The 57671-nt window shown below is 72.2% G+C and carries 46 protein-coding genes and 1 tRNA gene (2 of these 47 cut by a window edge); 24 read left to right on the forward strand and 23 right to left on the reverse strand.

Annotated features, from left to right (window positions below; all coding sequences use genetic code 11):
• The 3 genes from ACFQLX_RS00245 to uvrB form a co-directional block, all read right to left on the reverse strand.
• Positions 1-41 carry the beginning of a TerD family protein gene (locus ACFQLX_RS00245; protein WP_386410201.1) on the reverse strand. 1861 nt of this gene lie to the left of the window's left edge, so 41 of the gene's 1902 nt are visible here — the first part of the coding sequence; it begins with the start codon at positions 39-41; the stop codon falls past the left edge of the window.
• 142 nt (positions 42-183) lie between these two features.
• Positions 184-762: a TerD family protein gene (locus tag ACFQLX_RS00250; protein WP_386410204.1), complete on the reverse strand. Its 579-nt coding sequence runs from the start codon at positions 760-762 to the stop codon at positions 184-186.
• Between the two features lie 218 nt (positions 763-980).
• Complete coding sequence (gene uvrB, locus ACFQLX_RS00255) at positions 981-3107, reverse strand: excinuclease ABC subunit UvrB (protein WP_386410207.1); 2127 nt, start codon at positions 3105-3107, stop codon at positions 981-983.
• Between the two features lie 200 nt (positions 3108-3307).
• Between uvrB and ACFQLX_RS00260 the strand changes: the two genes are divergently transcribed.
• Positions 3308-4219: a glycerophosphodiester phosphodiesterase gene (locus ACFQLX_RS00260; protein ID WP_386410210.1), complete on the forward strand. Its 912-nt coding sequence runs from the start codon at positions 3308-3310 to the stop codon at positions 4217-4219.
• Positions 4220-4279: 60 nt separating this feature from the next.
• Here the strand turns inward: ACFQLX_RS00260 and ACFQLX_RS00265 are convergent, their stop codons facing one another.
• Complete coding sequence (locus tag ACFQLX_RS00265; RefSeq protein ID WP_386410213.1) at positions 4280-5107, reverse strand: MHYT domain-containing protein; 828 nt, start codon at positions 5105-5107, stop codon at positions 4280-4282.
• A gap of 244 nt (positions 5108-5351) precedes the next feature.
• Between ACFQLX_RS00265 and ACFQLX_RS00270 the strand changes: the two genes are divergently transcribed.
• The 7 genes from ACFQLX_RS00270 (at position 5352) to ACFQLX_RS00300 (ending at position 13582) form a co-directional block, all read left to right on the forward strand.
• Positions 5352-5909 carry a methylated-DNA--[protein]-cysteine S-methyltransferase gene (locus tag ACFQLX_RS00270; RefSeq protein ID WP_386410216.1) on the forward strand — a complete coding sequence of 186 codons (558 nt, stop codon included), beginning with the start codon at positions 5352-5354 and terminating at the stop codon, positions 5907-5909.
• Between the two features lie 115 nt (positions 5910-6024).
• Entirely contained in the window at positions 6025-7353 is a 1329-nt protein-coding gene (locus ACFQLX_RS00275) for an MFS transporter (RefSeq protein ID WP_386410219.1), read from the forward strand.
• Positions 7354-7384: 31 nt separating this feature from the next.
• A complete protein-coding gene (locus ACFQLX_RS00280; protein ID WP_386410222.1) occupies positions 7385-7924 on the forward strand; it encodes a DUF1697 domain-containing protein in 540 nt (179 codons plus the stop codon).
• A gap of 67 nt (positions 7925-7991) precedes the next feature.
• Positions 7992-11129, forward strand: coding sequence for an alpha-N-acetylglucosaminidase (locus ACFQLX_RS00285; RefSeq protein WP_386410225.1), 3138 nt, complete (start codon positions 7992-7994; stop codon positions 11127-11129).
• Between the two features lie 80 nt (positions 11130-11209).
• On the forward strand, positions 11210-11761 hold the full coding sequence (locus tag ACFQLX_RS00290; RefSeq protein WP_386410228.1) for an RNA 2'-phosphotransferase: 552 nt from the start codon (positions 11210-11212) through the stop codon (positions 11759-11761).
• A 16-nt stretch (positions 11762-11777) separates the two neighbouring features.
• Complete coding sequence (locus ACFQLX_RS00295; RefSeq protein WP_386410231.1) at positions 11778-12668, forward strand: pseudouridine-5'-phosphate glycosidase; 891 nt, start codon at positions 11778-11780, stop codon at positions 12666-12668.
• Positions 12659-13582, forward strand: coding sequence for a carbohydrate kinase family protein (locus ACFQLX_RS00300; RefSeq protein ID WP_386410234.1), 924 nt, complete (start codon positions 12659-12661; stop codon positions 13580-13582). The genes ACFQLX_RS00295 and ACFQLX_RS00300 overlap by 10 nt, the downstream gene beginning before the upstream one ends.
• Here ACFQLX_RS00300 and ACFQLX_RS00305 read toward each other — a convergent pair.
• A complete protein-coding gene (locus ACFQLX_RS00305; RefSeq protein ID WP_386410657.1) occupies positions 13567-13953 on the reverse strand; it encodes a type II toxin-antitoxin system PemK/MazF family toxin in 387 nt (128 codons plus the stop codon). The genes ACFQLX_RS00300 and ACFQLX_RS00305 overlap by 16 nt on opposite strands.
• A gap of 143 nt (positions 13954-14096) precedes the next feature.
• On the opposite strand from ACFQLX_RS00305, the gene ACFQLX_RS00310 reads away from it, so the two are divergent.
• Complete coding sequence (locus ACFQLX_RS00310) at positions 14097-14423, forward strand: DUF6343 family protein (RefSeq protein WP_386410237.1); 327 nt, start codon at positions 14097-14099, stop codon at positions 14421-14423.
• A 34-nt stretch (positions 14424-14457) separates the two neighbouring features.
• Here the strand turns inward: ACFQLX_RS00310 and ACFQLX_RS00315 are convergent, their stop codons facing one another.
• Positions 14458-14697: a DUF5302 domain-containing protein gene (locus ACFQLX_RS00315; protein ID WP_386410240.1), complete on the reverse strand. Its 240-nt coding sequence runs from the start codon at positions 14695-14697 to the stop codon at positions 14458-14460.
• Between the two features lie 160 nt (positions 14698-14857).
• Between ACFQLX_RS00315 and ACFQLX_RS00320 the strand changes: the two genes are divergently transcribed.
• A complete protein-coding gene (locus tag ACFQLX_RS00320; protein ID WP_386410242.1) occupies positions 14858-15013 on the forward strand; it encodes a hypothetical protein in 156 nt (51 codons plus the stop codon).
• A 35-nt stretch (positions 15014-15048) separates the two neighbouring features.
• Here ACFQLX_RS00320 and ACFQLX_RS00325 read toward each other — a convergent pair whose 3' ends face one another.
• The 4 genes from ACFQLX_RS00325 to rpsA all read right to left on the reverse strand — a co-directional run bounded on the left by ACFQLX_RS00325 (position 15049) and on the right by rpsA (position 18870).
• Positions 15049-15516 (reverse strand): cupin domain-containing protein, encoded by a 468-nt coding sequence (locus ACFQLX_RS00325; protein ID WP_386410245.1) that lies wholly within the window; start codon positions 15514-15516, stop codon positions 15049-15051.
• 61 nt (positions 15517-15577) lie between these two features.
• The gene (coaE, locus tag ACFQLX_RS00330; protein WP_386410248.1) at positions 15578-16204 is read right to left on the reverse strand and encodes a dephospho-CoA kinase; all 627 of its coding nucleotides are present in this window, start codon (positions 16202-16204) and stop codon (positions 15578-15580) included.
• Positions 16205-16269: 65 nt separating this feature from the next.
• Positions 16270-17205 (reverse strand): PAC2 family protein, encoded by a 936-nt coding sequence (locus tag ACFQLX_RS00335; protein WP_386410251.1) that lies wholly within the window; start codon positions 17203-17205, stop codon positions 16270-16272.
• 165 nt (positions 17206-17370) lie between these two features.
• Positions 17371-18870: a 30S ribosomal protein S1 gene (rpsA, locus tag ACFQLX_RS00340; RefSeq protein WP_386410254.1), complete on the reverse strand. Its 1500-nt coding sequence runs from the start codon at positions 18868-18870 to the stop codon at positions 17371-17373.
• A 380-nt stretch (positions 18871-19250) separates the two neighbouring features.
• Here rpsA and ACFQLX_RS00345 point away from each other — a divergent pair, with 380 nt between their 5' ends.
• Entirely contained in the window at positions 19251-20099 is an 849-nt protein-coding gene (locus ACFQLX_RS00345; RefSeq protein ID WP_386410257.1) for a class I SAM-dependent methyltransferase, read from the forward strand.
• A gap of 58 nt (positions 20100-20157) precedes the next feature.
• The gene (gene hrpB, locus ACFQLX_RS00350) at positions 20158-22764 is read left to right on the forward strand and encodes an ATP-dependent helicase HrpB (RefSeq protein WP_386410260.1); all 2607 of its coding nucleotides are present in this window, start codon (positions 20158-20160) and stop codon (positions 22762-22764) included.
• Positions 22765-22822: 58 nt separating this feature from the next.
• Here the strand turns inward: hrpB and ACFQLX_RS00355 are convergent, their stop codons facing one another.
• Together ACFQLX_RS00355 and polA are read right to left on the reverse strand one after the other, a co-directional pair.
• Positions 22823-24634 carry a lytic murein transglycosylase gene (locus ACFQLX_RS00355; RefSeq protein WP_386410263.1) on the reverse strand — a complete coding sequence of 604 codons (1812 nt, stop codon included), beginning with the start codon at positions 24632-24634 and terminating at the stop codon, positions 22823-22825.
• A 232-nt stretch (positions 24635-24866) separates the two neighbouring features.
• Positions 24867-27602 (reverse strand): DNA polymerase I, encoded by a 2736-nt coding sequence (gene polA / locus ACFQLX_RS00360; RefSeq protein ID WP_386410266.1) that lies wholly within the window; start codon positions 27600-27602, stop codon positions 24867-24869.
• 178 nt (positions 27603-27780) lie between these two features.
• Here polA and ACFQLX_RS00365 point away from each other — a divergent pair, with 178 nt between their 5' ends.
• From ACFQLX_RS00365 to ACFQLX_RS00395, 7 genes are all read left to right on the forward strand, one after another.
• Entirely contained in the window at positions 27781-28260 is a 480-nt protein-coding gene (locus tag ACFQLX_RS00365; RefSeq protein WP_386410269.1) for a PaaI family thioesterase, read from the forward strand.
• 231 nt (positions 28261-28491) lie between these two features.
• The gene (locus ACFQLX_RS00370; protein ID WP_386410272.1) at positions 28492-29046 is read left to right on the forward strand and encodes a hypothetical protein; all 555 of its coding nucleotides are present in this window, start codon (positions 28492-28494) and stop codon (positions 29044-29046) included.
• 292 nt (positions 29047-29338) lie between these two features.
• Positions 29339-30565 carry a branched-chain amino acid ABC transporter substrate-binding protein gene (locus tag ACFQLX_RS00375; protein WP_386410275.1) on the forward strand — a complete coding sequence of 409 codons (1227 nt, stop codon included), beginning with the start codon at positions 29339-29341 and terminating at the stop codon, positions 30563-30565.
• 120 nt (positions 30566-30685) lie between these two features.
• Complete coding sequence (locus ACFQLX_RS00380) at positions 30686-31615, forward strand: branched-chain amino acid ABC transporter permease (protein ID WP_386410278.1); 930 nt, start codon at positions 30686-30688, stop codon at positions 31613-31615.
• 6 nt (positions 31616-31621) lie between these two features.
• Complete coding sequence (locus tag ACFQLX_RS00385; protein WP_386410281.1) at positions 31622-33526, forward strand: branched-chain amino acid ABC transporter permease; 1905 nt, start codon at positions 31622-31624, stop codon at positions 33524-33526.
• 3 nt (positions 33527-33529) lie between these two features.
• Positions 33530-34429 carry an ABC transporter ATP-binding protein gene (locus tag ACFQLX_RS00390; RefSeq protein WP_386410284.1) on the forward strand — a complete coding sequence of 300 codons (900 nt, stop codon included), beginning with the start codon at positions 33530-33532 and terminating at the stop codon, positions 34427-34429.
• Positions 34426-35142 carry an ABC transporter ATP-binding protein gene (locus ACFQLX_RS00395; RefSeq protein WP_386410287.1) on the forward strand — a complete coding sequence of 239 codons (717 nt, stop codon included), beginning with the start codon at positions 34426-34428 and terminating at the stop codon, positions 35140-35142. Before ACFQLX_RS00390 ends, ACFQLX_RS00395 begins: the two co-directional genes overlap by 4 nt.
• An 84-nt stretch (positions 35143-35226) precedes the next feature.
• On the opposite strand, the gene ACFQLX_RS00400 is transcribed toward ACFQLX_RS00395, so the two are convergent.
• Positions 35227-35880, reverse strand: a complete 654-nt coding sequence (locus ACFQLX_RS00400) for an ANTAR domain-containing response regulator (protein WP_386410660.1) — start codon at positions 35878-35880, stop codon at positions 35227-35229.
• 126 nt (positions 35881-36006) lie between these two features.
• Between ACFQLX_RS00400 and ACFQLX_RS00405 the strand changes: the two genes are divergently transcribed.
• Together ACFQLX_RS00405 and ACFQLX_RS00410 are read left to right on the forward strand one after the other, a co-directional pair.
• Positions 36007-36089: transfer RNA gene (locus ACFQLX_RS00405), tRNA-Leu, on the forward strand.
• A gap of 112 nt (positions 36090-36201) precedes the next feature.
• The gene (locus ACFQLX_RS00410) at positions 36202-36948 is read left to right on the forward strand and encodes a helix-turn-helix domain-containing protein (RefSeq protein WP_386410290.1); all 747 of its coding nucleotides are present in this window, start codon (positions 36202-36204) and stop codon (positions 36946-36948) included.
• Between the two features lie 7 nt (positions 36949-36955).
• Here the strand turns inward: ACFQLX_RS00410 and ACFQLX_RS00415 are convergent, their stop codons facing one another.
• The 6 genes from ACFQLX_RS00415 to ACFQLX_RS00440 all read right to left on the reverse strand — a co-directional run bounded on the left by ACFQLX_RS00415 (position 36956) and on the right by ACFQLX_RS00440 (position 45889).
• Positions 36956-38170, reverse strand: a complete 1215-nt coding sequence (locus ACFQLX_RS00415) for a methyltransferase (protein WP_386410293.1) — start codon at positions 38168-38170, stop codon at positions 36956-36958.
• 106 nt (positions 38171-38276) lie between these two features.
• Positions 38277-39710 carry a pyruvate kinase gene (gene pyk / locus ACFQLX_RS00420; RefSeq protein WP_386410296.1) on the reverse strand — a complete coding sequence of 478 codons (1434 nt, stop codon included), beginning with the start codon at positions 39708-39710 and terminating at the stop codon, positions 38277-38279.
• 152 nt (positions 39711-39862) lie between these two features.
• Positions 39863-41299 carry a lysine N(6)-hydroxylase/L-ornithine N(5)-oxygenase family protein gene (locus tag ACFQLX_RS00425; protein ID WP_386410299.1) on the reverse strand — a complete coding sequence of 479 codons (1437 nt, stop codon included), beginning with the start codon at positions 41297-41299 and terminating at the stop codon, positions 39863-39865.
• Positions 41296-42792, reverse strand: coding sequence for a pyridoxal phosphate-dependent decarboxylase family protein (locus tag ACFQLX_RS00430; RefSeq protein WP_386410302.1), 1497 nt, complete (start codon positions 42790-42792; stop codon positions 41296-41298). The genes ACFQLX_RS00425 and ACFQLX_RS00430 overlap by 4 nt, the downstream gene beginning before the upstream one ends.
• A gap of 162 nt (positions 42793-42954) precedes the next feature.
• Positions 42955-45438, reverse strand: coding sequence for an aminopeptidase N (gene pepN / locus ACFQLX_RS00435; RefSeq protein WP_386410304.1), 2484 nt, complete (start codon positions 45436-45438; stop codon positions 42955-42957).
• A 79-nt stretch (positions 45439-45517) separates the two neighbouring features.
• The gene (locus ACFQLX_RS00440; RefSeq protein WP_386410307.1) at positions 45518-45889 is read right to left on the reverse strand and encodes a chorismate mutase; all 372 of its coding nucleotides are present in this window, start codon (positions 45887-45889) and stop codon (positions 45518-45520) included.
• Positions 45890-45946: 57 nt separating this feature from the next.
• Between ACFQLX_RS00440 and ACFQLX_RS00445 the strand changes: the two genes are divergently transcribed.
• The gene (locus ACFQLX_RS00445) at positions 45947-46912 is read left to right on the forward strand and encodes a DMT family transporter (RefSeq protein WP_386410310.1); all 966 of its coding nucleotides are present in this window, start codon (positions 45947-45949) and stop codon (positions 46910-46912) included.
• A 33-nt stretch (positions 46913-46945) separates the two neighbouring features.
• Here the strand turns inward: ACFQLX_RS00445 and ACFQLX_RS00450 are convergent, their stop codons facing one another.
• Complete coding sequence (locus ACFQLX_RS00450) at positions 46946-47815, reverse strand: helix-turn-helix domain-containing protein (protein ID WP_386410663.1); 870 nt, start codon at positions 47813-47815, stop codon at positions 46946-46948.
• A 220-nt stretch (positions 47816-48035) separates the two neighbouring features.
• Here ACFQLX_RS00450 and ACFQLX_RS00455 point away from each other — a divergent pair, with 220 nt between their 5' ends.
• The gene (locus ACFQLX_RS00455; protein ID WP_386410313.1) at positions 48036-49790 is read left to right on the forward strand and encodes a glycoside hydrolase family 35 protein; all 1755 of its coding nucleotides are present in this window, start codon (positions 48036-48038) and stop codon (positions 49788-49790) included.
• An 88-nt stretch (positions 49791-49878) separates the two neighbouring features.
• The gene (locus ACFQLX_RS00460; protein ID WP_386410316.1) at positions 49879-50787 is read left to right on the forward strand and encodes a rhomboid family intramembrane serine protease; all 909 of its coding nucleotides are present in this window, start codon (positions 49879-49881) and stop codon (positions 50785-50787) included.
• A gap of 65 nt (positions 50788-50852) precedes the next feature.
• Here ACFQLX_RS00460 and ACFQLX_RS00465 read toward each other — a convergent pair whose 3' ends face one another.
• From ACFQLX_RS00465 to ACFQLX_RS00475, 3 genes are all read right to left on the reverse strand, one after another.
• Positions 50853-52313: a glutamate synthase subunit beta gene (locus ACFQLX_RS00465; protein WP_386410319.1), complete on the reverse strand. Its 1461-nt coding sequence runs from the start codon at positions 52311-52313 to the stop codon at positions 50853-50855.
• Entirely contained in the window at positions 52306-56889 is a 4584-nt protein-coding gene (gltB, locus tag ACFQLX_RS00470; protein ID WP_386410322.1) for a glutamate synthase large subunit, read from the reverse strand. The genes ACFQLX_RS00465 and gltB overlap by 8 nt, the downstream gene beginning before the upstream one ends.
• 335 nt (positions 56890-57224) lie before the next feature.
• Positions 57225-57671 carry the 3' portion of a VIT1/CCC1 transporter family protein gene (locus ACFQLX_RS00475; RefSeq protein ID WP_386410325.1) on the reverse strand. The gene runs 270 nt beyond the window's last position, so 447 of the gene's 717 nt are visible here — the last part of the coding sequence; its start codon lies beyond the right edge, outside the window; it ends in the stop codon at positions 57225-57227.

Consider the following 57671-nt stretch of genomic DNA (forward strand, 5'->3'; position numbering starts at 1 on the left):
GGCAGCGGATGGTTCTGCCCGGGAACCAACTCGGCCGCCATACGGCCCCTCCCCTGTCCGTGAAGACCTGCGTGTACGGCGCGGGCGCACCGGTCGTACGGGGCCCATGCCCCGGCCGGTGCCCGCGCCCGTGCTCAACTCCCCGCGCCCCGGGCGGACCGGGGCACGGGGAGGTGCGGCCGCCTACAGGTGCGGCAGGATCGACGGCATCAGGTCCTGGAACGTCCGCCCGCTGGCCGGGGCGCCGATCGCGGTCATGGTCCAGCCGGCGCCGGAGCGCGTGACCTTGGCCATGACCTGCGCGGTGGCGTTGCCGCCGCCGGTCAGCGTGTAGCGGGCCAGCTCCTGGCCGTTGGTCTCGTCGACCAGCCGGCAGAAGGCGTTCTGCACCTCGGCGAAGGTCTGGCCCGTGAAGGAGTTCACGGTGAAGACGATCTGGTCGATGTGCACGGGGACCCGCTGCAGGTCCACCAGGATCGACTCGTCGTCGCCGCCCTGGCCCGCGCCGCCCACCAGGTTGTCACCGGTGTGGCGCACGGAGCCGTCGTCGCTGACGAGGTGGCGGAAGAAGACCACGTCGACGGGCTGCTTGTCGGCGAAGAGCACCGCCGAGGCGTCGAGGTCGATCTCCCGGGTGCGCGAGCCGAACAGGCCGCGACGCGGGGCCGCCTGCCAGCCGAGCCCCATACGCACGGCGGACAGGCTGCCGCCGCCGGACTTCTCCAGGCTGATCGCCTGTCCCTTGGACAAGTTGACGCTCACGCCAGTCCCCTCCTCGATTCGCTCGGGCCCGCGGCCCGGCTGTGTGAAGCCACCCTAGGCCGCGGCGCCGCGGGCGGTCGCGGGGGTGCCCGGCTTTGTGGCGTTCCTGCAACACGGGCGGTCGCGGTGGCCGTTGGCGGGCGCCGGGCCGCCCTCAGCCCGGGCCGCCCTCAGCCCGGGCCGCCCTCAGCCCGGGCCGCCCTCAGCCCAAGCCGCCCTCAGCCCAAGCCGCCCTCCCGCATCTGCCGCAGCTCCTTCTTCATCTCGTGCACCTCGTCGCGCAACCGCGCCGCCGTCTCGAACTGCAGCTCCGCCGCCGCGGCGCGCATCCGGTCCGTCATGTCCTCGATCTGGCGCGTGAGATCGGCGACCGGGGTGTCCGTCGGCCCGCCGCGCTTCGCCGCCTTCGCCGCTTTGCGCCCGCTCCCCGGTGTGCTGCCGCCGTCCTTCTTGGCCGGGGCGGGACGGGAGGAGCGGTAGCCCGTGCCGAGCAGTTGCTCGGTGTCGACCTCCTCGCGGGCGATCTGCGCGACGATGTCGTTGATCTTCTTGCGCAGCGGCTGCGGGTCGATCCCGCGCTCCGTGTTGTACGCGATCTGCTTCTCCCGGCGCCGGTTGGTCTCGTCGATGGCCTTGGCCATACCGGGCGTGATGCGGTCGGCGTACATGTGGACCTGGCCGGAGACATTGCGCGCGGCGCGGCCGATGGTCTGGATCAGCGAGGTGCCCGAGCGCAGGAAGCCCTCCTTGTCCGCGTCGAGGATCGCGACCAGCGAGACCTCCGGCAGGTCCAGGCCCTCCCGCAGGAGGTTGATGCCGATCAGCACGTCGTACTCCCCGGCGCGCAGCTCGCGCAGCAGCTCGATGCGGCGCAGGGTGTCGACGTCGCTGTGCAGATAGCGCACCCGGATGCCCAACTCGACGAAGTAGTCCGTGAGGTCCTCGGCCATCTTCTTGGTCAGCGTGGTGACCAGCACCCGCTCGTCGCGCTCGGCGCGCTCGCGGATCTCGTGCACCAGGTCGTCGATCTGGCCCTCGGTGGGCTTGACCACGACCTCCGGGTCGATCAGCCCGGTCGGCCGGATGATCTGCTCGACCACGCCGTCGCCGCGCGACAGCTCGTAGGCCCCCGGGGTGGCGGAGAGGTAGACCGTCTGGCCGATGCGCTTTTGGAACTCCTCCCAGCGCAGCGGCCTGTTGTCCAGGGCGGAGGGGAGGCGGAAGCCGTGCTCCACGAGGGTGCGCTTGCGGGAGGCGTCCCCCTCGTACATGGCACCGATCTGCGGGACCGTGACGTGCGACTCGTCCAGCACGAGCAGGAAGTCGTCGGGGAAGTAGTCGAGCAGCGTGTACGGCGGGGTGCCCGGCTCGCGGTCGTCCATGTGCAGCGAGTAGTTCTCCACACCCGAGCAGGTGCCGATCTGCTGGAGCATCTCCAGGTCGTAGGTGGTGCGCATGCGCAGCCGCTGCGCCTCCAGCAGCTTGCCCTCCTTCTCCAGCGAGCCGAGCCGCTCCACCAGCTCCTTCTCGATGCCGGTGACCGCCTTGCGCAGCCGCTCCGGGCCGGCGATGTAGTGCGAGGCGGGGAAGACGTACGTCTGCTGCTCGGTGCTGATCACCTCGCCGGTGAGCGGGTGCAGGGTGGAGAGGGCCTCGATCTCGTCGCCGAACATCTCGATCCGGACGGCCAGCTCCTCGTAGACCGGGAAGATCTCGATGGTGTCGCCGCGCACCCGGAAGGTGCCGCGGGTGAACGCCTGGTCGTTGCGCGCGTACTGGATGTCGACGAAACGGCGCAGCAGCGCGTCGCGGTCGATCTCCTCGCCGACCTTGAGCGGGACCATCCGGTCCACGTACTCCTGCGGGGTGCCCAGGCCGTAGATGCAGGAGACGGAGGCGACGACGATCACGTCGCGGCGGGTGAGCAGCGAGTTGGTGGCGGAGTGGCGCAGCCGCTCGACCTCCTCGTTGATAGAGGAGTCCTTCTCGATGAAGGTGTCCGTCTGCGGGACGTACGCCTCGGGCTGGTAGTAGTCGTAGTACGAGACGAAGTACTCGACGGCGTTGTGGGGGAGCAGCTCGCGGAACTCGTTGGCCAGCTGGGCGGCCAGGGTCTTGTTCGGCGCCATCACCAGGGTCGGCCGCTGCATCCGCTCGATGAGCCAGGCCGTCGTCGCCGACTTTCCGGTGCCGGTCGCGCCGAGCAGGACGACGTCCTTCTCGCCGTCCTTCAGGCGCTGCTCCAGCTCGTTGATGGCGGCGGGCTGGTCACCGCTGGGCTGGAAGGGGCTGACGACCTCGAAGGGGGTCGCCATGCTGCGTTCGATCTGGGGTACGGGCCGCATGGATCCACCGTACGGCGAGGCACTGACAGCGGCACCGGGATCCGTACGCCGGCGGTCTTCACCCGCGCCGACTCGCTGTTGGTATTGCGGCCATCCCGCATCTGTACTCCCGTGGGCCCCGGCTGCCACTCTCGACAGATGCCCGTCCGCGGCCGCCCGTCCACGAGCGGCCCGGGTGATCCGAGCAGCAAGGAGACCGGATGCACTCCCGCGCCACCACACGCCTTGCCACCACCGCACTGGGGCTGGCCGCAGCCCTGCTGGCCACCGTCTCGGCGACGGCTGCCGCGAGCGCCGCCGAGCAGCCGCGCGGCGTCGTGACCGTCGCCCACCGCGGCGCCTCCGCCTACGTGCCCGAGAACACGCTCGCCGCCATCGACGCGGCACGTGACCTGGGCATCACCTGGGTGGAGAACGACGTGCAGCGCGCCAAGGACGGCACGCTCGTCATCCTGCACGACCCGACGCTGGCGCGGACCACGGACGTGGAGCAGAAGTTCCCCGACCGCGCCCCCTGGAACGTCTGGGACTTCACCTGGGAGGAGATCTCCACCCTGGACGCGGGCAGCTGGAAGGGCCCGCAGTGGGCGGGGCAGAAGGTGCCGAGCATGGAGCAGTACATGAACCGGGTGGAGGAGAACGACCAGCGCCTGGTGCTGGAGATCAAGCGCCCCGAGTACCACCCGAACCTGGCGGAGGACACCGTCGAGGAGCTGGACCGGCTGGGCTGGCTGGACCGCACCCACGTGGAGAAGAAGCTGGTCGTGCAGTCCTTCGGGGCCGACTCCGTCAAGACGGTGCACGCGCTGCGGCCCGGGGTGAAGACGGCCTTCCTGGGCACTCCGGCGATCGCCGACCTGCCGGAGTACGCGGCCTTCGCCGACCAGATCAACTCCACGCACACCACGGTGTCCCCGGAGTACTACGCCGCCGTGCACGCGCTGACCGGGCCGCACGGCCGGCGGCTGGAGGCGTACACCTGGACCGTGGACGACCCGGCGCGGGCGGTGCGGCTCGCGGGCTGGGGCGCGGACGGCATCATCACCAACAAGCCGGACGTGGTGGAGAGGGCGCTCGTCGCCGCGGGCTACGCGAGCCGCACGGAGGACTGAGTTCTTTCGTCCGCGGACGGGGAGGGCGCTGCCCCTCCTCGTCCGCGGCAGGTACGGGTGTCAGTCGCGCCGGTCGAACATGGACGGCTCGAAGTTCCCGGCCTCCGGCGTCTCGGCGGCGAGCAGGGCGTCCTCCTCATCGCGGTGGCGCCACTCGCGCTCCAGCGGGTCCATGCCGACGAAGAGCCCCACGAAGACCAGCAGCAGCACCGGGCCGATGAGGATGGGCGTCAGGATCTCGGCCGGGGTGCGGCCGGTCAGCTCGCCCGCGGCGTGCGTCAGGTGCACGCTGAGGGCCTCCATCGCGGTGTAGTGCATGCCGCAGACGGCGACGCCCATGATCAGGGCCGCGCCGATCGCGACGCCGAAGGTCTTCACCGTCATGGCCAGCCACAGCGCGGCCGTCGCGGCGACCACGGCGATGATCACCGAGAGGGTGACGACGGGGGCGGAGTACATCTGCCGGGCGCCGTCCATCCGCATGCCGGCCATGCCCGTGTAGTGCATGCAGGCCACACCGAGGCCCGTGATCATGCCGGCGCCCGTGAGGGCGAGGGGGGTGCGGCCCCGGTAGCCGACGATGAACACGCCGATGCCGACGACCACGACGGCGATGACGAGGCTGGCGAGGGTGATCAGCAGGTCGTAGTTGATCTGCACGTCCCGCGCGGTGAAGCCCATCATCGCGATGAAGTGCATGGTGAAGATGCCCGTCCCGATGGCCACCGCGCCGAGCGCCAGCCAGCCGAGCCTGCGCGAGGGCTCCACCGCCAGCGCGCGCATGGTGCAGCGCAGGCCGAGCGCACTGCCGAGGACTGCCATGCAGTAGGCGACCACAGGGGTGAGCAGATCGTACGTAAAGCCGTCGACCGGCACCGCATCTTGCATGAGGGGGACTCCTCGGGGCTCGGACCTGGGCGGGGAACCCGCGGTGGCCGACCCGCTACTCGGGGTACTTGACTTATTTGATCATTCGTGGCATTGCGAGAAGCAATGCTAGTGGTGCGCGCCGAGCGGAGCGACCAGTTCCGACCTTTGTCCGACTACGTCGATATGGAATCGGTACCCCCTTTGACCAGCGGTGACCGTTGGAGTGCGAGGAGTGTCAGTGGGGGTGTCTAGGCTGCGAGACATGAATCACTCGACGTTCGCCTGGTGCGTGACGGACAGCCCGATCGGCCCGCTGCTGCTCGCCGCGACGCCCGCGGGGCTGGCGCAGGTGGCCTTCCACACGGACCGGGAGGCGGCCCCACCGCTGCTGGAGCGGCTCGCCGCCCGGCTCGGGGCGCGGCCCGAGGAGCAGGCCGCCGACCCCTCTCCGGGGGCCGGAGCGGTCCTGGCCGAGGCGGTGCGGCAGCTGGAGGAGTACTTCGCCGGGAGGCGGCGGATATTCGAGCTGCCCCTGGACTGGTCGTTGTGCACGGGGTTCAACCGCCGGGTGCTGCGGGAGCTGGACGCCACCGTGCCCTTCGGCGCGGTGGCGGGATACGGGGAGTTGGCGGAGCGGGTGGGCGAGCCGGGCGCCTCGCAGGCCGTGGGGCGGGCGATGGGGGCCAATCCGCTGCCGGTGGTGGTCGCCTGCCACCGGGTGGTGGAGAGCGACGGCGGGCTCGGCGGTTTCGGGGGCGGGCTGGAGACGAAGCGCCGGCTGCTGGCGCTGGAGGGGGTGCTGCCGGAGCCGCTGTTCTAGGGCCCCTTTCCGGAGCGCGGGCAGGGGGTGTCGGAGCAGGCGGGGGGCGGAGGAGTGAGCAAGGGGGGCTCTTGGGAGGGCTTCTGCCGAACGCACGTTCTGGGAGACTGCGCACGTGACGACGACCGAATCGACCCGCGCCCAGGCAGCCGCGCCCTCCGCGGCCGAGCTGCCCCGTATCCGCCGCCGGACGACCGCGGTGCTGGTGCTGACCCAGGTGCTCGGCGGGCTGGGGGTGGCCATCGGGATCGCGCTGAGCGCGCTGCTCGCCCAGGAGACCTCGGGCTCCGAGGCCCTCTCGGGGCTGGCCGCGACCTCCAGCGTCGCCGGCACCGCGGTGCTCGCGCTGCCGCTCGCCTCGCTGATGTCCCGGCGCGGGCGGCGGGCGGGGCTGGTGCTGGCGTATCTGATCGGTGCGGCGGGGGCCGCGCTGGTGGTGCTGGCCGCGGTCGTGGGGAGCTTCCCGCTGCTGCTGCTCGGCATGGCCGCCTTCGGCGCGGGGTCCTCCGCCAATCTGCAGGCCCGGTTCGCCGCCGCCGACCTCGCCGAGCCGCGGCACCGGGGGCGCGCCATCGCCACGGTGGTCTGGGCGACGACGGTGGGCGCGGTGCTCGGCCCGAACATCGCCGGGCCGGCCGGGCGCAGCGTCACCGGGCTCGCCGACGGCCGCATACCGGCGGCGGCCGGGCCGTTCGTCTGGGCCGCCGGGGTGTTCCTGGTGGTGGCGGTCGTGGTCGCGGTGGCCCTGCGGCCCGACCCGCTGCTCACCGCGCGGGCGCTGCTCGGCCCCCAGGACTCCGGGCGGCCGGAGAGCCGCTCCCTGCGCGCCTCGGTGGCGGCCGTGCGGGTCTCGCCGATGGCGCGCCTCGCCCTGCTGACCATCGCGGTCTCGCACACCGCCATGGTCGCGATCATGGTGATGACGCCGCTCGACCTCGTCCACCACGGCGCCGACATCGAGTTGATCGGGCTGGTCTTCAGCAGCCACATCCTCGGGATGTACGCCTTCTCGCCGGTGATGGGCTGGCTGGCCGACCGCTCCCCCGGCGGGCCGCCGGCCCCGGGCGCGGCCCCGGTGGGGCGAATATCCGTGATCGGGCTGTCCGTCGTGCTGCTGTCACTGGCCGCGCTGCTCGCCGGCACCGCGCGCGGCGACCACGTGCAGAGCGCCGCCGCCCTGTTCCTGCTGGGCCTGGGCTGGTCGGCCGGGCTGGTGGCGGGCTCCGCGCTGCTCACCGACTCGGTGCCGCAGGAGGCCCGGGCGGGCGTGCAGGGGCTGGCGGACCTGTCGATGAGCTCCCTCGCCGGGGCGGGCGGCGCGCTGGCCGGCGTGGTGGTCGCGCAGGCCGGATACGGCTGGCTCAACGCGCTGGGCGCCTGCCTGCTCGTACCCGTGGCTGTCCTTGCCCTGCTGACTCGTGGCAGGATGCCGCGCACCAGCTGACGGAATGACCGCCTCCAGGGAGGACGTGGGAGTGAGCAAGCAGATCGCCCTGCTGCGCGGGATCAATATCAGTGGCCATAACAAGATCCCCATGGCCCGCCTGCGCGAGGTCCTCACCGAGCGGGGCTACGGGAACGTCACCACCTACGTGGCCAGCGGGAACATCGTCTTCGACGATCCCGGCACGGTTCCGGAGAAGACCGCGGTGGCGGTCGCGGCGGCGATCGAGGAGGAGTTCGGGCTGCGGATCCCGGTGGTCGTGCGCACCCGTGACGAGATAGCGCGGCTGGTCAGGGACAACCCGCTCCCGGAAGGCCCGGCCGAACCCGCGCGCTTCCTGGCGGTGTTCCTCTCCGCCGAGCCGCACGGCACCTGGTTCCAGCAGGACGATCCCGCGCTCTACGAGCCGGACCGCTATGCCATGGGCGACCGGGTCGTCTACGTCTGGTGCCCGAACGGCCTGGGCACCTCGAAGCTCGCGGCGAAGTTCGCCAACCGCAAGCTCGCGATCACCGCCACCGCCCGGAACTGGAACACGGTGCTCAAGTTGCTGGAGTTGGCGGACGAGTAGAGAGGGGTGGACCTGTCCGGAGTCGTCCGGACGGTCGGAGCCGCTCGGATCACTCAGGAGTCGCCGTATGAGCCCGCTGGACCGCCGACGTTTCCTCACCTCCGTCGGAGCGCTCGGCGCATTCACCACCTCCGGCCTCGAACCCGCCGCAGCGCACGACGGACCCGGCGGCGGCGCGGCGGACAGGGCGGACGGCAGCGACGGCATCGACGACATGGACGGTATGGACACCGCACCCGCGGCCGAGGCCCTGGCCCGGCTGCTGCCCGGCCACCACACCCAGATCCGGCTGCACGCGCTGCCCGCGGACTCCGGCGGCGACCGCTGGACCGTGCGGGCGGTTCCCGGGGGGCTGGCGGTCGGGGGTACGACGCCGGCGGTCATGGTCGCGGCCGTCGGCACGTACCTGCGGCAGACGGCCCGCGCCGACATCTCCTGGAACGGCGAGCAACTCGCCCTCCCCCCGCGGCTTCCCGCCCCCGCCGCCCCCCTCGCCGGCCGGGCCCTGGTCCCCCACCGCTTCGCCGGCAACGACACCGTCGAGGGCTACACCGGCGCCTACCGCACCTGGGCCCAGTGGGAACGCGCCCTGGACGTCCTGGCCCTGCACGGCGTCAACGAGGTGCTGGTCCACGTCGGCACCGACGCCCTCTACCACGCCGTCCTGGGCGAGTTCGGCTACTCCGACGCCGAGGCCCGCGCCTGGATCCCGGCGCCGGCCCACCAGCCCTGGTGGGTGCTGCAGAACATGTCCGCCTTCGGCGGCCCCGTCTCCGCCCGCCTGCTCGCCGCCCGCGCCGAACTGGGCCGCAGGATCACCCACCGGCTGCGCGAGCTCGGCATGACGCCCGTCCTGCCCGGCTACTTCGGCACCGTCCCCGAGGACTTCGCCGTCCGCAACCCGGGCGCGCGGGTCGTACCGCAGGGCGGCTGGGTCGGCTTCCAGCGCCCCGGCTGGCTCGATCCGCGCGATCCCCACTTCGCCCGCGTCGCCGCCTCCTTCTACCGCCGCCAGCACGAACTGCTGGGCTCCGACCGCTCGGCCGGGCTGTACAAGATGGACCTGCTGCACGAGGGCGGACGGCCCGGCGACGTCCCCGTCGGCGAGGCCGCGCGGGCCGTCGAGGCTGCGCTGCGCACCGCGCGCCCCGAGGCGCTGTGGGCGGTCCTGGGCTGGCAGCACAATCCGCGCCGGGAGATCCTGCAGGCCGTGGACCGCACCCGGATGCTGATCCTCGACGGCCTCTCCGACCGCTTCCCCACCGTCGTGGACCGCGAGGCCGACTGGCTGGGCACCCCGTACGCCTTCGGTTCCATCTGGAACTTCGGCGGCCACAGCGCGATGGGCGCCAACACCCCCGACTGGCTGGAGCTGTTCCCCCGCTGGCGCGACAAGGCAGGCAGCGCGCTGGCCGGGGTGGCGGTGCTGCCGGAGGCCGCCGACAACAACCCGGTGGCGCTCGCCCTGCTCACCCAGCTCGCCTGGACACAGGGGGAGATCGATCCGGCGGCCTGGTTCCGCTCGTACGCCCTCTCCCGCTACGGCGCCCCCGACGAGCACGCCGCCGCGGCCTGGGAGGTGCTGCGCACCACCGCGTACGGCACCCGGCGCACCGACTCCTTCAGCGAGTCGGCCGACAGCCTCTTCTGCGCCCGCCCCGCGCTCACCGCCGCGGCCGCCGCCGCCTGGAGTCCGCGCCGGGAGCGCTACGACACCACGGCCTTCGACCGCGCCCTGACCGAACTGCTGGCGGTGGCGCCGCGGTTGCGCGCCAGCTCGGCCTACCGCTACGACCTGATGGACGTGGCGCGCCAGGTCCTCGCCAACCGCAGCCGGCTGCTGCTGCCGCAGCTGCGGGCGGCGTACGAGGACGGAGACCGGGCCCGCCTGGGTGAACTGTCGGCGCTGTGGCTGGAGTTGATCCGCCGCTCGGACCGGATCGTCGCCACCGACCCCCAGCACCTGCTCGGCCGCCATCTGGCCCAGGCCCGCTCCTGGGCGGCGGACTCCCGCGAGGCCGCCCGGCTGGAGTACGACTGCCGTTCCCTGCTGACGACCTGGGGGCCGCGCTCCGGCAGCGAGGCGGGCCTGCACGACTACGCCAACCGCGACTGGCAGGGGCTGCTCGGCGACTTCTACCACGGCCGCTGGGCGCGCTACCTCGCGGAGCTGGACGCCGCGCTGGCCGAGGGCCGCGCGCCGCGGGAGATCGACTGGTTCGCGCACGAGGACGGCTGGGCGCGGCAGACGGGCGGCGGCTATCCGACCGAGCCGCAGGGCGACATCACGCTGCTGGCCGGGGAGTTGGCCCACGCCCTGGCCCGCGACCCGCACCAGGTCCTGCTGAGCGCCGCCGTCTCCCGGGGCGCGGACTCATCCGTCACGCTCACGGCCACGCTGACCAACCGCAACGGCTTCGCCGCCGCCCGCACGGTGGGGCTGCGGCTGCCGCTTCCGCCGGGAGTGCGGGCCGAGGCGCTGACACCGCTGTACGCCGACGGGTTGGCGCCCGGCCGCTCGCTCACCGCGCGCTGGCGGCTCCCCCTCCACGACGCCTCCGAGCCGGTGCTGCGGCTGCCGGTGCGCGCGGAGTTCACCGCGGCGGGGCGGGCGGGGAGCGCCGTCGCCGCCGTGCGGCTGGTCGCGGCGCCGGGGGTGGCGGCCCCGTACCGTACGGCCGACTTCAACCAGGCGGTCTTCGGCGCCTCGGGCGCCCGGCTGGCGATCGAGGGCGGGGGCGCCGATCTCTGGGGGCGGACCAGTCAGTTCGGTGCGGTCTATCGCGCGGACGCCCTGGCCGACGGCGCCACCGCGACCGTGCGCGTCACGGGCCAGGAGGCCACGGGGCCGTGGGCGCGCGCCGGACTGATCGTACGCTCGGACCTGGCGGTGCAGGGCGCTCCCGGCTTCCTCAACCTGGCGGTGACGCCCGAGCACGGCTGCGTGCTCTCGTGGGACACCGACGGCGACGGGACGCTGGACGCGAACAGGCCGGCGGGCGCCTTGCGGCCGCCGGTACTGCTGCGCCTCACCCGCAACGGCGACACGTACACCGGCAGTTGCTCGGCGGACGGCGCGCGCTGGCAGCAGGTCGGCTCGGCCACCGTGCCGGGCGGCGGGGCGGCAGCGGACGTGGGCGTCTTCATGACGGCCGCCGGAACGCGGCGCGGGGTCGCGGAGTTCGAGGACTTCACCGTGGCCTGATCCCGCAGCCTGGGACCACGGCGGAATCCGGCGGAAAACCACTGCCCCGCGCGCACCCGCGCCCGTACGCTCGCAGCACGATGGACGAGAAGAAACTGATCCGCACCTCCAAGCGCCTCTCCCACTGCCTGCGCCACGACCCGGGCCGCTACGGGCTGCGGCTGGACGAGGCGGGCTGGGTGGCGGTGGACGAGCTGCTGGCGGCGCTGGCGCGGCACGACGCGGGCGTCACGCGGGCGGAGTTGGAGGCGGTCGTCGCGGGCAACGACAAGCGGCGCTTCGCCTTCTCCGACGACGGCCGCCTGATCCGCGCCAGCCAGGGCCACAGCATCCCCGTGGACCTGGGGTACGAGGCGGCGGTGCCGCCGCCGGTGCTGTACCACGGCACGGTGAGCGCCGCCCTGGGTGCGATCCGGTCCGAGGGCCTGCGCCCGATGCGCCGCCACGCCGTGCACCTGTCGGCCGAGGTGGAGACGGCCCGGCGGGTCGGCGCGCGGCGCGGGCGGCCGGTGGTGCTGCGGGTGGCGGCGGGCGAACTGCACGCGGCGGGCCGGGAGTTCCGGCGCAGCGCCAACGGGGTATGGCTGGTGGACGCGGTACCACCGGAGTACCTGGCCTCGTACGAGGACTGAGCAGCGGGAGCTTGCCATGCGGGTTTCGCCCGACGTGCACGACGCCCTGGACGCGGGGCGCCCGGTCGTCGCCCTGGAGTCGACGATCATCGCGCACGGCCTGCCCCGGCCGCGCAACGCGGCCGTCGCCGTCGAACTGGAGTCCCTGGTACGGGAGTCGGGCGCGGTCCCGGCCACCGTCGCGGTCATCGACGGCGTCGCGCACGTGGGGCTCGGCAAGGCGGAGCTGGACCGGGTCGCCCAGGACGGGGCGATGCGCAAGCTGGGCGCCCGCGACCTCGCCGCGGCGTGCGCGCTGGGCGCCTCGGGCGCCACGACCGTCTCCGCCACCGCGCACCTCGCCGCCCGCGCCGGCATCCGGGTCTTCGCCACCGGCGGCCTCGGCGGGGTCCACCGCGACTGGACGAGCACGCAGGACGAGTCGGCGGACCTGGCGCTGCTGGCGCGCACCCCGATCGCGGTGGTGTGCGCGGGGGTGAAGTCGATCCTGGACGTGGGCGCGACGCTGCAGCGGCTGGAGACGCTCGGCGTGACGGTCCTGGGCTACGGGACGCGGGAGTTCCCCGGCTTCTACCTGCGCTCCTCGGGCCATCCGGTGGACTGGACGGTGGACGGCCCCGCGCAGGCCGCGGCGGTGCTGCGGGCACAGGAGGAGCTGGGCGTGGCGTCGGCGGTGGTGGTCGCCAACCCGGTCGCGGAGGCAGCGCAGTTGGACCCGGCCCTGCACGACCGGGTGCTGGCGGCCGGGCTCGCGGCGGCCGGGCGCGAGGGGGTGTCGGGGCAGGCGGTGACGCCGTTCCTGCTGGCCTACCTCACCGAGCACACGGCGGGCGCGTCGCTGGAGGCGAACCTGGCGGCGGTGCGCGGGAACGTCCGGGCGGCGGCGGAGATCGCCGGGTGCCTGTAGCCGACGGGGGCCTGCTGGTCGTCGGCGACGTCGTCACGGACCTCGTCGCCCGCCACACCGGCCCCCTGGCCGCCGGTACGGACACCGCGGCCCGCATCCGTACGCTGCCGGGCGGCGCCGGCGCCAACGTGGCCGCCTGGGCGGCGCGTTGCGGCCCCGTACCGGTGCGGCTGCTCGCCCGCGCGGGCCGGGACTCGGCCGCCTGGCACGAGGCGGCGCTGCGCCGGGCGGGCGTGGAGCCGTGGCTGCGGATCGACCCGGAGCTGCCCACCGGGGTGGTGATCGCGCTGGTGGACGGCGCCGAGGCGGGCGAGCGGACCTTCCTCACCGACAGCGGCGCCTCCTTCGCACTGGGCCCGGCGGACTGGGACGCGGCGCTGCTGGCGGGGGTGCGGCACGTGCACCTCTCCGGCTACCTCCACTTCACCGCACCGGGGCGGGAACTCGCCGCGCTGGTCAGGGAGTCGGCCCACGCGCAGGGCGCGACGGTGAGCGTGGACCCCGCCTCGGCGGGCTTCATCCGCGTGCTGGGGGTGGGCCCGTTCCTGGCCGCCGTGCGCGGCGCCGACCTGCTGCTGCCGAACGCCTCCGAGGCGCTTCTGCTCACGGGCCGCGTCCACGTACGGGAGGCGGCCGAGGAGTTGAGCCGTATCCACGGCACGGCGGTGGTGACGCTCGGCGCGCACGGCGCGCTGGTCGCCCAGGACGGGAGGCCGACCGCGCGGGTCCCGGCGGTGGCGGCGCGGGTCGTGGACACCACGGGGGCGGGCGACGCCTTCACCGGCGCCTTCCTCGCGGCCCGGCTGACCGGCGCAAAGCCCCGGGAGGCGGCGCGGGCGGGCTGCCGGGCGGCGTCGACGGCGGTGACGATCGTGGGCGGGCGCCCGCCCGCCACGACTCAGGACCAGCCGTAGCGCAACCGCAGCCGGTGGACGACGAGGTGGAAGCGCTGGCGGTCCAGCGCGCACGCCTCGCGGCGCATCCCCGCGGGATGCACGCGCAGCACGCGGTCGAGGTCCACCCAGGAGTCGCGCCCCGAGCGGTCCCAGGGACCCGAGCCCAGCGCCACCCACTCGCGGTCCTCGTCGTGCCGCTTGGAGGACAGCTGGACGGCCAGCAGCGTGCCGGCGCCCTCGCGGGCCACCACCAGCACCGGGCGGTCCTTGCCGCGGCCGTCGTTCTCCTCGTACGGCACCCACGTCCAGACGATCTCGCCGGGGTCGGGGTCGCCGTCGGGGTCGGGGGCGTAGGCGGTGCGGACGCTCCCCGCGCCGCGGGGCTCCATCTCGACCGTGGCGCCGGGGCCGTACTGACCGGGGTATGCGGGGCTGGGGTTCGTTTCGCTCACGGGCAGGCACGTTAGCGTGCGGCGGCCGGTTTGGGCTACGCGCCGGTAGGGCGCACCCTGGAGGGAGGGAGTTGAGCGGCATGCCCCGTACCGGCGACGAACCGATCCACGCGCGCAGTCCGCTGCGGATGCGCTTCTGGCTGGCGCTGTGGGGGACGGCGCTGATGATCGCGCTCACAGTGGGCTTCGCGCTCACCGAGCGCCCCGGCTGGGCGGCGGGGACGGCCGCGCTGGCGGCGCTCACCGCCGTGGACCTGCTGCTGATCCGCCGCCACATCCGCCAGGGGCCGCACTACCAGCCCGGCCCCGACATCCCGCCCTACGCACCGGCGGACCCGCCTGCGGACGGGGACGGAAGAACGAAGCGTCCCGGGGAGGACCCCCGGGACGCCGGTGGGGAGCGCTGAACGGCCACGGCACGTGGCACGCCGGCGCCCCGCCTCAGCCGCTCTTGCGGCGGAACTCCCGCTTGCTGCCGGCCGGCCCGCGCCCGCCGTGGACCTTCGAGCCGTCCTGCCCGGGGCCGCGGCCGCCCTTGCCGCCCTTGCCCTGCTGCTTGCGCGCCAGGGCCTCGCGGAAGCGTCGCTTGACCGCGTCCTCCTGGTCCTCAACGGTCTCGGCAGCCTCGGCGGGCGGCGTCTGCGCCGTGTCCTCGCTGCTCGCTGCGTCTTCTGCGGTCATATACGGGCCCCAACTCTCTCGGCGATACGGGCCCAGCCTCGCACGGACAGCCCGCGGATGGCGAACGGATTGGCCCCACCTCGCCCGCCGGGGCGCCCGATGGCGGGAAAACCCCCTGCTCGGGGAAGGCTGTCAGAGGCACCCTGTAGCGTTCGCGGCTATGGACTACCACCAGGTGCTCGCCGAACTGGAGTCGGCCGAACGGGAGCTGGGGCTCGACGCCCTGGATCCGGACGAAGCCGACCCCGAGCCCACCGTGCCCCAGCCCCGCCGCCCCCTGTCCCCCCGTCTGATACCGGGCCACCGCACCCCCTGACCCCGCGCACCGGGCCCGACCGGCGCCGCCGGGCGTCAGGGGCAGCCCGGGTTGTCGGCGTCCACCGCGAGGGGGGCGTTCTTCGGGATCAGGTAGGTGAGGTAGAGGACGACCGGTTCCGGGCCGAGGTTGCGGCCGATGTGGATGTCCCTGGGGCCGCCCGTCTCCAGGACCGTGTCGCCGGGGCCGGAGACCTCCACCGTGCAGCCCTTGGCCTTGGTGCGGGTCAGGGTGCCCTCCTTCACCACCGCCAGGACCTTGCCGGGGTGGTAGTGCCAGCCCGTGGAGCCGCCGGGGGCGATGGTGACCGTGCGGAAGACCACGTCCGTGGGGCCCTTGGTCCGTATGTCGAGGCTGTCCGCCGAGGTGCCCCTGGCCAGCTCCGCGGCCGTCACCCCCGAGCCGGGCGTGGCGGTCGCCGCCGTGGGCAGGAACGCCAGCGCCGCGATGCCGGCAAGTACTATCGCGCCCTTGAGCAGTCGGGCCCAACTTCCGTATCTCATCTACGATTTCCCCCTCAGTGGCCGCACGCGTAATCGAACGCGGCCACCCTAGCGGGGACGCTCACCCCCCGGACAGGCGATCTCCGGCCAGGCGCGCGGCCTCGGCTCGCAGCTGCGCCCACAGCTCGCGCACCCGGGGCTCCAGCTCCGCCAGCGGCCCGTCGTTGGGGATCACGTGGCCGGCCACCGCCAGCCGCTCCTCGCGCGTCGCCTGCGCCGCCATCCGCGCCCGCGCCTCGTCCTGCGTCATCCCGCGCAGCTCCACCAGCCGCCGCAGCCGCGTTCCGGTGCCGGCGTCCACCACGACCACCGTGTCGTAGAGCGGGGCGAGGCCGTTCTCCGCGAGCAGCGGCACATCGTGCACGGTGATCGCCTCGGGGCCGGCCGCGGCCTCCAGCTCCGCCGCGCGCGCGCCGACCAGCGGGTGCACGATCGCGTTCAGCGCGCGCCGGCGCGCCTCGTCCGCGAAGACGAGCGCGCCGAGCCGGGGCCGGTCCAGACCGCCGTCCGGGGCCAGCACCTCCGGCCCGAACTCGGCGACGACGGCGGCGAGTCCGGGTGTGCCGACGGCGACCACCTCGCGGGCGATCCGGTCGGCGTCGATGACGATCGCGCCGTAGGAGGCGAGGAGCCGCGACACCTCGCTCTTGCCGGCGCCGATACCGCCGGTGAGTCCGACCTTGAGCATGCCAGCACCCTACGCGACGGGATGCCAGCGCCGATCAGCCCATCCGCGCAGCCCCCGCAGCGCCCTCAGCCCGCCTCGCCCTCCCCCTCGCGCTCGGCGAGGAAGCGCTCCAACTGGCGCCCCAGCTCCTCGGCCGACGGCAGCTCCGCCGACTCGGCGATCAGATTGCCCCGGCTCTCGCCGCCGGACGCCGCGTCGTACTGGTGCTCCAGCCCGCGGACCAGGCCCACCAGCTCGTCGTCGCCCTCGGCCACCTGCCGGTCGATCTCGTGGCGCACCCGCAGCGCCTCGGTACGCAGTGCGTGCGCCACCGAGGGCAGCACCAGCCCGGTGGCCGCGGTGATCGCCTCCAGCACGGTCAGCGCCGAGTCGGGGTAGGTGGACCGGGCGAGGTAGTGCGGGACGTGCGCGGCGACACCGAGCACGTCGTGGCCGGCCTCCGCGAGGCGGTACTCGACGAGCGCCTCCGCGCTGCCCGGGACGGTCGCCTCGTCGAAGTAGGCGGTGTGGCCCGGGATCAGCTCGACGCGGTTGCCGTGCGGGGTGATGCCGACGGGACGGCTGTGCGGCACGCCCATCGGGATGCCGTGGAAGTTCACGGAGAGGCGGACGCCCAGCCGCTCGACGATCTCGCGCACGGCGGTGGCGAACGCCTCCCACTCCACGTCCGGCTCCGGCCCGGACAGCAGCAGGAACGGCGCTCCGGTGGCGTCGCGCACCAGGTGCAGTTCGATGACCGGGGCGTCGTACGCGGCCCAGTGGTCGCCCTTGAACGTCATCAGCGGCCGGCGCGCCCGGTAGTCGACCAGCCGGTCGTGGTCGAAGCGCGCCACGACCTCGTGCGGCATCGCGTCCAGCAGCCGCTCGACGAGTTGTTCGCCGGTCTCCCCGGCGTCGATGAATCCGTCGAAGTGATACAGCATGACCAGGCCGGCCGAGTCGTGGTCCGTGATGGCCTCGACCGCGGCGAGCCCGCTGGGGTCCCATTCGTACATACCCATGTAGCTAGTCAACTTCCGCACCCGCGCGGTGATTCCCGCCGCCCTTACGCGCAGGGCGAACCCACCCGCGCACCCCCGGAAAAGCGGGCGGGAAAAGCGGGCGGGCCCGCCCCCCGAAGGGGACGGGCCCAACCACGTGCCGCAGTGCGACGGTGACCTCGAAGGTCAGCTCTGGCCGCCGGCCAGCTTCTCACGGAGCGCGGCGAGCGCCTCGTCGGAAGCCAGGGCGCCGGAGTCCTCGGCGGTCTCGGAGGAGTACGAGCCACCGCCGCCGCCACCGGACGCGACCGGAGCGGCGTCGCCGCCCTCGGCCGCGGCCTGGGCGTCGGCCTCACGGGACTTGACGACCTGAGCCTGGTGCTGCTCGAAGCGGGTCTGGGCCACGGCGTACTGGCCCTCCCACTCCTCGCGCTGCTTGTCGAAGCCGTCCATCCACTCGTTGGTCTCCGGGTCGAAGCCCTCGGGGTAGATGTAGTTGCCCTGGTCGTCGTACGTGGCGGCCATGCCGTACAGGGTCGGGTCGAACTCGACCTCCATCGGCTCGGCACCGAAGGCCTCGTTGGCCTGCTTCAGCGAGAGGCTGATGCGGCGGCGCTCAAGGTCGATGTCGATGACCTTGACGAAGATCTCGTCGTTGACCTGGACGACCTGCTCCGGGATCTCCACGTGGCGCTCGGCCAGCTCGGAGATGTGGACCAGGCCCTCGATGCCCTCGTCCACGCGGACGAACGCACCGAACGGAACCAGCTTGGTGACCTTACCCGGGACGACCTGACCGATCTGGTGCGTGCGGGCGAACTGCTGCCACGGGTCCTCCTGCGTCGCCTTCAGCGACAGGGAGACACGCTCGCGGTCCATGTCGACGTCCAGGACCTCGACCGTGACCTCCTGGCCGACCTCGACGACCTCGGAGGGGTGGTCGATGTGCTTCCAGGACAGCTCGGAGACGTGGACCAGACCGTCGACGCCGCCCAGGTCCACGAAGGCACCGAAGTTGACGATCGAGGAGACGACGCCGGAGCGCACCTGACCCTTCTGGAGGGTGGTGAGGAACGTCTGGCGGACCTCGGACTGGGTCTGCTCAAGCCAGGCACGGCGGGACAGGACCACGTTGTTGCGGTTCTTGTCCAGCTCGATGATCTTGGCCTCGAGCTCCTTGCCCACGTAGGGCTGGAGGTCGCGGACGCGGCGCATCTCGACGAGGGAGGCCGGCAGGAAGCCACGGAGGCCGATGTCGAGGATGAGACCACCCTTGACGACCTCGATGACGGTACCGGTGACGATGCCGTCCTCTTCCTTGATCTTCTCGATCGTGCCCCAGGCCCGCTCGTACTGAGCGCGCTTCTTGGACAGGATGAGACGGCCTTCCTTGTCCTCCTTCTGGAGAACCAGGGCCTCGATCTCGTCGCCGACCTTGACGACCTCGTTCGGGTCGACGTCGTGCTTGATCGAGAGCTCGCGGCTCGGGATCACACCTTCGGTCTTGTAACCGATGTCGAGCAGGACCTCGTCCCGGTCGACCTTCACGATGACGCCGTCGACGATGTCGCCGTCGTTGAAGTACTTGATCGTCTCGTCGATCGCGGCGAGGAAGGCTTCCTCGTTACCGATGTCGTTGACCGCTACCTGCGGGGTGGTGGCGGTGGTCTCGGTGCTGCTCGTCATGTGGGTAAGGGCTCCGGTACGGACAGTGAGTCGTAGGTACTGCTACGCCGAGAGCCCGTTAACCGCACCACTGAAGCCGGACAGCCTTGACGGCGCCCTACACGGGAGCCTGCGAAGACTCCTGCGGAGCGCCTCGAGAACCGAGGGGACATACAACTGATGCGAGCGCGACCTGCTCTGTCTGAGGAGCGCAGGCCCGCAGCGCAACTTGTAGCATACGGGGGCAGCCGGGCAGGGTCAATGCGCGAAGAGGTGCACCTGGGGCAGCAGGGTGCATTTCCGGCGCGAATGGCCGTGAATGACCATGAGTTGCCAGAACCGACCGGTCCGAAATCAGAGCCGGCCGACCGCTGATCCGGAAGGTTGCGACGGTATCCGTGATGAACCAGGCCCCCGAACTCGACGACCCGGGCGACCCCTACGACGTCGACGAGGCCGCCCAGGCCGTGCGGCGCCGCGCCACCGACACGGAGAGCCGCGGCGCCAACCGCGGCTGGTGGGACCGCCACGCCGACGAGTACCAGAGCGAGCACGGCGCCTTCCTCGGCGACGACCGCTTCGTCTGGGGGCCGGAGGGCCTGGACGAGGAGCAGGCGGGGCTGCTCGGCCCGGTCGCGGGGCGCGACGTACTGGAGATCGGCGCGGGCGCGGCGCAGTGCGCGCGCTGGCTGGCCGGCCAGGGCGCGCGGCCGGTCGCGCTGGACCTCTCCCACCGCCAGTTGCAGCACGCGCTGCGCATCGCCGCCTCCGTGCCCGACTCCCCCGCCCTCCCCCTGGTGGAGGCGGACGCCTCGGCGCTGCCCTTCGCCGACGGCTCCTTCGACCTGGCCTGCTCGGCGTACGGGGCGCTGCCCTTCGTCGCCGATCCGGTGGCGGTGCTGCGGGAGGTGCGCCGGGTGCTGCGGCCGGGCGGTCGTTTCGTCTTCTCCGTCACGCATCCGATCCGCTGGGCCTTTCCGGACGAGCCGGGTCCGGAGGGCCTGTCGGTGTCGGCCTCCTACTTCGACCGCACGCCGTACGTGGAGCAGGACGAGGCGGGCGAGGCGGTCTACGTGGAGCACCACCGCACGGTCGGCGACCGGGTGCGGGACGTGGTGGCGGGCGGTTTCCGGCTGGTGGACCTGGTGGAGCCGGAGTGGCCGGCGTGGAACAACCAGGAGTGGGGAGGGTGGTCCCCGCTGCGGGGGCACCTGATCCCCGGCACGGCGATCTTCGTCTGCGAGCGCTGAGCCCTCGGCCGTACGGGCGGGTGGGCGCCCGGCGTCCGCCACCGGGGAGACTGGCCCCGTGACGCTGCGCCGTGAAGCCCTGGAGAGCCTGCCCGTACGCACCGCGCTGCCGGAGCTGCGCGCGGCGCTGGAGTCGGGCGGGGCGGCGGTGCTGTGCGCGCCGCCGGGGACGGGCAAGACGACGCTGGTGCCGCTGGAGCTGGCGGGGCTGACCGGGGAGGGCCCCGCGCGGCGGGTGCTCGTCGCCGAGCCGCGGCGCATCGCGGTACGGGCCGCCGCGCGGCGGATGGCGTGGCTGCTGGGCGAGCCGGTGGGGCAGCGGGTCGGCTTCACGGTGCGCGGCGAGCGGCAGGTGGGCGCCGGTACGCGGGTGGAGGTCGTGACGACGGGTGTGCTGCTGCGGCGCCTGCAGCGCGATCCGGAGCTGGCCGGGGTGGACGCGGTGGTCCTGGACGAGTGCCACGAGCGGCATCTGGACGCGGACACGGCGGTGGCGTTCCTGCTGGACGTACGGGCGGCGCTGCGGCCGGAGCTGCAACTGGTCGCCGCCTCCGCCACCACCGACGCGCAGGGCTGGGCGCGGCTGCTGGAGGCGCCGGTGGTGGCGGCGGCGGGGGTGTCGTATCCGGTGGAGGTGGTGCACGCGCCGCCGCTTCGGCCCGTACGGCCGCCGCACGGGATGTCGGTGGATCCGGCGCTGCTGGAGCACGTCGCGGGGGTGGTGCGCCGCGCGCTGTCGGAGCGGGCAGGGGACGTGCTGTGCTTCCTGCCGGGGGCCGGGGAGATCGCGCGGGTGGCGCGGCTGCTCGCCGGGGCGCCGGCGGAGGTGCTGCAGGTGCACGGGCGGGCGTCGGCGCAGGTGCAGGACGCGGTGCTCGCCGGGGACGGGGCGGGCCGGCGGGTCGTACTGGCCACCTCGGTGGCGGAGTCGAGCCTGACGGTGCCCGGGGTGCGGGTCGTGGTGGACGCGGGGCTGGCCCGCGAGCCGCGGGTGGACCATGCGCGGGGGCTGTCGGCGCTGACGACCGTACGGGCCTCGCGGGCCGCCGCCCGCCAGCGCGCGGGGCGGGCGGGGCGCGAGGCGCCGGGGTGGGCGTACCGCTGCTGGACGGAGGCGGAGGACGGCAGGCTGGCGCGTTTCCCCTCGCCGGAGATCGCGGTGGCCGATCTGACGGCGTTCGCCCTGCAGGCGGCCTGCTGGGGTGATCCCCAGGCGGCGGGGCTGGCGCTGCTGGACGCGCCGCCTGCAGGGGCGATGGCGGCGGCCGGGGCGGCGCTGCGGGCGATCGGCGCGGTGGACGGGGAGGGCCGGGTGACACAGCGCGGTCGGCGGATGGCCGGTCTGGGCGTGCATCCCCGGCTGGCGCGGGCCCTGCTGGACGGTGCGGCGGAGGTCGGCGCGCGCACGGCGGCGGAGGTGGTGGCGCTGCTGAGCGAGGAGCCGCCGCGCTCCTACGGCGACGATCTGGCGGCGGCCTGGCGCCGGGCCCGCACGGACTCGGACGCGTACGCGGCGAGGTGGCGCACGGAGGCGCGGCGGCTGGAGGGGGCGCTGGGGGCAGGAGGTGCAGGGGATGCAAGAGGCGCGAGCCCGTCCGGCCCCCACACCCGCCCAAGGGTAGGCGGCACCACCGACAACTCCCCCGCCCCGCCTGCCCGCTCCCTCCCGCGTGACGCCGCCGCCGGTCTGATCGCCGCGCTGGCCTTCCCCGAGCGGATCGCGCGCAGCCGCGGCGGGCACGGCTATCTGATGGTGTCGGGGACCGGCGCCGAGAAGGCCGCCGGGAGCGGCGCCGGCCGCAGCGCCGCCGGGAGCGCCGACCGCAGCACACCGGCGGCCCCCGAGTGGCTGGCCGTCGCCGTCGCCGACCGGCCCGTCGGGAAGGCCGCCGCCCGGATCCATCTCGCCGCGCCCATCGACGAGGGCACCGCCCGCGCCGCGGCGGCCGCGCTGCTGCGGACCGACGACGACATCCGCTGGGACAGCGCCCGCGCGGCCGTCACCGCGCGCCGCGTCACCCGGCTGGGCGCGGTCGAGCTGGCGGAGCGCCCGCTGCCCGCCCCGGACCCGGCGGCCGTACGGGAGGTGGAGCTGGCGGCGCTGCGCCGCGAGGGGCTGGGGCTGCTGCGCTGGTCGCCGGAGGCCCTCGCGCTGCGCCGGCGGCTGGACTTCCTGCACCGCACGCTGGGCGCGCCGTGGCCGGACGTCTCGGACGCGGCGCTGCTGGCGGGCGCCGGAGAGTGGCTGGGGCGGGGCGTGGCCCGTACGGACGTACGACAGGTGCTGACCGCGCTGCTGCCCTGGGCGGGCGGGGAGGCGGCGCGGCTGGAGGAGTTGGCGCCGGAGCGGCTGGAGGTGCCCAGCGGCTCGCGGGTGCGCATCGACTACGGGCCCGAGCAGCCGGTGCTGGCGGTGAAGCTGCAGGAGTTGTTCGGGCTGGCGCGGACGCCGACGGTGGCCGGGGTGCCGCTGCTGATCCACCTGCTCTCCCCCGCCGGGCGCCCGGCGGCGGTGACCTCGGATCTGGCGTCCTTCTGGGCGCGGGGCTATCCGGCGGTACGGGCCGAGCTGCGCGGCCGCTATCCGCGCCATCCCTGGCCGGAGGACCCCCGCGCGGCGCCGGCGACCCGGCGGGTGAACGCCCGGCGCGAGAGCGGGCGTTGAGGGGACGGACGGGGCCCCGGCGGATGTCCGCCGGGGCCCCGTCCGTTGCGTGCGTCCGCTACGGCGTCGGCGACGCGGTCGCCGTGTCGGTCGCCGCAGGGGTCGGCTCCGCGATCGGCGCGAGCGTCGGCGCCGTGGTCGGGTCGCTTGTCGGCGCCGGGCTCGGGTCCGTGGTCGGATCGGTCGTCGGGTCCGGCGTGGGCGTCGGCTCCGTGGTCGGCGCCGCGGTGACCGTCAGCGTCAGATAGACCGTCTTGCCGCCGGCCGCCTTGAGCTGGAGCGCGAAGGTGCCCGTGGTGCCGTCCGCGTAGAGCTGCGGGACCGACACCTGGCCGGCGGCGTCCGTGCGCAGCTCGCGGGAGCGCACCGCGCTGCCGTCGGCGGCCTTGAAGTACGGGCCCGCCGTGACGGCGTCCGGAGGGTCCGCGGAGGCGACGATCGTCGCGGTGACCGCCGTATCGGCGACGGCGGTGTCCCCGTCGGTGGCCTTGAAGCGTAGGCCGTCGGCGAAGGCGGTGGACTCCGCGGCGCTCAGCGCGCCGCCGCCGTCGACCCGGGTGAGCGCGTCAGCGGTACGGGCCGTGACGGAGGCGGCGAAGTCGACGCCGACTGTGGCGCGGGTGGCGAGCGCGGCGTGCACCGTGAAGGCGCCGGTCGTCTCACCGGCGAGGATGTCGGGCGCGGTGGCCGTACCGTCGCCGCCGGTGGTGACGACCGCCTCGCTCGCGCCGCCGGAGAAGCGGGCGCCGGTCGAACCGGTGATCGTGAAGCGGACCTTGACCGCGGCGACGCCGGAGCCGGCGTTGGTGGCGGCCTTGACGCTCACCCGCTCGCCGAAGGTCCGCCCCTGGACGGCGGTCAGGGCGCCGGTGCCGTTGTCGAGCAGCCGGGCCACGCTCAGCGCCGGGTCGGCGGGCGGGGGCGTCGGCGAGGGCGGGACGGTCCCGGGGGGCGTGCTCGACGGCGGGGTGGGGGCGGGCGCCGGCGGGTCGCCACCGCCGCCGCCACCGCCGCCGCGGCGCTCGCCCGCGTCGGCCGGCGGGTCGTCGCTGCGGGGGCCGGGCAGCGGGCCCGTCCCGTTGGGGACGGAGTGGGCGCCGGTGCGGTAGTAGTCGTACCAGTACAGGACGGTGCTCAGATACTCCCGCGAGGGGTTGTAGCTGAGAATGGCCTGTTCCCGGCCCTGCACGGTGGCCAGGTCGCGGTCGTGCGCGCAGAGGTAGCGGGCGGCGGCCAGCGCGGCGTCGAAGATGTTGTTGGGGTCGCGCTTGCCGTCGCCGTTGGCGTCGGCGCCCCAGGAGCTCCAGGTGCCGGGGATGAACTGCATCGGGCCGACCGCGCGGTCGTAGCGGGCGTCGCCGTCGTAGCGGCCGCCGTCGGTGTCCTTTATGTTCGCGTAGTCGCCGCCGTCCAGGACCGGGCCGAGGATGGGGCTGCGGGTCGTGCCGTAGACGTCGACCGCGCCGCCGCGGGCGTGGCCCGACTCGACCTTGCCGATCGCGGCGAGGAGCTGCCACTTCAGGTTGCAGCGCGGCTTGGCGCGGCGCAGCTGCGCCTCGGCCTTCTTGTACGCCTGCAGCACGGTGGCCGGGATGCCCGCCTCGTAGGCGCCCTGGGCGCCGGGGGAGGTGGTGGGGCTGTCCGGCACGGCGAGCGGCGGGAGGTCCGTGTAGTAGGGGGACCCGCCGGTGGCGGTGTCCTCCAGGTCCTCCAGCGCGATGTCCTCCGGCTTGCTGTCGCCGGGCCGGCCGTCGGCGACCGCCAGGAAGGTCTCCGGTGCCTGGGAGGCGGTGAGCGCGGCCATCGCCGCGGCGGCGACCGCCGTCGTCGCCGCTCCCCTACGCAGTCGCCGTCCGAATTGCGCCGCCATGATGCGTCGACCCTCCCGTTGTACCCCTTCGCGGCACTGGGCGAGCGCCGCGATCCCGGTGACCCTAACCCAACTGCCGGGGAGGATCTAGCAGTCACCTGCCGTGTACGACGCGCTTCGGCCGCCGGGCGGTTGCCGTTCATCCGGCGTGCACCGCCCGGGTGTGCCGACTGGTGCTCCGGCCGGCGTGCGCCACCCCTCCGCCGTGATCGGCGCGCCGCCCGTACGGGACTCAGTGCGCCGCCGACTCCCAGTCCCTACCCACCCCCACTGAGACGTCCAGCGGCGCGCGCAGCTCCACCGCCGAGGCCATCTCGCGGCGCACCAGCTCCTCCACCTCCGCACGCTCGCCGGGCGCGACCTCCAGCACGATCTCGTCGTGCACCTGCAGCAGCATCCGGGTGCGCAGCTCCCGCGCCCGCAGCGCCTCGTCCACCCGCAGCATCGCCAGCTTCACGATGTCGGCCGCGGTGCCCTGGATGGGGGCGTTGAGCGCCATCCGCTCGGCCATCTCGCGCCGCTGGCGGTTGTCGCTGTTGAGGTCGGGCAGATAGCGCCGGCGGCCGAGCATCGTCTCGGTGTAGCCGGTGGCGCGCGCCTCCTCCACGACCCGGTGCAGATAGTCGCGCACGCCGCCGAAGCGCTCGAAGTAGGTGTCCATCAGCTTGCGCGCCTCGGACGCCTCGATGTTCAACTGCGCGGCCAGGCCGAAGGCGGAGAGGCCGTAGGCCAGCCCGTACGACATGGCCTTGATCTTGCGGCGCATCTCGGCGTCGACCTCGGCGCTCGGCACGCCGAAGACCTGCGAGGCGACCGTGTCGTGCAGGTCCTCACCGGAGGTGAACGCCTCCAGCAGCCCGGCGTCCTGCGACAGGTGCGCCATCACGCGCAGCTCGATCTGGCTGTAGTCGGCGGTCAGCAGCGACTCGAAGCCCTCGCCGACGACGAAGCCGCGGCGGATCGCGCGGCCCTCGTCCGTGCGCACCGGGACGTTCTGCAGATTGGGGTCGGTGGAGGACAGGCGGCCGGTGGCGGCGACGATCTGGCTGAACGTGGTGTGGATGCGCCCGTCGGGCGCCACCGTCTTGATCAGCCCCTCGACCGTGGAGCGCAGCTTGGACTGCTCCCGGTGCCGCAGCATGATCACCGGCAGCTCGTTGTCGGTCTGCGTGGCGAGCCAGGCCAGCGCGTCGGCGTCGGTGGTGTAACCCGTCTTGGTCTTCTTGGTCTTCGGCAGCGCCAGCTCCCCGAAGAGGACCTCCTGCAGCTGCTTGGGCGAGCCGAGGTTGAACTCGTGCCCCGCCGCCTCGTGCGCCTCGGCCACCGCCTGCTGCACCGCGCCGGCGAACTGCTCCTCCAGCGAGCGCAGATGGGCGCCGTCGGCCGCGATGCCCGTGCGCTCCATGCGGGCCAGCAGCGCGGAGAGCGGCAGCTCCATCCCGCGCAGCAGCTCCAGCGCGCCGACCTCCGCCAGCCGCGGCGTGAACGCCTCGCCCAGGTCGAGCACCGCACGCGCCTGGCGCATCAGCGCCTCCGCCTCGGCGGTGCCGTCGGGGTCGTCGGAGTCCTCGGCCCCGAAGGCCAGTTGGCCGTCCTCGGCGGCGGGCTCCAACTCACGGCCGAGATACTCCACGGCCAGTTGTTCGAGGGCGAAGCCGCGGCGGCCCGGCTTGACGAGGTACGCGGCCAGCGCGGTGTCCATGGTGATGCCCAGGGCGCGCCAGCCGTGCTCGGCGAAGACCCGCTGCAGCGTCCGCGCGTCGTGGACGGTCTTGGGCGCCCCCGCGTCGGCCAGCCAGGCGGCGAAGGCCCGCTCGTCGGCCTCGTCCAGCTGCGCCGGATCGAACCAGGCGGCCGCTCCCCCGCCCTCCCCGGCGGCGGCCAGCGCGATCTCGCCGACCGAGCCCGCGCCCAGCTTCCAGCTGTCGACGGTGGCGATACCCAGGGCGCCCGCGCCGTGCTCCGCCAGCCAGGGCGCCAGCTCGCCCGCACCGATCAGCGTGCCCGCCACCTCCACACCAGGGGCGGCCGGCGCCTCCTCGGCCTCCTCGCCGCCCGGGTCGACGGCCAGCAGGCGGTCGCGGAAGTTCTGGTGGCGGAACTCCAGCGCGTCCATGACCGCACCGAGCGCCTCACGGTCGTACGCCCGCCGGGTCAGCTCGGCCGGGCCCGCGTCCAACTCCACGTCGCGCACCAGCTCCGTGAGGCGGCGGTTGAGCTTCACCGCCTCCAGGTGGTCGCGCAGACTCTGGCCCACCTTCCCCTTGACCTCGCCGGCCCGCTCGGCCAGCTCCGCGAAGGAGCCGAACTGGGTGATCCACTTGGTGGCGGTCTTCTCCCCCACGCCCGGGATCCCGGGGAGGTTGTCCGAGGGGTCGCCGCGCAGCGCCGCGAAGTCCGGGTACTGCGCGGGCGTCAGGCCGTACTTCTCCTGGACCTTCTCCGGCGTGAAGCGCGTCAGCTCCGAGACGCCCTTGGTCGGATAGAGCACCGTGGTGTGCGGTGAGACCAGCTGGAAGGAGTCGCGGTCGCCCGTGACGATCAGGACGTCGAAGCCCTGCGCCTCGGCCTGGGTGGCCAGCGTGGCGATGACGTCGTCGGCCTCGAAGCCGTCAACGGCGAAGCGCGGCACCCCCATCGCGTCCAGCACCTCCCCGATCAGACCGACCTGGCCCTTGAACTCCTCGGGCGAGGCGGAGCGGTTCGCCTTGTACGCCTCGAACTCCCGGGAGCGCCAGGTCGTGCGCGAGACGTCGAAGGCCACCGCCAGGTGCGTGGGCCGCTCGTCGCGCAGGGTGTTGGCCAGCATCGACAGGAAGCCGTAGACCGCGTTGGTGGTCTGCCCGGTGGAGGTGGAGAAGTTCTCCGCGGGCAGCGCGAAGAACGCCCGGTAGGCGAGCGAGTGCCCGTCCAGGAGGAGCAGCCGGGGCCGGCCTGTCTGCGAGGTTTTCGATGCGTTGTCAGCCACGGAACCGATCCTGCCATGCCCCACTGACAACGCGGACCGGTCGGCGCACGCGCGCACCCCCGGTGTGCGCACCCCCGGTGTGCGCACCCCCGGGGAGACCGCCGTCACTGCGGCCGTCCGCCGATAACGTGCACACTGCACACGTCATCCACCGCACCACCGATCGGAGCCGCCGCAGATGGCCGCACCCAAGTTCCCGCAGGAAGTCCTCGACGAGTTCGCCGGGGCGGGCCTGGACCTGGAGAAGCTCTTCTCCGCCGGCCGGCTCGGCGAGCGGATGGGCATCGAGATCCTGGAAGCCTCCCCCGGGCGGGTCGTGGCCACCATGCCGGTGGAGGGCAACACCCAGCCCTACGGACTGCTGCACGGCGGCGCCTCCGCCGTCCTCGCCGAGACCCTCGGCTCGGTCGGCGCGATGCTGCACGGCGGCGCGGCCAAACTGCCCGTCGGCGTCGACCTCAACTGCACCCACCACCGCGCCGCCGTCTCCGGCCTGGTCACGGGCGTGGCCACTCCGCTGCACCGGGGCCGCAGCACCGCCACGTACGAGATCGTCATCACCGACGAGCGAGGCCGCCGCGTCTGCACGGCGCGCCTGACGTGCCTGCTGCGCGAGGCGCAGGACAGCAACGTCCCCAACCCCCCGTCCGCGGCTTGACAACACGTTGACAGGGCGTCGACCACCGGTTGATCCCAGCATGCGGACCGCGTCGGGCCCCTTGCCGGGGGCCCGGCGTCCGACCTAGCGTTTCCGTATGGGCCTTGGTCATCGCGTACGTACGCGCCCCGCGCCGCCGCACACCACCGCGCGCCCGGCCGAGCGGCCGTGGTGAGCGCGCCCCCCGGCCCCGGGCCGACCCCCGGATCCGGCATCCAGCCGTTACCGGAAGTGATCGGATCGGACACCCCGCGTTTCGGCGACCGGCTCGGCGCACGCTGGTCCGCGCTCCCCCCGCGCCGCCGCCGCACGCTCCTCGCGGCGCTCGTGCTGGCGCTGCTCGCCGCCTTCGCCGGGCAGTACGCCGCCAGCCGCCCCGAGCCCCTGCCGCCTCCCGCGCCACCCTGGCCGTTCCAGTCGACGCAGTTCCGCTACCTGGGCCTGACCAGTCAACCCGCCGATCCCGCACGGGATTTCGCTATGCGGATCGCCGTCACCGTTATCAAGGGACCGCAGGTACGCATCGAGCGCCTCGCCGCCGACTTCCCGCAGCTGAAGATCACCGCCGAGCCCTCCCTGCCCACCGGATTCACCGCCGGACGAACCCGGACGCTCACCCTGCGGATGAGCGTCGCGGACTGCTCCGGGCTCCCCCTCGACGGCGGCCTCCCCTTCATCAACGTCACCCTGAGTAACGAACGCGGGAGGGAGGAGCAGTCCTGGATCCCCGGCGGCCACTACGCCCGCGATCTCTCCGCCGGGCTGCACGCCCTGTGCGATCAGTAAGAGGTGTCCTGGGCGCATACCCCTGAGCGGAACTGGACATTCTCACTATGCGGACAAGGCGGAGTGTCTCGATTCGACCGATTTATCCCGTCGAGGGCGTACACAATCGCCAACCGCCATAACAAGACAGTCACATCATGGGCCACCCCTCTGCCTCATCAGCTCTCACACGCCTAGAGTCACGGCCAGTCACCGCAGCCGGGCGAACTGCCGTTCACAACACCGAGCAATCACCCGGTCGGCGAAACGGCGCCGCAGACAGCCGGCGCCGTTCCAGGGGAAAGGATTGATCGTGCGTCACCGTTCCGTACTGATTCTCACCGCCGTGGTCACCACGGGAGCACTCACCCTCACCGCTTGCGGATCGCGCGACGACGACGGCAAGGGCAAGGGCACCGACGGCAAGAAGGTCACCGTCGTCATCGGCGTCGACGCCCCGCTCACCGGCGACCTCTCCGCCCTGGGCCTCGGCATCCGCAACTCCGCCGAACTCGCCGCGAAGACCGCGAACAAGAACAACGAGGTCCCCGGCGTCGAGTTCAAGATCGAGGCGTTCGACGACAAGGCCGCCCCCAACGAGGGCCAGCAGAACGCCACCAAGCTCGTCGCCAACAAGGACGTCCTGGGCGTCGTCGGCCCGCTGAACTCCAGCGTCGCCCAGTCCATGCAGGGCGTCTTCAACTCCGCCAAGCTGGTCCAGGTCTCCCCGGCCAACACCAACCCCGCGCTCTCGCAGGGCGAGGGCTGGGCGACCGGCGACAAGAAGCGCCCCTTCGAGTCGTACTTCCGCACCGCCACCACCGACGCCATCCAGGGCCCCTTCGCCGCGCGCTACCTCTTCCAGGACGCCGGTGTGAAGAACGTCTACGTCGTGGACGACCAGAAGACCTACGGCAAGGGCCTCGCGGAGACCTTCTCCAAGGAGTACACGACGCTCGGCGGCAAGATCGTGGGCACCGACCACGTCAACCCCGACGACCGCGACTTCAACTCCATCGTCACCAAGGTGAAGGCCGCCAAGGCCGACGCGGTCTACTACGGCGGTGAGTACCCGGCAGCCGGCCCCTTCAGCCAGCAGCTCAAGGACGCCGGCGTCAACATCCCGCTCATGGGCGGCGACGGCATCTTCTCCGGCGACTTCATCAAGCTCAACAAGAAGGCCGCCGGCGACCTGGCGACCTCCGTCGGCGAGCCCGTCGCCAAGATCGACACCGCCAAGCAGTTCGTCAAGGACTACGAGGCCGCGGGCTACAAGGACGCCTACGAGGCCTACGGCGGCTACTCCTACGACTCCGCCTGGGCCATCATCCAGGCCGTCAAGGCCGTCGTGAAGGACGGCGAGGTCCCCACCGACGCCCGCGAGCAGGTCATCAAGGCCATGTCGAGCGTCTCCTTCGCCGGCGTCACCGGCCAGGTCTCCTTCGACGAGTTCGGCGACACCACCAACAAGGCTCTGACCGTCTACAAGGTCGAGGGCACCGAATGGAAGGACGTCAAGTCCGGCAAGTTCGACGAGTAACCACGTCGGACACACCGCACTGACAGCACCGCAGTGAACGGCCGCGCGAGGGCGCCACGAGCGCCCTCGCGCGGACTTGTAACAACACCTTTTCCGTCCCACCCCCACGGAGGCCGCGCGGTGAACGAACTGCCGCAGCAGCTGGCCAATGGACTCATCCTCGGCGCGTTGTACGGTTTGATCGCGATCGGGTACACGATGGTCTACGGCATTGTCCAGCTCATCAACTTCGCCCACGGCGAGATATTCATGATCGGTGGCTTCGGAGCCTTCACGATCTACGCATACGTCCTGCCCGACGGCACGTCACTCGCAGTGGCACTCCCCCTGATGATCCTCTTCGGCGTCATCTGCGCGACCGGGGTCGGCGTCGCCGTGGAGCGGTTCGCCTACCGCCCCCTGCGCAACGCGCCCAAACTCGCACCACTGATCACAGCCATCGGTCTCTCCCTGGCCCTGCAGTACCTCATCTGGATGCGCTATCCCGAGGCCAAGAAGGACATCACCTTCCCCCAGTTCGAGGGCAAAGCCTTCGACCTCCTCGGCGCCACCATCCAGCGCGGCGACATCTTCGTCCTCATCGCCGCCCCCCTGTGCATGATCGCCCTCGGCTGGTTCGTCACCAAGACCCGCACCGGCCGCGGTATGCAGGCCACCTCGCAGGACCCCGACACCGCGAAGCTCATGGGCATCAACACCGACCGCATCATCGTCATGGCCTTCGCCATCGGTGCCGCGTTCGCCGCCATCGCCGCAGCCGCCTACGCCCTCAAGAACGGCCAGATCGGCTACCGCATGGGCTTCCTCATGGGCCTCAAGGCGTTCACCGCGGCCGTCCTCGGCGGCATCGGCAACATCTACGGCGCCATGCTCGGCGGCATCGTCCTCGGCCTCTGCGAAGCCCTCGCCACCGGCTACATCGACCAGATCCCCGGCATGCAGCAGTTCGGCAGCGGCTGGAAGGACGTATGGGCCTTCTCCCTTCTCATCCTCGTGCTGCTGTTCCGACCCCAGGGTCTGCTCGGCGAACGAGTCGCGGATCGGGCGTGATGCACCATGGCAACTGACCACAACCACGAGACCGCCCCGGTCATCCCGATGCCCGCCAAGGGCGCCGCCGCACTCACCGCAGTCGGCGCCCTCGCCACCGCGGTCGGCACCTTCCTGCCGTGGACCTGGACCTCCGAGTTCCCCGGCGACCTCACCTACTACGGCAGCCCCGCCGGCCTGCAGCTCGTCGCCCTCGCCGGCGCCCTGCTCACCCTGCTCTACGCCGCCGCCTGCCTCGGCATCCCCGGCACCCGCTGGCTGGCACCCGCCAGCGCCGAGAACGCCACCCTCTACGTGGCACTCGGCACCTTCGGCGCCGTCTGGTTCACCCTCATCGCCATCGCCGTCGAATTCGGCGGCCTCGCGAACCTCGACCCGGGCGGCTTCGCCTCCGGCGTCGGCGCCCTCCTCGCCCTGGCAGGCGCGCTCGGGCTGCCCGTCGACCGCACCAGCGCCACCGCCTGGGACTGGGCCGCCATCGGCAAGGGCACCGCGCTCGTCACCCTCATCGCGGTCATCCTCGTCCCCGAGGACTGGCAGTCCTACACCGCGACGGACCTCCTCACCGCCGCCGCCATCGGCGCCGGCGCCCTCCTCTTCCTCGTCCTCAAGAACGCACTGCGCCTCGGACACATCGCCCGCACCGTCAAGGCGAACGAAGAGACCTCCACCTGGATCGAGATCACCGGCATCATCGCCGCCTTCGCCGTCGGCCTGTACGTCTTCACCTACGGCATCGACACCGAAGGCGCCGAGGACTTCGTCGGCTACCTCATCCTCACCTCCCTCGCCTTCATCGGCCTGGGCCGCGCCGGCCTCATCGGACGCCTGAAGACCCTGACGCTCAAGCACCGCAACGTCACCTTCACCGCCGCCTTCGTCGCCGCCGCAGCGTTCCCCTTCACCCAGGAGAACGACGCCTACACCTCCGTCGCCACCAACATCCTCATCTTCGCGACGGTCGCACTCGGCCTCAACGTCGTCGTCGGCCTCGCCGGCCTCCTCGACCTCGGCTACGTCGCCTTCCTCGGCGTCGGCGCCTACACCGCCGCCCTGGTCTCCGGCTCCGCCGCCTCCAGCCTCGGCTTCCGCTTCCCCTTCTGGGCCGCGATGCTCACCGGCGCCGCGGTCTCGCTCCTCTTCGGCGTCCTCATCGGCGCCCCCACCCTGCGGCTACGCGGCGACTACCTCGCCATCGTCACCCTCGGCTTCGGCGAGATCTTCCGCCTCGCCATGCAGAACCTCAACGGCACCTCCGGCCCCAACGTCACCAACGGCTCCGCCGGCATCTCCAACATCCCCGAACTCGACCTGTTCGGCTGGAACTTCGGCGAAGCACACGACCTAGGCTTCGCCACCATCAACCGCTTCGGCAGCTACTTCCTGCTGATGCTCCTCGTCACCCTCATCGTCGTCCTCGTCTTCCGACGCGCCAGCGAATCCCGCATCGGACGCGCCTGGGTCGCCATCCGCGAGGACGAGACCGCAGCCACCGCCATGGGCATCAACACCTTCCGGCTCAAGCTCCTCGCCTTCGCCCTCGGCGCCGGACTCGCCGGACTCGCCGGCACCGTCCAGGCACACGTCACCACCACCGTCACACCCGAGCAGTACCTCTTCGCCAACACGGTGCCGCCCAACTCCGCCTTCCTCCTCGCCGCCGTCATCCTCGGCGGCATGGGAACGGTCAGCGGCCCCATCATCGGCGCCTCACTGCTCTTCCTCATCCCAGCCAAGCTGACCTTCCTCAACGACTGGCAGCTGCTCATCTTCGGCCTGGCACTCGTCCTCCTCATGCGCATCCGCCCCGAAGGACTCGTCGCCGACCGACGCAAGCAACTCGAGTTCCACGACACCGGTCAGACCGACGTCCCCAAGGACGCCACCGCGCTGACGAAGGTGGAGGCGTAACACATGACCACCAACACGCTCATCCCCGCCCAGCGCACCGGGAACCCGCTCCTCCAAGCCAGCGGCGTCACCATGCGCTTCGGCGGCCTCACCGCCGTCAAGGGCGTCGACTTCACCGTCAACCAAGGCGAGATCGTCGGCCTCATCGGCCCCAACGGCGCCGGCAAGACCACCTTCTTCAACTGCCTCACCGGGCTCTACGTGCCCACCGAGGGCACCGTGAAGTTCCGCGACAAGGTGCTGCCCCCCACGCCGCACAAGGTCACCGACGCCGGCATGGCCCGTACCTTCCAGAACATCCGGCTCTTCGCCAACATGACCGTCCTGGAAAACGTCCTCGTCGGCCGCCACACCCGCACCAAGGAAGGCCTCTTCTCCGCCCTCCTGCGCACCCCCGGCTTCAAAAGGGCCGAAATCGCCTCCGAGAAGCGCGCCATGGAACTCCTCGAGTTCACCGGCCTCGCCCACAAGCGCGACCACCTGGCCCGCAACCTCCCCTACGGCGAACAGCGCAAGCTGGAGATCGCCCGCGCGCTCGCCAGCGAACCCGGACTCCTCCTCCTGGACGAGCCCACCGCCGGCATGAACCCCCAGGAGACCCAGGCCACCCAGGAACTGGTCTTCGCCATCCGCGACCAGGGCATCGCCGTCCTCGTCATCGAGCACGACATGCGGTTCATCTTCAACCTCTGCGACCGCGTCGCCGTCCTCGTCCAGGGCGAGAAGCTCGTCGAAGGCACCGCCGAGACCGTACAGAGCGACGAACGCGTCGTCGCCGCCTACCTCGGCACCCCCTTCGAAGGCGACCCCGGAGCCGAGGAGGCAGCCGAGGTCCAGGCCGCCGAGGACGCCGCCCACGGCACCGTCTCCGACAGCACCACCAGCACCAAGGAGGACCGGTGACCGCACTGCTCCAGGTCGAGGACCTGCGCGTCTCCTACGGCAAGATCGAAGCCGTCAAGGGCATCTCGTTCAGCGTCGAAGCCGGCCAGGTCGTCACCCTCATCGGCACCAACGGCGCCGGCAAGACCACCACCCTGCGCACCCTCTCCGGCCTCCTCAAGCCCTCCGGCGGCAAGATCTTCTTCGAGGGCAAGCCCCTCGCCGAAGTCCCCGCGCACAAGATCGTCGCCATGGGCATAGCCCACTCCCCCGAAGGCCGGCGCCTCTTCCCGCGCCTCACCATCGAGGAGAACCTCCAACTCGGCGCGTACCTCCGCGACGACAAGGACGGCATCCAACAGGACATCCAGCGCGCCTACGACCTCTTCCCCATCCTCGGAGAACGCAGGAAGCAGGCCTCCGGCACCCTCTCCGGCGGCGAACAGCAGATGCTCGCCATGGGCCGCGCCCTCATGTCCCGCCCCAAACTGCTCATGCTCGACGAACCCTCCATGGGCCTCTCCCCGATCATGACGCAGAAGATCATGGCGACCATCGCCGAACTCAAGTCCCAGGGCACCACCATCCTGCTCGTCGAGCAGAACGCCCAGGCCGCGCTCTCCCTGGCCGACCAGGGACACGTCATGGAGGTCGGCAAGATCGTCCTCTCCGGCACCGGCCAGGACCTCCTGCACGACGACGAGGTCCGCAAGGCCTACCTCGGCGAGGACTGACACCCCTCCAAGATCGACACCGCGGCCCCCGTACCCCCTGGTGAGGGGGTACGGGGGCCGCGGCACGTTGCAGGAATCCGGACCTCAGGACGTCCCCGCCGCCTTCTTCGCCTGCTTCTCCTCGTCATCCTCGATGACCGCCTCGGCCACCTCACGCATCGACAACCGCCGATCCATCGACGTCTTCTGAATCCACCGGAACGCCGCCGGCTCCGTCAACCCGTACCGCGTCTGCAGCACACTCTTCGCCCGGTCCACCAGCTTGCGCGTCTCCAACCGCTGCGTGAGATCCTCGACCTCCTGCTCCAGCAGCTTCAACTGCGCGTACCGCGACACCGCCATCTCGATCGCCGGCACCACGTCACTCTTGCTGAACGGCTTCACCAGATACGCCATCGCACCCGCGTCCCGCGCCCGCTCGACCAGCTCACGCTGGGAGAAGGCCGTCAGCATCAGAACGGGCGCGATCGACTCCCCGCAGATCCGCTCCGCGGCCGAGATCCCGTCCAGCACCGGCATCTTCACATCCAGGATCACCAGATCCGGACGATGCTCCTCCGCCAGCTTCACCGCCGTCTCGCCGTCACCGGCCTCACCGACGACGACGTACCCCTCCTCCTCCAGCATCTCCTTCAGATCCAGCCGGATCAGCGCCTCGTCCTCGGCGATGACCACCCGGGTCACCTCCGGCGCGACAAGCGCCTCGCTCTCGGAGGCGACGACGGCCTCGGGGGTGATCTCATCAGATGCGTCGACGGGGCGGCTCACGGCGTGCGCTCCTTGGGGCCAGGGCAGGTAGGTCTCCATGAGCCTACCCACCGGCGGCGCAATGCCGTGAGCCGGTACACTGACGGTGGCAACCTGGCCGGGTTGGCGGAATGGCATACGCGAATGTCTCAAACACATTTGTCCGAAAGGGCGTGCGGGTTCGAATCCCGCACCCGGCACACATAGCTCGATCGCGTGAATATCGCGTAATGTGACCAACAAGCACCCTCCGTGACAGACGGTTGTCGAGTGCGACTCCACGGCGACTCGGTTCGCGATCAAGCTCTTGCCATGATCCGCAGTGGTTCCAAGAACGTAGAAGCAGCCAGACACCTGAACGTTCCCGTCGGGACGGTCAGCTACTGGCTGCATGAGGATCGGCGCAGACGAGGAACCCTGCCGGGCCGGAAGGAATCCGTCTGCCCCTTCTGCCACGGGGCAGACCTTGACCACCCCAGCTACGCGTACCTTCTGGGTCTCTATCTGGGTGACGGCCACATCATCCAGCCCCCCAGTCACCGCACCCCCAGCCTCATGATCACGTGCAGCAACACGTGGCCCGGTCTGATGGACGAGTGCGAAAGCGCCATGCGCGCTGTACTCCCCGACAACTCCGTCTGCCGCGTACGGCGCATCGGGTGCTACAACGTCAAAATCTACTCGAAGCACCTGTGGTGCCTGTTCCCCCAGCACGGCGAGGGAAAGAAGCACGAGCGTCCGATCCGGCTGGAGCCCTGGCAGCAGCGGATCATCGATGAGTACCCGTGGGAGTTCATCCGGGGGTTGATCCACTCCGACGGCAGTCGGATCACCAACTGGACCGTGCGCACCATCGCGGGCGAGCGGAAGCGCTACGAGTACCCGAGGTACTTCTTCACCAATACCTCGCGCGACATCCTGCGCCTCTTCACGGACGCCCTGGACCGGGTCGGCGTGGAGTGGAAGTCCGCGAACCAACGACGTGCGGCGCAGAACATCTCCGTCGCCAAGCGTGCCTCCGTTGCTCTCATGGATGCGCACGTGGGGCCCAAGTACTGAGCCGTCGCTACCGCTTGGCCGCCTTCAGGACCACGAACTTCGCGTTTGACGCGATCACCGTGCAGTTGCCGAAGATGCGCTTGAGGTGTTCGTGGTAGCCGAGGTGGCGGTTTCCCACCACGCGGAGTTCGCCGCCCTGGCGTAGGACCCGGTGGGCGTCCTGGAACATGCGCAGTGCTGTGCGGTCCGTTGTGGCCTGGTGGCTGTGGAACGGGGGGTTGTTGAGGACCACGTCCGCTGATGCGGTGGGGATGTCGGTGAGGGCGTCGGTGACGTGGAAGTCGGCTTGCGCCTCGGGGGTGTTGGCCTGCCAGGTGGCTTTCGCGGAGGCGATGGCCTGGTGCGACTCGTCGGTGAAGGTCACGTGGGCCCGGGGGTTGGCGGCTGCCGCCGCGGTACCGAGGATGCCGTTGCCGCAGCCGAGGTCGATGACGTCCACGGGGCCCGTACGGGTGGGGAGGTGGGCCAGGAGGAGTCGGGTGCCGAGGTCGAGGCGGTCGGCGCAGAAGATGCCGGCGTGGTTGGTGACGGGGTGGTCGGCGAGGGGGCCGGGGGTGGCGGGGGGCAGGGTGTAGGTGTGGGGCCAGGGGTTGGGGGGGCGGTGGAGGGTCTGGTCCGGTGTGGTGAGGATGAGGCGGGCCTTCTTGGCCGCGAGGGTGGTGCGGGTGGGGCCGACGAGGTCGCCGAGCAGGGTGAGGGTGGAGGTGTGGATCTCCTTCACCATGCCCGCGCCGATGACCGTGGCTCCGGGTGCCAAGGTGGGGGCGAGGCGGTGGAGTTGCTCTTCGAGGAGCGCGAGGCTCTTGGGGACGCGGAACAGCAGGAGGTCCGTGCGCGGGGGTGGGGTGTCCTGGGTGGTGAGGAGGGTGACGTCCTGCACCGGGAGGCCGTTGCGGGCGAGGTTGGCGCGGGTGGCCTGCTGGGTGAGGTGGGAGTCGGTGATCTGGACGGGGTGGTGGGGGGCGAGTGCGGTGGTGAGGGCGCCCCAGTGGTCGCCGAGGATGGTGATGCGGCCGGGGTCGCGGCCCTCGCGCAGTGCGGTGAGGGCGGGGCCGGGTGGGATGTGTTCCTCGGCCTTCGCGGTGAGGTCGGCGGGGGTGTCGCCGGCGAGGTAGTTCAGGAGGTATTCGTCGGCGGCGTCCCAGGCGCGGTGGGGGTCGCGGGGGTCGGCGGGGTGGCGGGCGAGGTGGTGGTCGCCGTGGGGGGTGCGGAGGCGGTTCATTACCGCTCAGGCTAGCCGAGGGTGGCGGTGGGGGTGGGGCCGCGGTGTTCGTACGACTGTCCTGTACGAACACCGCGGCCCGTTTGCGTGCCGTCGGGCCGGGGTGTCAGCCGCGGGTTTCGGTTTCGCCGATGTGGTGGACGCGGACGAGGTTGGTGGCGCCGGGGACGCCGGGTGGGGAGCCGGCGATGATGATGACGGTTTCGCCCTTGCGGCAGCGGCCGATGCGCAGGAGTTCCTCGTCGACCTGGGCGACCATTTCGTCGGTGCTCTGGACCATGGGTCCGAGGAAGGTCTCGACGCCCCAGGTGAGGTTGAGTTGGGAGCGGGTGGCGGGGACGGGGGTGAAGGCGAGGACGGGGATGGGTGAGCGGTAGCGGCTGAGGCGGCGGACGGTGTCGCCGGAGTGGGTGAAGGCGACGAGGTGGGTGGCGTTGAGGAAGTCGCCGATTTCGGCGGCGGCTCGGGCCATGGCGCCGCCCTGGGTGCGGGGTTTGTTGCGTTCGGTGAGGGGTGGGAGTCCCTTGGCGAGCATGTCCTCTTCGGCGGCGGAGACGATGCGGCTCATGGTTTTGACGGTTTGTACGGGGTATTTGCCGACGCTGGTTTCGCCGGAGAGCATGACGGCGTCGGTGCCGTCCATGACGGCGTTGGCGACGTCGGAGGCTTCGGCGCGGGTGGGGCGGGATGCGTCGATCATGGATTCGAGCATCTGGGTGGCGACGATGACGGGTTTGGCGTTGCGTTTGGCGAGTTTGATGGCGCGTTTTTGGACGACGGGGACTGTTTCGAGGGGCATTTCGACGCCGAGGTCGCCGCGGGCGACCATGATTCCGTCGAAGGCGTCGACGATGGCTTCGAGGTTGTCGACGGCCTGGGGTTTTTCGATTTTGGCGATGACGGGGAGGCGGCGCTTCTCCTCGTCCATGATGCGGTGGACGTCGCGGATGTCGTCGGCGTTGCGTACGAAGGAGAGGGCGATGGTGTCGACTCCGGTGCGCAGGGCCCAGCGGAGGTCTTCGCGGTCTTTTTCGGAGAGGGCGGGGACGGAGACGGCGACGCCGGGGAGGTTGAGTCCTTTGTGGTCGGAGACCATGCCGCCTTCGATGACCATGGTGTGGACGCGGGGGCCGTCGATGTGGGTGACTTCGAGGGTGACGCGGCCGTCGTCGACGAGGATGCGTTCGCCGGTGGTGACGTCGGTGGCGAGGCCGGTGTAGGTGGTGGAGCAGCCGGTGCGGTCGCCGTGGGTTTCGTCGACGGTGATGGTGAACTCGTCGCCTCGTTCGAGGAGTACGGGGCCTTCGTGGAAGGTGCCGAGGCGGATTTTGGGGCCTTGGAGGTCGGCGAGGATGCCGACGCTGCGGCCTGTTTCGTCGGAGGCTTTGCGTACGCGCGCGTAGCGTTCTTCGTGTTCGGCGTGGGTGCCGTGGCTGAGGTTGAGTCGGGCTACGTCCATGCCGGCTTCGACCAGTGCCTTGATCTGGTCGTATGAGTCGGTGGCGGGGCCCAGGGTGCATACGATCTTCGCTCGGCGCATGGTGTCGACTCTATGACTTACCGGCGGGTAGTGAACTGTTGGCGGGCTACTGTCCAACGTCCTTTGTGTGAAGGGATGTTGACAAACAGTAAAACGTGCACGGGGGTGCTCTTTTGAGCATTCGGTGGGGGTGATCCAGGGTTGCCGGTGATTCAGGGCTGTCGCAGATCAGCGGGTGTTGTTGCTGCGGGGGGTTGGGCGGCGGCTTGGGTGTCGGTGCGTGGTGCGGGGAGGAGGGGGCGGGTTTTCGGGGGGTGTTGGAGGCCGAAGGTGGTGAAGGCGGTGCGGCGGGGCAGGCGGTAGTGCTCGTGGCCGGTGAGGTGGTTGAGGATGCGGGCGCTGCGGTGGGCGGCGAGTCCGAGGTCGGGGGTGCCGACGCCGTGGGTGTGGCGTTCGGCGTTTTGGACGTAGAGGGCGCCGGGGATGTCGGTGTCGAGGACGAGCCGGTGGTGTTCGTCGATGCGGGGGCGGCCGGCGGTGTCGTGGGTGAGGTGGTCGGCGAGGGGGCCGAGGGTGCGGGCGAGGGGGCGTTCGCGGTAGCCGGTGGCGAGGATGACGGCGCTGGTGACGAGTCGTTCGCGGTGTGACTGCTGCTGGTGTTCGAGGTGGAGTTCGATCTGGGCGTTGCCGAGGCGGCCGGCGGTGCGGACGGTGACGCCGGGGGTGAGGACGGTGTCGGGCCAGGTGCCGCCGAGGGTGCGGTGGTGGAGTTCGGCGTGGATGGCGGCGATGGTGTCGTGGTCGATGCCCTTGTAGAGCTGCCACTGGCCGGGGAGGAGGGTGTCGCGGACGTGTTGGGGCAGGGCGTGGAAGTAGCGGGTGTAGTCGGGGGTGAAGTGTTCGAGGCCGAGTTTGCTGTATTCCATGGGGGCGAACGCGGGGGTGCGGGTGAGCCAGTGGAGGCGTTCGGCGCCGGTGGGGCGGGCGCGGAGGAGGTCGAGGAAGATCTCGGCGCCGGACTGGCCGGAGCCGATGACGGTGAGGTGGTCGAGGGTGAGGAGGTGGTCGCGGTGGGTGAGGTAGTCGGCTGAGTGGATGACGGGGACGGCGGGGGTTTCGGTGAGGGGGCGCAGGGGTTCGGGGATCCAGGGTTCGGTGCCGATGCCCAGGACGAGGTTGCGGGCGGTGAGGCGGGCGAGGGCCTGGGCGTGGCCGTTTTCGTCGACTTGGGTGAAGTCGATTTCGAAGGCGGCGAGTTGGGGGTTCCAGCGGATGGCGTCGGCTTGGTGGCCGAAGTGGAGGTGGGGGAGGTTTTCGCTGACCCAGCGGCAGTAGGCGTCGTATTCGGCGCGGTGGGTGTGGAGTTGTTCGGCGAAGTAGAAGGGGTAGAGGCGGTCGTGTTCGCGTAGGTAGTTGAGGTAGGTCCAGGGGCTGGTGGGGTCGGTGAGGGTGACGAGGTCGGCGAGGAAGGGGACTTGGAGGGTGCTGCCTTCGATCATGAGGCCGGGGTGCCAGCTGAAGTGGGGGCGGCGGTCGTAGAAGGCGGTGGTGAGGTTCTGGACGGGGTGGGCGAGGGCGGCGAGGGAGAGGTTGAAGGGGCCGATTCCGATGCCGATGAGGTCGAGGGGCTGCTGGTGGGGCGGGGTCATCGGGCTGGCCTGCCTTCCTTGACGGTGCTGTCTTCCCGGGTGGTGTGGTCCTCGGTGCGGGGGGCGGGGGTCTTGGTGGCGCGGGCGTGGTGGGCGTCTCGTACGAGGGCGGGGATGTCGGCGAGGTCGCCGGGGGTGACGTGGGGGTTGAGGAGGGTGGCTTTGAGCCAGAGGCGGCCGTCGGCGCGGGCGCGGCCGAGGACGGCGCGGCCCTGGGTGAGGAGGTCGCGGCGCAGGGCGGCGACGTCGTCGTCGGTGGCGTCGGTGGGGCGGAAGAGGACGGTGGTGAGGGTGGGGGTGGCGTGGAGTTCGAGTGCGGGTTCGTCGTCGATGAGGGTGGCGAGGTGGTGGGCGGCGCCGAGGACGGCTTCGATGAGTTCGGCGAGGCCGGTGCGGCCGAGTGCTTTGAGGGTGACGGCGATTTTGAAGGCGTCGGGGCGGCGGGTGGTGCGCAGGGAGCGGCCGAGGAGGTCGGGGAGGCCGGCGTCGGTGTCGTCGGGGGCGTTGAGGTAGTCGGCCTGCCAGGTGAGGGGGGCGGCGTCGGTGTGGTCGCGCAGGGCCAGGAGGCCGGCGGCGGCGGGCTGCCAGCCGAGTTTGTGCAGGTCGAGGGTGACGGTGTGGGCGTGCTGGAGGCCGTCGACGAGGTGGCGCAGGCGGGGGGCGAGGCGCAGGAGGCCGGCGTGGGCGGCGTCGATGTGGAGGCGGGCGCCGTGGGTGGTGGTGAGGGCGGCGAGGGCGGGGAGGGGGTCGATGGCGCCGGTGTCGGTGGTGCCGGCGGTGGCGACGACGAGGGTGGGGGCGAGGGCGCGGTGGAGGGCGGCGGCGAGGCGGGCGGGGTCGAGGATGCCTTGGGGGGTGGGCAGGGTGGTGGGTTGGGGCAGGCCGAGGAGCCAGGCGGCGCGGGCGATGCTGTGGTGGGCGTTGGCGCCGCAGAGGATGCGCAGGCGGGGGCCGTGGTGTTCGCGGGCGAGGAGGAGGGCGAGTTGGTTGGACTCGGTGCCGCCGGTGGTGAACAGGGCGTCGGGGGTGGTGGTGTCGCCGGGGGCGGGGGGGTAGATCTCGCGGGCGAGGGTGTGGGCGAGGAGGGTTTCGAGGGCGGTGGCGGCGGGGGCCTGGTCCCAGGAGTCGAGTGAGGGGTTGAGGGCGGCGACGGCGAGTTCGGCGGCGGCGGCGACGGCGAGGGGCGGGGTGTGCAGGTGGGCGGCGCAGTGGGGTTCGGCGGGGTCGGCGGCGCCGGCGGCGAGGGCGGTGGTGAGGGTGCGCAGGGCGGTGTGGGCGCCTTCGCCGCGGTAGGGGAGCAGGTCGCCGGCTTCTTCGCGTAGCTGCTTGGCCACGGCGTCGGGTCCGCCGGCGGGGAGGGGTCCGCCGCGGGCGGTGGCGCCGACGGTGAGGGCGTCGAGGGCGGTGTCGGTGAGGGGCCGTAGTGCGCGCGGTCCTGCGGGGCCGCCGGCGAGGGCGTTGCTGGTGGGCGCCCCGGGATCGGTTGCGGGCATGCGGCTCTCCTTGGGGGGGTCGGGATCGTTACGCTACTTCGGCTTTACGTGAACTATGCGGGTGTCGGGTGGAGTTCGCCCGTACGTGGGATGGGTGGGCGAAGGGTGAGGCCCCGCGCTGAGCTGCGCGGGGCCTCGTTCGGATGGGGTGGCGGGGGGTTGTCAGTCCTTCGTGTCCCGTACGCGCAGTGCGCGGCGCAGGTCGTCGAGCTGGTCGGCGAGTTTGCGGTGCAGGGCGGGGGTGGGGGTGGTGTCGCGCAGGGTGGTGTCGCCCAGGTCGAGGGTGGCGTGGTCGACGTGCGGGAGGGGGAAGGCGTGGCGGCCGGCGGCTTCGGCCATGGCGGGGCCGCGGCGTTCGGCGAGGGTGGCGGCGTCGGTGTAGTAGCGCGGTACGTAGGCGGCGGTGAGGTGCTGGTGCTCGGGCTGCCAGAAGCCCTGGGCGGTGGCGGTGAAGAGGTAGTTGGACAGGGCGTCGTCCGCGTCGAACATGGCGTTCCAGGCGGCTTCCTTGGCCTGGGGGGTGGGGAGGGCGGCGCGGCAGCGGGCGGCGCCCTCCTGGCCGGTGGCGCTGGGGTCGGCGGCGAGTTCGGCGGTGATCTGCTCGTCGGTGGCGGCGCCGAGGACGGCGAGGCGCAGCAGGGTGCGCCAGCGCAGTTCGGGGTCGAGTTCGGGTCCGCCGGGGACGGTGCCGGCGGTCAGCCAGGCGGTCAGCTCGTCGGGCTGGGTGGCGGAGTCGATGAGGGCGCGTACGGCGGTGAGGCGCAGTCCGGGGTTGTCGCCGCCGTCCGTGGAGTGGAGGAGGGCGCGGGCGGTGGTGGTGAGGAGGGCGAGGGCGGCGGGTCGTTCGTCGGCCGGGAGGTAGCGGTCGGCGATCTGGGTGCGGGCGAAGGTGAGGACGCCCTGGATGACGGCGAGGTCGCTCTCCTCGGGGAGGTGTGCGCCCACTGCTTCGAGGTAGGCGGGGGGCGCCAGTTCGCCGTCGCGGACCATGTCGCGCAGGGTGTTCCAGACGACGGCCCGGTTGAGGGCGTCGGGGATGTCGGAGAGGCGGCGCAGTGCGGTCTGCAGTGAGGTCTCGTCGAGGCGGACCTTGGCGTAGGTGAGGTCGCCGTCGTTGAGGAGGAGCAGGTCGGGGCGGGGGCCGGGGTGGGTGGTGGGGGTGTCCGGTCCGGGGACGTCCTGGGTGAAGCGCTCCCGCAGGACCAGTCCGTCGGGGCCGTGGTCGTAGGCGGCGACGGAGATGTGGTGGGGGCGGCTGCCGTCGTGGCGGATGTGGAGGCTCCAGGAGTCGTCGGTGCTCTGGATCTCGGGGGTGAGGGTGTCGACTCCGGTCGTACGGAGCCACGCCTGGGCCCAGGCGGTGACGTCGCGGTCGGAGGCGCGGGCCATGGAGTCGATGAAGTCGGCGAGGGTGGCGTTGGCGAACCTGTGGCGGGCGAAGTGGTCGTTGACGCCGGCGAGGAAGTCCTTCTCGCCGAGCCAGGCGACGAGTTGGCGTAGGGCGCTGGCGCCCTTGGCGTAGGAGATGCCGTCGAAGTTGAGGAGGGCGGCGGCGCCGTCGGGGACGTTGTCGGGGGCGACGGGGTGGGTGGAGGGGCGTTGGTCGGCGTCGTAGCCCCAGCCCTTGCGGGCGATGGCGAAGTCGGTCCAGGTGTCGGTGAAGCGGGTGCACTCGGTGAGGGTCTGGTAGCCCATGTACTCGGCGAAGGACTCGTTGAGCCAGATGTCGTCCCACCACTGGAGGGTGACGAGGTCGCCGAACCACATGTGGGCCATCTCGTGGGCGATGACCATGGCGCGGACCTGGCGTTCGGTGTCGGTGACGGCGGAGCGGTAGACGAACTCGTCGCGGAAGGTGACGAGTCCGGGGTTCTCCATGGCGCCGGCGTTGAACTCGGGGACGAACGCCTGGTCGTAGGAGTCGAAGGGGTAGGGCTCGGTGAACTTGGCGTGGTAGCGGTCGTAGCAGTCGGTGGTGAGGGCGAACAGTTCGTCGGTGTCGCGGTCGAGGTGCTCGGCGAGGGAGCGGCGGCAGTGCAGGCCGAAGGGGAGGCCGGCGTGTTCGCGTACCACGGAGTGCCAGGGGCCGGCGGCGACGGCGACGAGGTAGGTGGACAGGGGCGGGGTGGTGGCGAGGGTCCAGCGGCCGGGGGCGGTGGCGGTGGCTCGGCCGTTGCCCAGGACGGTCCACTCCTGGGGGGCGGTGACGGTGACGTCGAAGACCGCCTTGAGGTCGGGCTGGTCGAAGGCGGCGAAGACGCGCTGGACGTCGTCGAGGAAGAGCTGAGTGTAGAGGTAGGTCTCGCCGTCGGCGGGGTCGGTGAAGCGGTGCATGCCCTCGCCGGTGTGGGAGTAGCGCATGTCGGCTTCGACGCGCAGTTCGTGTGCGCCGGCGGTGAGGGTGAGGGCGAGACGGTTGCCGTCCAGGGCCGCGGGGTCGAGTGCGGTGCCGTCGAGGGTCGCGCGGTGCAGGGTGGCCGGCTTCAGCTCGACGAAGGTGGCGGCGTCCTGGTGGGCGGTGAAGCGGATCACGGTGGTGGAGCCGAAGACCTCCTCGCCGCGGGTGAGGTCCAGGTCGATGGCGTAGTGCTGGACGTCGAGGAGCTGGGCTCGGGTCTGCGCTTCGTCGCGCGTCAGTGCGGGCATGGGGACATGCTGCCTCATGCCCCGGCGGGTGGGGAGGGGAGGTGCGGGGGGCGGGTGGGTACGGGCGCGGGGTGGGCGTTCAGCGGGTGCGGGCGCCGTTGACGGAGGCTGTGTCCTCGGCGTCCGCGGCGTCCGCGGCGATCGTCTCGTGGTGTCTGATCACTTCGGCGATGATGAAGGTGAGGAACTTCTCGGCGAAGGCGGGGTCGAGTTTGGCCTTCGCGGCGAGTTCGCGCAGCCGCTCGATCTGGCGGCCCTCGCGGGCGGGGTCGGCGGCGGGCAGGCGGTGGGCGGCCTTGAGGCGGCCGACCTGCTGGGTGCACTTGAAGCGTTCGGCGAGCATGTGGATCACGGCGGCGTCGATGTTGTCGATGCTGTCGCGCAGGCGGATCAACTCGGCCCGTGCGCCGTCCTCGTCGAGGCCGTCGGGGGCCGCCGGGTATTCGCTCACCGGGTCACCGTAACAAAGCGGTGGGGGTTGTCAGAGCCGGGACTTAGGGTGGCCCGCATGGTGGACGTATCGGGTGGGCGGGGTTTCGGCAGGGCGGCTTTGGCGGCCGTGTCGGTGACGGTGGTGCTGTGGGCGTCGGCGTTCGTGTCGATCCGCGACGCGGCTGTTCACTACAGCCCGGGGGCGCTGGCGCTGGGGCGGCTGGTGGTGGGTGCGCTGGTGCTGGGGCTGCTGGTGCTGGTGCGGCGGGAGGGGCTGCCGGCGCGGGGTGCGTGGCCGGGTATCGCGATATCGGGTGTGCTGTGGTTCGCGCTGTACGCGGTGGCGTTGAACTGGGGCGAGCAGCTGGTGGACGCGGGCACGGCGGCGCTGGTGGTGAACGTCGGGCCGATCCTGGTCGCGCTGCTCGCCGGGTGGGTGCTGAAGGAGGGCTTCCCACCGATGCTGTGGGCGGGGATGGCGGTGTCCTTCGTGGGCGCGGTGGTGGTGGGGCTGTCGATGGCCGGGGAGGGGCACTCCTCGGTGCTGGGGGTGGTGCTCTGCCTGGTGGCCGCGGCGACGTACGCGGCGGGGGTCGTCGCGCAGAAGCCGGCGCTGCGGTATGCCTCGCCGCTGCAGGTCACGGCGTACAGCTGTGCGGTGGGGGCGGTGATGTGCCTGCCGTTCGCCGGGCAGTTGGCGGGTGAGGTGGGTGGGGCGCCGCTGTCGGCGACGCTCAACATGGTGTATCTGGGCCTGTTCCCCACCGCGCTGGCGTTCACGACGTGGGCGTACGCGCTGGCGCGGACGACCGCGGGGAAGTTGGGCGCGACGACGTACGCGGTGCCGGCGCTGGTGGTGGTGATGTCGTGGCTGGCGCTGGACGAGGTGCCGGGGGTGGTGACGCTGCTGGGTGGTGTGCTGTGTCTGGCGGGGGTGGCGGTGGCGCGCCGGCCGCGGGCGGGCGGGGCCGCGCGGGTGGCGGCCGCGGGCGGGGCCGGGGAGCCGGCGGACTCGGCGGCGGACTCGGCGAAGAGGCGCTAGCGGCTGCCGGGCGGTCCCCGTCGCGGGCGTCCCTCAGGGGTCGCGGGTGATGAGGGGCGGGTCGTCGGGAGGTGGGACGGTGTCGCTCCAGCCGCCCGGAACGGTGCGGCCCTGCTGTTCGCGGAAGCGGACGGGGGCGGTGCCGACGCGGCGGGTGAAGAGGCGGGAGAAGTAGGCGGGGTCGTCGTAGCCGACCCGGCGGGCCACCGCCGCCACCGGCAGCTCCGTCGCGGCGAGGAGTTCCTTGGCGCGGGAGAGGCGGATGCGCAGCAGGTAGTCCTTGGGGCTGCAGCCCGCCGCGCGGCGGACGGCGCCGCGTAGTTCGGCGGTGGTCATGTGGTGGCGGGCGGCGTGCTCGGCCACGGACAGCGGTTGGAAGGCGTCGCGGGCCAGCGCGGTCAGGACGGGGTCGCCGTCGGAGGCGGTGTCGGCGCGGGCCCGGCGCAGTGCCACGAGCAGTTCGTGGACGCCGGCGGCGGTCTCGACCTCCAGCAGCGGGTTGCCGTGGCGGGCGGCGCGGGCGATGCGTGAGACGGCCGCCCGCGGGGCGACGGTGTCGGCGAGGGGCAGTACGGGCCGTTCGGGGTCGATGAGGCCCAGTTCGGTGTAGGCGGCGACGGCGGAGCCGGTGAAGTCGACGAACGCCTCGTCCCAGCCGCTGTGCGGGTCGGCGCCGTAGTGGTGGACGACGCCCGGCAGGAGCCACAGCAGTGCGGGGGCGCGGACGGTGTGGCTCCGGCCGTCGGGGGTGCGGTACCAGCCGCTGCCGGAGCTGACCACCACGGCGACGTGGTGGTCCAGGGTGCGCGGGCCGACCGCCGGCAGGGTGCCGTGCTGGAGCCCCACGCCCAGGCAGACCAGTCCGAGGCGCAGGTGCACGGGCCCGGGTGAGAAGTAGCGCATCCATGTGTGGTAGGTCACCGCGTCCGCCCTCCTCGTGTTTTACGTCCAATCGGGGGCCGTCTTTGTCCATGGACCCCGCCGCCGCTTCCCGGTGAGAGTAGGCGATCACAGGGCGGCCTGGTCAGGGTCCCGGGCAGGCCGTGGGGCACGGCAGGCACGATGGGCACGATGGGTACGGCGGGCACGATGAGCACGACGAGCACGAGACTGCGGAGCAAGAGTGGCTGAATTCGCGATCACCGACGAGGCGTTCGTCCTGGACGGGCGCCCGGTGCGGCTGCTCTCCGGCGCCCTGCACTACTTCCGGGTGCCGGAGGAGTACTGGCCGCACCGGCTGCGGATGCTCCGTGCGATGGGCCTGAACTGCGTGGAGACGTACGTGCCGTGGAATCTCCACGAGCCGCGCCCGGGAGAGTGGCACGACGTGGGCGCGCTGGGCCGCTTCCTGGACGCCGCGCAGGCGCAGGGGCTGCTGGCGATCGTGCGCCCGGGGCCGTACATCTGCGCGGAGTGGGAGAACGGCGGGCTGCCGCACTGGCTGACCGGTCCGCTGGGCCGGCGGGTCCGCAGCCGCGACGCGCAGTACCTGGCCGCGGTGGACGCCTGGTTCGACGTGCTCCTCCCCCAGGTCGTCGAGCGGCAGGTCGACCGCGGCGGCCCGGTCATCATGGTGCAGGTGGAGAACGAGTACGGCTCCTACGGCTCCGACGCGGTGTACCTGCGCCATCTCGCCGACGGGCTGCTGCGGCGCGGTATCACGGCGCCGCTGTTCACCTCCGACGGCCCCGAGGACCACATGCTCACCGGCGGTTCGGTCCCCGGGCTGCTGGCGACGGCGAACTTCGGCTCCGGGGCCCGCGAGGCGTTCGCGACGCTGCGCCGCCACCAGCCGGCCGGTCCGCTGATGTGCATGGAGTTCTGGTGCGGCTGGTTCTCGCACTGGGGTGACCCCGAGGTCGTACGGGACACGCAGAGCGCCACGGAGGCGCTGCGCGAGATCCTCGACTGCGGTGCCTCCGTCAACCTCTACATGGCGCACGGGGGGACGAACTTCGCGGGCTGGTCGGGCGCCAACCGCGGTGGGCCCCAGCATCTGGGCGCGCTGGAGCCGGACATCACGTCCTACGACTACGACGCCCCCATCGACGAGTTCGGCCGCCCGACGCCGAAGTTCTGGGCGTTCCGCGAGGTGCTGGCCCCGTACGCGGACGGCCCGCTGCCGGACGTCCCTCCCCCGCCGCCCGCGCTGGCCGAGGAGGCGCAGACGGTGCTGGCGCGGTGGGCGCCGCTGGCGGAGGTACTGGAGGTGCTCGGCGGCGAGGAGCGCACGGGGGGTGTGCCGCCGACGCTGGAGGAGCTGGACGTGGACCGGGGGCTGGCCCGCTACAGCTGGTCGGTGCCGGGCCCGCGCCAGGCGTACGAGCTGCGGGTGAGCGGCCTGCGCGATGTGGCGCTGGCCTGCGTGGACGGGGTGCCGCGGGCGACGCTGCTGACGGAGGAGGCGGTGATCGGTCAGGTCGAGGGGCCGGCCGAGGTGGAGCTGTGGGTGGAGTCGCTGGGCCGGGTCAACTACGGCCCGCGCCTGGGTGAGCCCAAGGGCGTCACCACCGGCCTGCTGCACGAGCGGCAGTACGTGCACGGGGTGCGTGCCAGGCCGCTGCGCCTGGACGCCTTCGACGACGCGGCGGCGGTGGCGAAGCTGCCGCTGGCGGCGCCCGGCGGGGAGGCCGCGGCGGGTTTCTACGCGGGTACGGTCACCGTGGCCGGCGCGGGGGACGCGGTGCTCGAACTCCCCGACGGGGCGCGGGGGTTCGTCTGGGTCAACGGCTTGTGCCTGGGCCGCTACTGGTCGGCGGGCCCGCAGACGCGGCTCTACGTCCCCGGTCCGGTGCTGCGCGAGGGCGCGAACGAGGTGTGGGTGCTGGAGCTGTCCGGCTCCCCCGCGCCCCGGGTGCGGATCTCCCCGCTGCCGTAGCGCCCCGGACTCCTTCGAGGGGTGTGCGGCGCGCCGCGTATCCTTCCCCCTGCCCGCGTGTGCCAGCAGACGAAGGAGCCGGTGCGAGATGGAAGCCAGCAGCACGCCCACGCCCGGGGACGGCCAGGCGGAGGCTTCCGTCTGCTACCGCCATCCCGGCGTGGAGACCCATGTCCGCTGCACGCGCTGCGAGCGCCGGATCTGCCCGGACTGCATGCGCGACGCGGCGGTGGGCTACCAGTGCCCGGAGTGCGTGAGCGAGGGCAACAAGGGGGTGCGGCACGCGCGGACGGCGTTCGGCGGGACGATACGGCGGGACTTCACGCCGGTGGTGACCTACACGCTGATCGCCCTCAACGTCCTGCTGTACGGGATGGAGTTGCTCGGCGGCGACGAGTTCGTCGGGCGGTTCAGCGTCTGGGGCGGCGCCATCGAGATGTCGGGCGGCGCGCTGTACGTCTACCCGGACGCGGGTATCGCAGGCGGCGAGTGGTACCGCCTACTCACCGGCGCGTTCCTGCATCAGCTGCCGGGTAACGGCGTGGGGCCGGGGCATCTGCTGATGAACATGCTGCTGTTGTGGGCGCTGGGCCCCGAGGTCGAGAAGGAACTGGGTCGCGCCCGCTATCTCGCGCTGTATCTGATCTCCGCGCTCGGCGGCTCGGTGCTGGCGTACGTGATCTCGCCCGATCAGGCTGCAGTCGGTGCCTCGGGGGCGCTTTTCGGTCTGATCGCCGCGTTCTACCTGCTGACCCGGCGCCTGGGCCGTCCCGAGACCTCGATACTGCTGATCACGCTGGTCTGGCTGGTGGTCTCCGTCGGCTTCACCTCCTGGCAGGGCCACCTCGGCGGCCTCCTCGCCGGCGGCGCCACCGCCTGGTTCTTCGCCTACGCGCCCCAGAAGCACCGCACCTGGCTGCACATCGCGGGTCCGGCGCTGGTGCTGGTGCTCCTGGTGGCCGCGACGGTGGTACGGACCGCGAGCCTCACGGCGTAGGAACGGCGACGGGCCGGGCCCCTTCTCGAAGAGAGGGACCCGGCCCGCCGGAGTCGGTCAAAGCGTCAGACCGTCAGCGAGCGGTCCGTCGGCCGGATCGGCGCCGGCAGCTCCGAGGCACCCGTCAGATAGCGGTCCACCGCCCGCGCCGCCGAGCGGCCCTCGGCGATGGCCCAGACGATCAGCGACTGCCCGCGCCCGGCGTCGCCGGCGACGAAGACGCCGGGGACGTTGGTGGCGAAGTCCGCGCCGCGGGCGACGTTGCCGCGCTCGTCCAGCTCCAGCCCGAACTGCTCCACCAGGCCGTTCTCCCGGTCGATGCCGGTGAACCCCATGGCCAGGGTGACCAGTTGGGCGGGGATCTTGCGCTCGCTGCCCTCGACCGGCGTGAAGCGGCCCTCCCTCAGCTCCACCTCCACCAGGTGCAGGAAGGCCACGTTGCCGTCCGCGTCGCCCTCGAAGCGGGTGGTGGAGACGGCGTAGACCCGCTCGCCGCCCTCCTCGTGCGCCGAGGTGACCTTGTACGTCATCGGGAAGGTCGGCCAGGGCTGGTGCTCGGGGCGCTCCTCGGAGGGGCGCGGCATGATCTCCAGCTGGGTGACGGAGGCGGCGCCCTGGCGGTGGGCGGTGCCCACGCAGTCGGCGCCGGTGTCGCCGCCGCCGATGACGACGACGTGCCTGCCCTCGGCGCTGATCGGCGATGCGACGAGGTCGCCCTCCTGCACCTTGTTGGCCAGCGGCAGGTACTCCATCGCCTGGTGGATGCCGCCCAACTCCCGCCCGGGGACGGGCAGGTCGCGGGCGGTGGTGGCGCCTGCGGCGATGACGACCGCGTCGTAGCGCCGGCGCAGCTTCGCCGCGTCGATGTCGCGGCCGACCTCGACGCCGGTACGGAACTTGGTGCCCTCGGCGCGCATCTGCTCGATGCGGCGGTTGATGTGCCGCTTCTCCATCTTGAACTCGGGGATGCCGTAGCGCAGCAGCCCGCCGACGCGGTCGGCGCGCTCGTAGACGGCGACAGTGTGCCCGGCGCGGGTGAGCTGCTGGGCGGCGGCCAGTCCGGCGGGTCCGGAGCCGATGACGGCGACGGTCTTGCCGGAGAGGCGCTCGGGCGGCTGGGGGCGTACGTCGTTGGCGTCCCACGCCTTGTCGATGATGGTGACCTCGACGTTCTTGATGGTCACCGCGGGCTGGCTGATGCCCAGCACGCAGGCGCTCTCGCAGGGCGCGGGGCACAGCCGGCCGGTGAACTCGGGGAAGTTGTTGGTGGCGTGCAGCCGTTCGGCGGCGGCCCGCCAGTCCTCCCGGTAGGCGTAGTCGTTCCACTCGGGGATCAGGTTGCCCAGCGGGCAGCCGTTGTGGCAGAAGGGGATGCCGCAGTCCATGCAGCGGCCGGCCTGCTTGCTGATGACCGGCAGCAGCGAGCCGGGCACGTACACCTCGCGCCAGTCCCCGACGCGCTCGGCGACGGGCCGGCTGGCCGCGCTCTCGCGGCCGGTGGTGAGAAAGCCCTTCGGGTCAGCCATGGCTCGCCGCCTCCATCATCTTCTCGTGGGTCTCGGTCTCGCTGAGACCGGCCCGCTCGGCGGCGTCCTTGGCGGCGAGCACTCTCTTGTACGTGGTGGGGACGATCTTGGTGAAGCGGGCCGCGGCGGCGGGCCAGTCGGCGAGGAGGGCGGCGGCGACGGTGGAGCCGGTCTCCTCGTGGTGGCGGCGCACCGCGTCGTGCAGCCGCTCGCGGTCGGTGCCGTCGAGGGTGTCGACGGCGTCGGCGTTGCCGGCGTTGACGTCGGCGGGGTCGAGGTCGATGACGTAGGCGGTGCCGCCGGACATGCCGGCGGCGATGTTGCGGCCGGTGGGGCCGAGGATGACGGCGGTGCCGCCGGTCATGTACTCGCAGGCGTGGTCGCCGGTGCCCTCGGCGACGACCAGTGCCCCGGAGTTGCGTACGCAGAACCGCTCGCCGGAGCGTCCGCGTACGAACAGCTCGCCGCCGGTGGCCCCGTAGGCGAGGGTGTTGCCGGCGATGACGCTGTACTCGGCGAGGTGGTCGGCGCGCCGGTCGGGGCGTACGACGACGCGCCCGCCGGAGAGGCCCTTGGCGACGTAGTCGTTGGCGTCGCCCTCCAGGCGCAGGGTGATGCCGCGCGGGAGGAAGGCGCCGAAGGACTGGCCGGCGGAGCCGGTGAAGGTGAAGTCGATGGTGTCGTCGGGCAGTCCGCCGCCGCCGAACTTGCGGGTCACCTCGTGGCCGAGCATGGTGCCGACGGTGCGGTTGATGTTGCGGATGGGGACGCGGGCCCGTACCGGCTGGGCCTCCTCGGCGGAGGGTGCGGACAGGGCGTCGGCGGCGAGCCTGATCAGCTCGTTGTCGAGGGCCTTCTCCAGGCCGTGGTCCTGGGCGGTCAGCTGGTGGCGCACGGCGCCGTCGGGCAGCTCCGGTACGTGCAGCAGCGGGGCCAGGTCCAGACCCTGGGCCTTCCAGTGGTCCACCGCGCGGGAGGTGTCGAGGACCTCGGCGTGGCCGACGGCCTCGCGCAGGCTGCGGAAGCCCAGCCCGGCGAGGAGTTCGCGGACCTCCTGGGCGATGAACTCGAAGAAGTTCACCACGAACTCGGCCTTGCCGGTGAAGCGTTCGCGCAGCACCGGGTTCTGGGTGGCGATGCCGACGGGGCAGGTGTCGAGGTGGCAGACGCGCATCATGACGCAGCCGGAGACGACCAGCGGCGCGGTGGCGAAGCCGTACTCCTCGGCGCCCAGCAGGGCGGCGATCACCACGTCGCGGCCGGTCTTGAGCTGGCCGTCGGTCTGCACGACGATCCGGTCGCGCAGCCCGTTGAGCAGCAGCGTCTGCTGGGTCTCGGCGAGCCCCAGCTCCCAGGCGCCGCCCGCGTGCTTGAGGGAGGTCAGCGGGGCGGCGCCCGTACCGCCGTCGTGGCCGGAGATGAGCACCACGTCCGCGTGGCACTTGGAGACGCCGGCGGCGATGGTGCCCACCCCGACCTCGGAGACCAGCTTGACGTGGATGCGGGCGGCGGGGTTGGCGTTCTTCAGGTCGTGGATCAGCTGGGCGAGATCCTCGATGGAGTAGATGTCGTGGTGCGGCGGCGGCGAGATCAGCCCGACGCCCGGGGTGGAGTGGCGGGTCTTCGCCACCCACGGGTAGACCTTCGGGCCGGGCAGCTGGCCGCCCTCGCCGGGCTTGGCGCCCTGGGCCATCTTGATCTGGATGTCGTCGGCGTTGACCAGGTACTCGCTCGTCACGCCGAAGCGCCCGGAGGCGACCTGCTTGATCGCCGAGCGGCGCGCGGGGTCGTAGAGGCGGTCGGGGTCCTCGCCGCCCTCGCCGGTGTTGGACTTCGCGCCCAGCCGGTTCATGGCGATGGCGAGGGTCTCGTGGGCCTCGCGGGAGATGGAGCCGTAGGACATGGCGCCGGTGGAGAAGCGCTTGACGATCTCGGAGACCGGCTCGACCTCCTCCAGCGGCACCGGCTCGCGCCCGGAAGCCAGTGCGAAGAGGCCGCGCAGCGTCATGAGGCGCTCGGACTGCTCGTCGACGCGCTGCGTGTACTGCTTGAAGATGTCGTAGCGGCGGGTGCGGGTGGAGTGCTGCAGCCGGAAGACGGTGTCGGGGTCGAAGAGGTGCGGCTCGCCCTCGCGGCGCCACTGGTACTCGCCGCCGATGTCCAGGTCGCGGTGCGCGGGGGCGATCCCCGAGGCGGGGTACGCCTTCGCGTGGCGGGCGGCGACCTCGCGGGCGATCACGTCGATGCCCACGCCGGAGATCTTGGTGGCGGTGCCGTGGAAGTAGGTGTCGGTGAACTCCTCGTCCAGGCCGACCGCTTCGAAGACCTGCGCGCCCCGGTAGGAGGCGACGGTGGAGATGCCCATCTTGGACATCACCTTCAGCACACCCTTGCCGAGCGCGCGGATGAGGTTGCCGATGGCGTCCTCGGCGCTCAGGTCGGGGCTGTCGCGGAAGAAGGTCCCGGCGCGCACCAGGTCCTCCACCGACTCCATCGCCAGGTACGGGTTGACGGCCGCGGCGCCGTAGCCGATGAGGAGCGCCACGTGGTGCACCTCGCGCACGTCGCCGGCCTCGACCAGCAGCCCCACCTGGGTGCGCTGCTTGGTGCGGATCAGGTGGTGGTGGACGGCGGAGGTGAGCAGCAGCGAGGGGATGGGGGCGTGCTCGGCGTCGGAGTGCCGGTCGGAGAGCACGATGAGGCGGGCGCCGCCCTCAATGGCGGCGTCGGCCTCGGCGCAGACCGCCGCGATGCGCTCGGCGAGGGCCTCTCCCCCGCCGGCGACCCGGTAGAGGCCGGAGAGGGTGACGGAGGTGAAGCCGGGCATGTCGCCGTCGGCGTTGATGTGGATGAGCTTGGCCAGCTCGTCGTTGTCGATCACCGGGAAGGGCAGGGTGACGCTGCGGCAGGAGGCGGCGCCGGGGTCCAGCAGGTTGCCCTGCGGGCCGAGCGAGGAGACCAGCGAGGTGACGAGCTCCTCGCGGATGGCGTCCAGCGGCGGGTTGGTGACCTGCGCGAAGAGCTGGGTGAAGTAGTCGAAGAGCAGCCGGGGCCGCTCGGAGAGCGCCGCGACGGGCGTGTCCGTACCCATCGAACCGATCGGCTCCGCCCCGGACTTGGCCATCGGGGCGAGGATGACCCGCAGCTCCTCCTCGGTGTAGCCGAAGGTCTGCTGGCGGCGGGTGACGGAGGCGTGGGTGTGCACGATGTGCTCGCGCTCGGGCAGGTCGCCCAGCTCGATCAGGCCGGCCTCCAGCCAGTCCCCGTAGGGCTGCTCGGCGGCCAGTTCCGCCTTGATCTCGTCGTCCTCGACGATGCGGTGCTGGGCGGTGTCGACCAGGAACATCCGCCCCGGCTGCAGCCGTCCCTTGCGTACGACGCGGTCCGGCTCGATGTCCAGCACGCCGACCTCGGAGGCCAGCACGACCAGGCCGTCGTCGGTGACCCAGTAGCGGCCGGGGCGCAGCCCGTTGCGGTCCAGGACGGCGCCGACGAGGGTGCCGTCGGTGAAGGCGACGCCGGCCGGCCCGTCCCAGGGCTCCATCATCGTGGAGTGGTACTGGTAGAAGGCGCGGCGGTCGGGCTCCATCGAGGGGTGGTTCTCCCACGCCTCGGGGATCATCATCAGCATCGCGTGCGGCAGTGAGCGCCCGCCCAGGTGCAGCAGCTCCAGCACCTCGTCGAAGGAGGCGGTGTCGGAGGCGTCGGGGGTGCAGATGGGGAAGACGCGCTCGATGTCGGCGCCGAAGAGGTCGCCGGCGAGCTGGGACTCGCGGGCGCGCATCCAGTTGCGGTTGCCCATGACGGTGTTGATCTCGCCGTTGTGGGCGACGAAGCGGTAGGGGTGCGCGAGCGGCCAGGAGGGGAAGGTGTTGGTGGAGAAGCGCGAGTGGACGACCGCGATGGCGGTGGCGAAGCGCCGGTCGGAGAGGTCGGGGAAGAAGGGCTCCAGCTGGCCGGTGGTCAGCATGCCCTTGTAGACGAGGGTGCGCGCGGAGAGCGAGGGGAAGTACACCTCGGCCTCGCGCTCGGCGCGCTTGCGCAGCACGTACACCTTGCGGTCCAGGGCGATGCCGCGCGCACCGGCGGGGTCTGAAACGCTGTGCCCGTCTGCAACGAACAGCTGCCGGAACGCCGGCATCGTCTCGCGCGCCCCGGCGCCCAGCAGCTGCGGGGCGACGGGCACCTCGCGCCAGCCCAGGACGGTCAGCCCCTCCTCGGCGGCGAGGGCGTCGATACGGGCCACCGCGGCCTCGGCGGCTTCGGGGTCGGCGGGCAGGAAGGCGGTGCCGACCGCGTAGGCGCCGGCCTCGGGCAGCGGGAAGTCGGTGACCTCGTCGAAGAAGGCGTGCGGGACCTGCAGCAGGATGCCGGCGCCGTCGCCCACCTCGGGGTCCGAGCCGGTGGCGCCCCGGTGCTCCAGGTTGCGCAGCACGGTGAGGGCCTGCTCGACGAGCCGGTGGCTCGCCTCGCCGCTCAGGGTGGCCACGAAGCCCACGCCGCAGGCGTCGTGCTCCGCTCGGGGGTCGTACAGCCCCTGCTTGGCAGGGTGGGCCGCCGTGAATGCTGAGCGCATCGGCTCTCCCGTCGTCGTCTTGGCCTGGGGTCTCCCCGCTCGATGAGCTTGGGGACGCGTGCCGAGGGACGACGTTGGCCCTCTGCTGTCTTGGGTCGGCAAAATTTCGTGCAGGCTACATGATGGCCCGCTTCTCGAAAAGTGGAAGTTACGGTCCAGTATGCGGACGGTCGGCGGGGCGGCCGGGGTATGTCCGACGGCACGCTTTTCACGTCGTATGTGCAGCGCAGAGCACGGGCGGCGTTGCCCGGCGCGCCTCCGTCACATGCCCGCTGATGACCATCGCGAAACGCGGCGGCAACAACAGAAAAAACCGGCCGCCGCTCCCCCGGTCCTCAGCCGACAGCGGCCCCGAAGAGCCCGCCCAGCCCGTAGGTGACGGCCGCCGCCGCACCGCCCAGGACGAGCTGGCGCAGGCCGCCGAACCACCAGCTGCGCGCCGTCACCCGCGAGACCACCGCCCCGCAGGCGAAGAGCCCCGCCAGGGCCGTCAGCACGGCGGGCCACAGCGCGGTGGCGCCCAGCAGGAACGGCAGCACGGGCAGCAGGGCGCCCAGCGCGAAGGAGGCGAAGGACGACAGGGCCGCCACCGTGGGCGAGGGCAGGTCGTGGGGGTCGACGCCCAGCTCCTCGCGGGCGTGTATCTCCAGCGCCTGCTCGGGGTCGCGCATCAGCTGGGCGGCGACCTCGGCCGCCAGGGCGCGGTCCACCCCCCGCGCGACGTACAGGTCGGCCAGCTCGCGCTGCTCGTCGTGCGGGTTGCGGCGCAGCTCCAGGCGCTC

This window comes from Streptomyces polyrhachis (genome assembly GCF_042663125.1).
Classification (GTDB): Bacteria; Actinomycetota; Actinomycetes; order Streptomycetales; family Streptomycetaceae; genus Streptomyces; species Streptomyces polyrhachii.

Bases quoted from the DNA above. Each gene is read 5' to 3' on its own strand.
- uvrB (WP_386410207.1), bottom strand. From the start codon at position 3,107: ATGCGGCCCGTACCCCAGATCGAACGCAGCATGGCGACCCCCTTCGAG.
- ACFQLX_RS00260 (WP_386410210.1), top strand. From the start codon at position 3,308: ATGCACTCCCGCGCCACCACACGCCTTGCCACCACCGCACTGGGGCTG.
- ACFQLX_RS00265 (WP_386410213.1), bottom strand. From the start codon at position 5,107: ATGCAAGATGCGGTGCCGGTCGACGGCTTTACGTACGATCTGCTCACC.
- ACFQLX_RS00270 (WP_386410216.1), top strand. From the start codon at position 5,352: ATGAATCACTCGACGTTCGCCTGGTGCGTGACGGACAGCCCGATCGGC.
- ACFQLX_RS00285 (WP_386410225.1), top strand. From the start codon at position 7,992: ATGAGCCCGCTGGACCGCCGACGTTTCCTCACCTCCGTCGGAGCGCTC.
- ACFQLX_RS00290 (WP_386410228.1), top strand. From the start codon at position 11,210: ATGGACGAGAAGAAACTGATCCGCACCTCCAAGCGCCTCTCCCACTGC.
- ACFQLX_RS00295 (WP_386410231.1), top strand. From the start codon at position 11,778: ATGCGGGTTTCGCCCGACGTGCACGACGCCCTGGACGCGGGGCGCCCG.
- ACFQLX_RS00305 (WP_386410657.1), bottom strand. From the start codon at position 13,953: ATGGAGCCCCGCGGCGCGGGGAGCGTCCGCACCGCCTACGCCCCCGAC.
- ACFQLX_RS00310 (WP_386410237.1), top strand. From the start codon at position 14,097: ATGCCCCGTACCGGCGACGAACCGATCCACGCGCGCAGTCCGCTGCGG.
- ACFQLX_RS00315 (WP_386410240.1), bottom strand. From the start codon at position 14,697: ATGACCGCAGAAGACGCAGCGAGCAGCGAGGACACGGCGCAGACGCCG.
- ACFQLX_RS00320 (WP_386410242.1), top strand. From the start codon at position 14,858: ATGGACTACCACCAGGTGCTCGCCGAACTGGAGTCGGCCGAACGGGAG.
- ACFQLX_RS00325 (WP_386410245.1), bottom strand. From the start codon at position 15,516: ATGAGATACGGAAGTTGGGCCCGACTGCTCAAGGGCGCGATAGTACTT.
- coaE (WP_386410248.1), bottom strand. From the start codon at position 16,204: ATGCTCAAGGTCGGACTCACCGGCGGTATCGGCGCCGGCAAGAGCGAG.
- ACFQLX_RS00335 (WP_386410251.1), bottom strand. From the start codon at position 17,205: ATGGGTATGTACGAATGGGACCCCAGCGGGCTCGCCGCGGTCGAGGCC.
- rpsA (WP_386410254.1), bottom strand. From the start codon at position 18,870: ATGACGAGCAGCACCGAGACCACCGCCACCACCCCGCAGGTAGCGGTC.
- ACFQLX_RS00345 (WP_386410257.1), top strand. From the start codon at position 19,251: ATGAACCAGGCCCCCGAACTCGACGACCCGGGCGACCCCTACGACGTC.
- ACFQLX_RS00355 (WP_386410263.1), bottom strand. From the start codon at position 24,634: ATGGCGGCGCAATTCGGACGGCGACTGCGTAGGGGAGCGGCGACGACG.
- ACFQLX_RS00365 (WP_386410269.1), top strand. From the start codon at position 27,781: ATGGCCGCACCCAAGTTCCCGCAGGAAGTCCTCGACGAGTTCGCCGGG.
- ACFQLX_RS00385 (WP_386410281.1), top strand. From the start codon at position 31,622: ATGGCAACTGACCACAACCACGAGACCGCCCCGGTCATCCCGATGCCC.
- ACFQLX_RS00390 (WP_386410284.1), top strand. From the start codon at position 33,530: ATGACCACCAACACGCTCATCCCCGCCCAGCGCACCGGGAACCCGCTC.
- ACFQLX_RS00410 (WP_386410290.1), top strand. From the start codon at position 36,202: ATGATCCGCAGTGGTTCCAAGAACGTAGAAGCAGCCAGACACCTGAAC.
- ACFQLX_RS00415 (WP_386410293.1), bottom strand. From the start codon at position 38,170: ATGAACCGCCTCCGCACCCCCCACGGCGACCACCACCTCGCCCGCCAC.
- pyk (WP_386410296.1), bottom strand. From the start codon at position 39,710: ATGCGCCGAGCGAAGATCGTATGCACCCTGGGCCCCGCCACCGACTCA.
- ACFQLX_RS00425 (WP_386410299.1), bottom strand. From the start codon at position 41,299: ATGACCCCGCCCCACCAGCAGCCCCTCGACCTCATCGGCATCGGAATC.
- ACFQLX_RS00430 (WP_386410302.1), bottom strand. From the start codon at position 42,792: ATGCCCGCAACCGATCCCGGGGCGCCCACCAGCAACGCCCTCGCCGGC.
- pepN (WP_386410304.1), bottom strand. From the start codon at position 45,438: ATGCCCGCACTGACGCGCGACGAAGCGCAGACCCGAGCCCAGCTCCTC.
- ACFQLX_RS00445 (WP_386410310.1), top strand. From the start codon at position 45,947: ATGGTGGACGTATCGGGTGGGCGGGGTTTCGGCAGGGCGGCTTTGGCG.
- ACFQLX_RS00450 (WP_386410663.1), bottom strand. From the start codon at position 47,815: ATGCGCTACTTCTCACCCGGGCCCGTGCACCTGCGCCTCGGACTGGTC.
- ACFQLX_RS00460 (WP_386410316.1), top strand. From the start codon at position 49,879: ATGGAAGCCAGCAGCACGCCCACGCCCGGGGACGGCCAGGCGGAGGCT.
- ACFQLX_RS00465 (WP_386410319.1), bottom strand. From the start codon at position 52,313: ATGGCTGACCCGAAGGGCTTTCTCACCACCGGCCGCGAGAGCGCGGCC.
- gltB (WP_386410322.1), bottom strand. From the start codon at position 56,889: ATGCGCTCAGCATTCACGGCGGCCCACCCTGCCAAGCAGGGGCTGTAC.